Below are 49,232 nucleotides of genomic sequence, written 5' to 3' on the forward strand. Positions count from 1 at the left end.
TTTCATTGAGTATCAAAAAATCAGCTTCTTGATAACTTCGATTTTCAGGTAGGGTCAAATCTACATCCTCCTCCACATCGTCCACTGTCAATTCAACCGTTTGAGGTAAATTTTTCAAACGATAATGCTTTTGCCTTTGCCCTTCAATGCTAGCAAAATCAAGCAAATAGCCATTCACTCGGATTTGAACTAAAAGGAGATGATTGGTCATATTTTCCATGATGAGGATATCTTCTAAACCACCTCTGGCACTAGGATAATCAGATACCCTGCGAATACGGATTTTTTCACACATGAGCAAGCTCCCTCATATCAATGATTTCATCGGCCTTATTCCAGACTAGGGGATTATGAGTCGCAATGATGATCATTCGATTTTCATCTTTCAAGCCCACCAAGAGATTCATAACCTCCTCTGAATTTTCAGGATCAAGAGCTGCTGTTGGTTCATATGCCAAAATCAAGGGTGGATTTTTCAAAATAGTCTTCGCAAGGGCAACTCGTTGTGCCTCTCCCCCAGATAAAGTATAAATTTTTTGTTCCAAATCCAAATACCCTAGATTAACCTTTTCTAAAGCCTCCACTTGCCTTTCCAAACGTTCTACTTTTGAGATTTTCTGACCAACAAAGCCCAAATCCAAATTCTCTTTGATTGATTGGTTTTCTAAAAGGCCAAAATTTTGAAAGAGATAGCCCATCTGGTCTCGAAAATACTCACGAGTGGGAATGGTTTTTAAATCTTTCCCCTGATAGAGAACCCTTCCACCATCTATCTTTTCTAGCTTTCCTAAGATATTCAGCAGCGTCGTCTTTCCGCTCCCACTCTTCCCGATTAAGGCATAGACCTTGCCCTTCTCCAGCTTGAGGTTTAAACCAGAGAAAATCGCGCGGTCATTAAACTTCTTTTCCAATCCTTGAATATCAATCATCTTATTTTCCTTTCAATACTGCCATGCTACCAGCTTCTTCTTTTTTGTCCTGCCTTACTAAAATCAACAGAGCGTTAAGCGTAAACAAAGCTACAACTAGAGCGCTAATCAAGCTATCTCCTGTCAAAACACTAGATAGGATTAGCCCAAGTAAGAGAACTCCTCCTTGCGCCAGTAAATACTTGCCATGAAGCTCATAGATTGTCATACCAGAAAGACGTTTAATCATGAGCTCCCGTCTGAACTGCTCAAAATAGAGAAGACTCATGGAATCAAATAACAAGATAGCCGTAGACAGGGTCAAAATCGTCCCAATAAGGAGAGAGTAAAACTCCACCCGTTTGTCATTTAGTACCTTGGCAAAAAATAGCTGGCTTTTTACCAAGTAAGAGACCTTGTGATACAGACCTTGCTCTTTTAGAGCGGTGATGCTGTCTCCATATCGATCTAGTTTCAAGGCACTATTAGCCGTAGTTCCCCACAACATCCCTGCAACAGGTCTTGTTCCAGTCGCTTGCGGCGTTAGAACTACAATAATCGGATCTTTTAGGTACTGACGTGTTGTCTTGTACCCATCATTATAGAGGAAACGTTCCTGTCCTGTTTCTGTAAAATCTAGCCTTAGCTGTGGAAGGTAGTGTTTCCGACTCGTCACTTCTACACTTTCAGATGAAAATCTTTGCAGGTAATCTGTAAATAATCCTTGGTAGTAGGCAGACTGCTCTCGCAAGCTCTCAGGCAAGATCAGCCCAAACTCTCCCTCAGACAAGTTTTGCATCTTATCCATAAACTCTGAAGAAACGGTAATCTTTTCTTCTATCAGATAGCGCGGTGAGACATAGATAACATTCCCTGACGGTGTGTAGTCACTGAGACGATTGCCATCTAGGTCCACTTCTGCTCCATCTGAGAAATTGTCAACATTGCTCATAATATAAAAAGAGTCTGTATTGGCTAACCGTTCTTCAGTAAATGTCTGCCACTCACGATTATCCTTACGCATTCCTTCTTCATCGGCAAATGCACTAGACCAACCAAAGGATAGACGGTAACGGTCTGAGGACTGGCTCCATTTATCGCTTGCCTTCTCCATCTCCTGCATTTCACGGTAGTGAGGTAGGAGAGTAGTTGCACTCGAACCGACCACCAGCACGGCCAAGAGTTGCCCCATCATCATCAATGTCATCATACGTTTGAGAGGGAGTTTCCCTTTCAAGAGATCCACCAGACTATTTCCCTGTAAACCAAGTAGATACACGACACTTAGTAAGGTAGAAATCCCTGCCAAGGTCAAGCCATAAAGTAGAAGAGCAATGATGACAAGTTGCACCGTTGCCATAAACAAGGCACCTTGATACCAGAGAAGCCCCAATCCCACAAGACTGGATACCAGCACTGAGCAGATAAGCTGTCTCACATCTTCTAACACTGGTCTGAGAGCCACCCCAAACAAGCTCTCACCAGCGATTAAGCGAATCCCTGCTTGACGAAGGGATTTGATCCGATAAATCAGGGTCAAACTCATAAAGGTCAGCAGAAAAATAGCTAAACTCAGTAGCACCATAGGGGTGGCCGTCAATAGTAAGACTATCGAAAATGGATCTTCTCCATTCGAAACAAAGCCTTGATAACCAAGCTCTTTCAAGGTGGTCTGTAAACTCACTCCATCCAAACTTCCTGATACAATCAAGTAAGACCCTAATAAATCACTCGTTTCTGCACTATCCTTGGAGGAAATGGTCAGACCTTCTGGAAGCTCTCCCTGACCATAAGTGGCATAGGTAAAGCGTGTTTCTCCAGCTTCATTTGGCTCAACAATCCGACGAGCGATGAGACTATTGTGCTCTACCGCCAAGTGACTCAAAGCCTCTGTCACCTTTTCGTGACTAGCTACTGATTGATTTATCACCACTCCTGTCACATCAACAGAAGGATAGTTACCAAATAAAATCTCTTCTCGATGGTCAACAGAAGTTATCACCATATAAAGCGATACCAATACCATTGAAATCAAAATAAATAAGCGTTTCATCATTTCCTCCAAAAAGTTACTTGGTCACTTAGTGAGAAGGTGACCACAGTCACTGCCATGTTAAGAAGTTTATTAAATTCTTTCTACTAGCAACATCTTCAAATATATTATATCCGTTTTTTCAAGAAGTATCAAGGACGTCAATGTCCTTAAAATCTAACTATTTTATATTATTTTTAGCTTATATCTAAAAAAATAGCTCTAAAGACGAACTTTAGAACTGTTTTGATGTAAGAACAAGGACATTTTTGTCATTGCTTCACGATATTTATAAATATTCTTACCCTATTATAAAACGAAGGACACATAAAAAGGTGCCTATTTGATGTACTCTGATTGCAAAATACCACAAAGTAAATTTAACATAATCTCCAATCATTCGTATAAACAATTGTGTGAAACTAATCCGAGAAAAATCAATCACTAGTTGTCAGAGACTTTTTTAGGATTATTGTTTATTACTCGCAAATGGTAAACACGGATTATTCCTACTACTATGAGAACAACTAAATAAGACTGAGTACAGAATTATTTCTTTAAATTATTCGTTTCCTTCTTTATAAAACGGATATGTAACTATTATACCCAAAGTACTAATTATAATTTTAAAGATTGCACCTAAAATATTTAAAGTTGATAAATCAAGTATTCCGTGTATTAGGTATAGTAGACAGAAAAAGAATGGAAGGTATTTTTTTAATTTTTTCATAAACTATAGTGCTATCAAGGTCAAAGCTTTAGCTACTGTCCAAGCCATCCAATCTGGCATACCTGCACGCTTACAAGCCTGGTAGATTCCATCTTCAATCCAACCAGTAAAGTGTTCTAGTGTACTCAATATGGCATTCAATCCTATATATTGATTTATCCATCTTTTAACATTCGAAGGGAGTTTACTATAACCTTTTCGAATAGCTGTAACTGAAAAAGACCACTTTCCTCTGTCCATTTTAGCAGCTTGGATATCCTCTTGCGAAACAGTATCTTTATCAAATTCTAATATACGTCCGTTATCTACGTAGATATGTTTTCCTTCACTATTAGTTACCGTAGAACGTTTTGAAACTTGAGTTGCTTTATCCGAAACTGAATATGTAGAAGCAAAAGCAGTTGCAGATGGGAGAGCAACAGTACTTAATGTTAAAAAGCAACTTAAAACAATTGCTGTTTTTGTTAAAATCTTATTTTTCATTTTATTTTCTCCTCGAAATATACATTTTTATCATAACTATCCTAATAAACTGACACTTTGCCCTAAAGAATCTATTTTGAAACTAAGTAGACATAACTAAATTTTATTTAAACCACCAAGTAACTAGATAAAATAAACTAAAAAAGTTCATACTGTAATCTCCTTTCACATTTTAATTAATTATAAATTATTCTTAAATAAACTCAAAGGACATCAACGTCCTTAAAATAGAACTATTTTGTGTCATTTTTAGCTTATATCTAAAAAAACAGTTCTAAAGACGAACTTTAGAACTGTTTTGATGTAAGGACAAGGACATTTTTGTCATTGCTTCACGATGTTTATAAATATTTTTTTAAATCTTCTTGCCATTGTTTTTCTAACATAGTAACTAAATAAGAATTTTCTATTATATCAGCAAATAGCTTCGATTTCTGATAGAACTGTTCGGCAGATACATAATCATTTTTTATTATTAGAGATAATTTCCACTCCAACATCAATATAATTGGTTTCTTCTGGAAATCTTGTGTTTTTTCCATTATATGATTAAGGCTAAAGATATAAGATTCTAGTGAATCATAAGACGACAAATTATCCAAACAGGCTAGACCCGAAAACAAAGTGTTACTTAAAGCAAACAGATATTCTGGTGCAATCAATTCTACATGATTTGTCAAACGAACTAAAAACGAATGAATTCTGTTAATTTCTTCAATCTGATTTTGACCTTGTTTTATCTTTGTAAGCACTATAGCAAAATATAAGTTGATAACTTCTAATTCATTTATCAAAAACAATTCCTTATCATAAATTGTTTTAAAATAATCGTCCAGTACGGTTTCCCCATATTCTGGTCGTCCGCTTCGAATAACATCTATCGTTGCTCTAGTAGCTTCAAACCATATTTTTTCCTCATTAGGAAGTTGCTCATAAAATAAATCCTCTATCTCTTCCAAACACGCTTCCTTCTTATCATACTCCTCTTCTTTACCATAGATTGGTTCACGTAAAATCTGGTATTTCAATTCCAAATAAGCAGGAGGAAGAGCAGAAAAATCCGGCATAAGACTATAAGCTGGAACTCCTAGCCGGCGAGCAATATAGTCTAACTTGGGCAAACTCGGTTGCGAAGCTCCACTTTCAATTCGCGACAGTTGACGAACTGTCAGTTCTTGCTCATCTCCACAAAAATCTGGACGACTAATTCCTTTCTCTATCCGAATCTCTTTGATTTTTTGACCAATTAACATCAGACGCCTCCTCTTCTACCTGCTTCGAAAAATACTGTGAAACTTAAAAAATTGTAACGGCTACATCTTTCCTACTCATAAGATTTCATAGCTTCTTCCACTTCTGCCAAGGTGACTCCAAACAACTCTAAGCGCTTGAGGAGTTGCTTGCCGTTAGAATAGCCAATTCGGAGAGCCTCTCCTAGATATTCTCGTCGCTTACGGCTGTCTGCTCCCGCTAGAAAACCAAGGCGAATCAAGTCGCTACGACTGATGTCAAACTGGCTCTCATGTTCAAATTGTTCTGTCACCTGAGCTAGAGCTGTTTTCAGATCCTCATAGCTGGCATGCTCAATTCCCAGAGACCGCCCCTTGGTTTTGGACTTAGGAACAGCTTCATCTCGTTTGAGGAAGGCATGCTGAACTGTTGGAATGGCCGTCATAATCATACGACGAATCCGTTCCCCATTAAAATCTGGGTCTGTAAAGACAATGACTCCATGACGTTGGTGTAGGCGCTGAATCCGCTCTATGTCCTGGTCATTGATGGCAGAACCTCGAGTCTCATAGGTCTCTACATCGAAATAGCGTTTGAGATTGGCCGTATCATCACGACCTTCAACCACGATGACTTGGGAAATTTTCATTTTTTTCTTCGACGACATATTTTTTCCCACTCACTTTGAACACTACTGTCCATAAATTTTAATTGCGGGGCACTACCCTCAACTCTAGAATCCAATAAATCAAAAATATATCTAAGTTTTTGAGAAAAATTCAAAGACGTCCCTACTAAAAATTCATTCCCTAGGCTATCTCTAACCATTAGATATTTATCAAATGTTGTGTTAACGCCTTCCAGTGAATCTTCAAACGATACGACACACGGAATGTTTAAAGTCGATCCATCAATTTTTGAAATAATTTTTTCAAATATAATTTCCATCATTTTAGATTGTTGTTCTATACCAATATAATCCTGTCCGTATAATCTAAAATCATATTTTCCAGTTTCATAATTTTTACGGGAAATTTCAATTGAACTGCCATCCGCTACTCCCGTTACGTTTAAGAGTGTCCAAATATCTATTTTTTTAACAATCAAACCTGTTTTTCTATAGCATTCCGAATACATGTCAAGATTGATTTTTGTTTTATTACCTCCAACAACCCAGTCTTGTTTTCCTTCATTCGAAATAATAATCAAATATTTCTTATCTTTAGTTACATTTGGGTTACATATAATATAATCTAATGTATCTAACCAAAAAATTGCATCCGAATAATGTCTAGGTACTGATTTACCTCCTAAAAAAATTGTTCGGTTAGATTTTCCATCAATATCTTCATATCCTGGAGAAATGTTTGAATTATAACGTTCATTTATTACCTCAGTATATCTACTCAAGATATCATCAGTGTAGTCTAATCCTAGCTTTACCTCATCTAGGAATTTCTCAATTACTCTCTTTATTTCATCGACACTCGTAGTTGATAATTTCCAATCAACTTTTTTTAATAGCTTATTTTTCTCCTCTGCCAATTCATCATTTATCAACTTCAACTTTTCTTCATAATTTTTAATTTTATCTACATACTCATTTTTAAAACTTGAAATTTGTTCGTACATAGATCTCATAGCATCATCTTTTTTATATTTTTCAATTTCATTAAAAAGATTATTATTTATGGTATTTTTTATTCTAAAATCTAATAGTTGATTTGACTCTTCAATGTCCGAAATTATTTTTTTTGCTTTTTTTACTTGTTCCTTCCGCTTATTTATGGTGTTTGATTCATTTTCTAAATATTCAATTTGTGTTACATATGGAATATAAACATCATTTTTTATTATATTGAACGAATCTACTATTTTATCGCCCAAAACATAATCTTTCAGAGGGAATAGTAAGCAATTATTATCAATTACAAAAATTGATTCTTTAATCATCTCATTTGTAAAATCTTTATTATATTCTTTAATAAAATTAACCATTATATTTTCTCCTTTAATACTTAATTCCAAAAATTCGTTCTGCATTTGCAGTCGTTGCCGCCGCCAGCTCTTCTGTCGTCATGCCACGCAAATCCGCGATAAAGTCCACTACATAGCGAGTGTAGGCTGTTTTATTTTCACGACCCCGTTTAGGAACAGGAGCCAAGTAGGGAGCATCCGTTTCCACCAAAACCTTGTCCAAAGGAAGTTCTCTAGCTGCTTCTTGGATGTCAGTTGCCTTCTTAAAAGTCACCACTCCTGAGAAGGAAATAGTCATGCCAAGCTCGGCAAACTTCTCTGCCCATTCAAGCGTCCCTGAAAATGAGTGCATAATCCCACCACGAGGACCAACGCCCTCACTTTTGATAATCTCATAGGTATCTTCCAGCGCATCACGGGTATGAACTACAAAAGGCAAATCCAAGTCCTTAGATAACTGAATCTGACGGCGAAAAACCTGCTCCTGCACCTCTTTCGGTGCTGTCATCCAATGGTAGTCCAATCCAATTTCACCTAAAGCAACAACCTTGGGATGCTTGAGCTTATCAAGCAAGTAGGCTTCAATCTCCTCCGTGTAAGTCCCTGCTTCTGTAGGATGCCAACCGATAGTCGCATAGAGCTGGTCATACTCATCTACCAACTCCAAGACACGCTCAATCGTCGGTTCATCAAAACCAACAATATTCATCTGTGTCACACCCATCTCAGCAGCCAAGGTAATTTCTTCTGCCTCACGACCTGCAAATTCTTCTACATTCAAGTGTGTATGTGTATCAAAAATCATCTCTTCTAACCTCGTTTTCTATCTACTATTATAGCAAAAAAGAGGAGGGGCACCCAATTTTTCTGTTTCCCTCCTCTCTTCAATAGAGATCTATTCTGCTATCTTTTCTATCCGATATTGCCCATCTTCTATTCCACAGTTAGAGACGAAAGAGACTGGCTAGATTGATAGAACATCCCTATTCATCTAATACTCTTCGAAAATCAAATTCAAACCGTGTCAACGTCGCCTTGCCGTACTCAAGTACAGCCTACGGCTAGTTTCCTAGTTTGCTCTTTGATTTTCATTGAGTATAAAGTATGTGATTATCTTGGGTTCTCTCTTCTCTCACCCATCACTAGGATTGATGATTTCTCCAAATCCCCCTTATAATCTCACTTTAAGTAGAGAATAGAATTTTCTAGCTGTCCTATTTTCTACGTCTAGCTTTTCTTCCTAGCAAAGCAAAACCACTGGTTGCCGCCACTAGACCAAGACTAGCAAGTGCTGCACTTGATGCTGAACCTGTGTTAGGTAATTGCTTACCAGCAGGTGACTGGTAGGTGACATCTTGCATTGTTCCTGCAGTTGCTTGCGGTGCACTTGTTGCCTGAGGAGCAGCATTAGGAGCCACTGGTCTCTTAGGAACTGTAACCATGGCAATGGCTTGCACTCCAATCGTTTCTGCTTCCTTCACATCTTCCACAGTTTTCGCATTTTCAATCTCTTTGAGAGCTGCTTGTTTTTCTGCTTCCACTCTTGCTAAAAGTTCTGCTTTTTCTTTATCAGAAAGAGGTGCGCCTTTGATTTCATCCTGCTTGTCCTTAGCAGCTTTTTCAATGGCATTTTTAGCTGATTCTTTTTCAGTAGCTAATTGCTTAGAAGCTTGTGATTGAGCTGGGGTTTGTGAGCCTGTGTGAGCTTGTCCGCCTGCCTGACTACCACCGCCTGCATTTACATTAGCATCTGAGCTTCCAGTATTGCCTCCATTATCTCCACCTGGTGTAGTTTCTGGCTTATACTCTGGTGTATCTTCTTGAGTTACAGATTCACCTTTCGCAGATTGTTGAACTGTATCTTTTCCTAGAATCGTCACTACTGAACCATCTGGGAATGTGATTGTTGCTGTACCATCTCCAGCTACATTGATTGTCGCTCCGTCTAATGCTGAACCATTTGCTTGTAAAATAGCAACCTTAACTTTTTCTTTTTCTTCATCTGTTAAATGAGTTATATCTTTTACATCTACTCTTTGAGCAGGCGCTTTAACAGTTAATTTTTCAGCAGTCGGTTTAGTGCTATCTTGTGCTTTTGGATCTTGTGCTACCAATTGATTTCCTGGAATTGTAATAGCTGAACCATCTTTAAAGACGATTGTCGCTGTGCCATCTCCAGCTACTTCAACTTTAACATCACTTCCGAATCCATTTGCATCTACTACAGCTTTTTTAACAGCTTCTTTTTCTTCATCTGTTAATCTTGTAGCTTCTGCTACTTTTGTAGGGTTAGCTGGGATGATTACTTTTGTCTTCTCTGCGATTGTTGGTTGCTCTTGTGTTGAAGTTTCCTCTTTTTGAACTACTAGACTGGTTCCTGGAATTGTATTGACTGAACCATCTGAGTATGTCAATGTCGCTGTTCCGTCTTTAGATACCTTAACATCTGTAGCAGTCGGATTTGCTTGTTTCACTTTCGTAGTTACTGCAGCTTGTTCCTCAGGTGTTAAGCTATGAGCATTTCCAACTTCTGTAGTTGCTGGCACCACTGCTGGATTTTGCGCGGCTTGTGTTGAAGCTTCATTGTCAGTATCTTTGGCTACTACTAGACTGGTTCCTGGAATTGTGTTTACTGAACCATCTCCATATGTTAGCGTTGCCGTTCCATCTTTAGATACCTTAACATCTGTCGCCGCTGGATTTGCTTCTTTGACCTTAGCTGCTACAGTATCTTGCTCCGTCTGTGTCAAGTTGTGAGTATTTTCAACAGGTACAAAGTTTCCTGGAACTTGCGCTGGATTCTTCTCTGCATCTGTCTGAACTTTTGGAGTTTCTTGTTTACTTCCTTTTTCGACAAGTTTATCCCCTGTTATTGTATCTACAGATTTATCTGGATAGGTGATGACTACTGTTCCATCAGGTCTTACTTCTACCGTAGTTCCTGCTGGGAAGTTGTTCGCTTCCTCAACCGCTTTTTTAACCGTAGCTTGTTCTTCAGGTGTTAATTTCGTAGTATTTCCTACTTGTGTTTTTCCTGGGATAACCGGCTCGGTTCTTGACGCGATTGTTTCTGTCTCTTTGTTAGCTGGCGCTACCAATTTATCTTTAGAGATAGTGTCAGTTGAACCATCTTTATATGTGATAACAGCTGTTCCATCTGGTTTTACTTCTACTGTTGTTCCATCTGGGAATGTGTTAGCTCCTTCGATGTTTTGACGAACTTGTTCTCTTTCTTCATCTGAAAGTTTTGCTGGATTTCCCACTTCCACTTTGTTTTCAGGAACTTTCGGTTCGAATTTAGATGCAATAGAGCCATCTGGTTGAACTTCATTTATCTTATGAATACCAGCTTCTTTCGCCGCGTTGATTTCATCTTTAGATTGACCTTTGTTAATGTCTTCAATCGCTTTATCTTTGGCCTTATTGATTTCTTTGATAGCTTTTTGTTTCGCTTCGTCTGATAAATCTTTATTGTTCTTGATTTCGTTAATGCGTTTTTGAGCTTCTTCTAGTATTTCAGCTTTTGCTTTCGCTTTTTCTTCATCAAGGTTTGTTACATCTGGTTTCTTAACTTCTGCATCAGCTTTTGGATCATATTTTTCAATATTTTCTTTTGCTTGATCTGCAATTTGCTTAGCTGTTCCTGCTGATGATGCTTCGTCAATAGCTTTATTAGCATCTTCTTTGGCTTTATTGATTGTTTCTTCAGCTTTTTGTTTTTGCTCTTCAGTTAAATCTTTATCTTTCTTGATTTCATCAAGTTTTTTCTTAGCAGCGTCTTCTACTTGTTTTTTAGCGTCTTCTTTTGCTTTAGCAAGATCGTTGTCTTTATCAGCTGTTCCTAAGGAATCAACTACTTCAACCGGTACTTTTACAGTTACTTTAGTACCATCAGCTAGGGTTACTTCCACTTCTGCTTCTTTAGTCCCCTTTTCTGTTGTAGTTGGTTTAGAAATAACTTTCGCTGTCACTCCATCAGCTAGTGCTAATTGTTTTAGGATTTCTTCGTCAGTTAAGTCTTTACCTTTTTCTACAGTTGCTTTGCCTGATACTAAAGCAGTTTGTAAGTCTAACTCTGGTTTGAAGATACTTGTAGATTGCCCTTTAGCAGTTTGTACTACAACATCTTCTTTTGGTAGATTTCCTTTTGGAGTTGTTACACTGCCATCAGGATTTACTGTAACATCACCTTTGTTTAAGCCTGGATTTGCAGCTGCGACAGCATCCTTAATGTCCTCTTTTTCTTTTTCTGTTAAAGCATTAGGATTTCCAACTACAACTGGTGTTGTTGGTTTGTTCAGGGCTGGAGTTACTACATCTTTTGCAAGTAATTTATCACCATTCTTAGTTGTTACATTACCTTTGTCATCGACTGTAATATCATCTTTGTTTAGACCAGGATTTGCGTTGGCTACAGCTTCTTTCACTTTTTCCTTTTCATCATTTGTTAAACGATTTGGATCAGCTACTACGACTGGTGTCGCTGGTTTGTTTAATGCTTGAACAACAACTTTTTCTGCTTCCAAGTAACCTTTAGGAGAAGCTACATCTCCCTTATCACTCACATAGACTTCAGATTCTTCTAGTTGAGGGTTAGTCGCCACAATCGCTTTTTTAACAGCTTCTTTCTCTTCATCTGTTAAATGATTGACATCTGTAACTTTAACCTTTTCTTTTGGTGGAGTTAACTTTCTCTTAGCTGTTTCTGTAATATCTTGTGGAGTATGAACAGCAGCAATTTCCTGTCTACCTTTTTCTGTTGCTGTTGCTATAGCTTCTGGTGAAGTTGCATTGTTGATGTTTTCTTCGTGTTTTGCTTTCAGTTCATCAACTTGTTTCTTCAATGCTTCTTTTTCTTTTTTAGATAATGCATTGTCTTCATCAATTTCAGCTTTTTCAGCATCTGCTGCTTTTGTTAGGTCAGCTTTTGCTTTTTCCTGATCAGTTGCTTTTCTTACAGGTACTTCGATTTCGTCTTTTGATCCATCTGGATATGTAACTTCTACTACAACTACTTTCTTACCTTCATTTGCACCTGTTCCATTCACAATTTTTCCGTCATTTTTGACTTGTTTATCTTTTGGTTGTGGTTGGTCTTTCGGTACTTCTACTGCTTCTGTAATTTCTTTTTTATCTGCTTCTGCTACTTTAGGAGCATTAGCTGGGTCTACACTTACGGGAACTCCTCCTGCTGCAGTTACTGAATCTTTTACATTTGGAGTTGCTTGCTCAGCATTAGTTTTATGAACAGCATCAATTGCTTTCTTACCTGCTTCTGTTGCTTTCGCTACTTCATCAGTTGTTCCAGCTTTATCGATGTTAGACTCTGCAGCTTTCTTAGCTTCATCGACTTTTGCTTTTTCAGCTTTCTTCTGATCTTCTGTTAAGGTCTTGTCTGATTCGATTTCTGCTTTTTCTTTGTTAGCTGCTTCTGTTAAGTCAGATTTCGCTTGCTCTTTGGCTTTGTCTAACTCTGTTTGGTGAACTTCAGCAATTGCTTTCTTACCGTCTTCTGTTGCTTTTGTTACATCTTCTGGCGTTGTCGCTTTATCGATATTTTTTTCTTGTTCTTCCTTAACTTTATCAACTTTGTCTTTTTCAGTTTTCTTTTGATCTTCTGTTAAGTTTTTGTCTGCTTCAATTTCTGCTTTTTCTTTGTTAGCTGCTTCTGTTAAGTCAGATTTCGCTTTTTCTTTAGCTTTGTCTAATGCTTTTTCTGCTTCAGTTTTCACTTCTACAGTCTTAGATGCAGGCAGTTCATTTTGTGATTTGTCAGAGTACGTTACAGTTACTTTCCCTGTATTGTCTACTGAAATTTGAGCATCTGTTAAGTTTGTGTTTGCTTTCTTAACTGCTGCTTTAACTGCTGCTTTTTCATCTTCTGATAAATTAGACACATCATTAACTTTAACTTTTTCTGGATCATTTAGTGGAGATTTTGCAGCATCAGTTCCTTCTACTGGTACGTCAACTGTTTTTTCTACACCGTTGCGTGTTACTGTTACTGGTACGACTTTCTTACCATCTTTTTCAGCAATAGTTCCGTATTTTACTGTATCAGTAGCTTTAAGTGCTTCTCCGTTCGCTGTTACTTTTTCTTTTACTTTCGCTTCATCTTCTGCTGTTAAGCTTTCTCCTGCTACTGGTACTTTTGAAATTTTAGCTGGTTTTGTTTCGTCTTTTACAGCTAATGTTAATTCTTCCGCTTTCTTAGTTACTTCTACATTGATTGTTTTTGATACACCATCACGTGTTACTATTACTGATACAACTTTCTTACCATTTTTATCTGCAATAGCTCCGTACGTTACTGTATCAGTAGCTTTAAGTGCTTCTCCGTTCGCTGTTACTTTAGCTTTTACTGCATCTTTATCGGCTTGTTCTGTTAAGCTTTCTCCTACTTTAGGTACAACAGAGATTTTCGCTGCTCCATCTTTCACAGCCAGCGTGAAGTCTGCTGCTTGTCCTGCCAATTCAGCTCGTGCTTTCTGTAATTTATCTAACGCAGCATCAATACTTTCTTGTGATGCCCCATCATCAGCTAACACTGTTTTTGCTTCATTCAGAGCTTTGTCATACTCATCTTGTTTTGCCTTTGTATCTTTAAGATAAGCTGTTGACTTGTGAACTTCAGCCTCTTTATTTACTTCTGCTTGTAAAGCTGCTTTTGAAACTGGTTTAGCGACTTCTTCACCTGTTAGATTTTTAATAGCTTCTTTCAATTTATCAATTAAGCTATCTACTTCTGAAGCGTCAGCCTCTTTTCCTGTTTCTTTATTTGCTACAGCATCAGCATTAGTCAATGCAGTATCAAATGATGTCTTTGTTCCTGATGTAGCGTTTGTATATTTATCAGTATTCTTCACATCATTAGCTTTCGTTACTAATTGTTGCAGAGAATCCATCTTAGCATCTAAACCTTGAGCTTTTGTTACAACATCCTCAATCTCTTCTTTATCAGTAGCATCTTTAACTTGTTCAATTAAGTCTGCTTTTTGCGCGTTATTCAAGTGAGGTAGGTTTGTTATTGTTTCTATCGCTTTATTACGAGTTGCTTTTGCCTCTGCATCTTTAATAATATTATCTAATTGATTTTTTGATGTTGCAGCTTCAATTTGTTTTTTATATTCCGTCTTATCTGCTTCTGATAATCCAGGAATTTGGTCTATTTTTTTCTTATACTCATCTTTTAAAGCATCTGCTTTTTGTTTTTCTTTCTCTTTGTCTTTAGAAGCTTTTTGATTTTTAGCATTTTCGACAATCTTTTCTACTGCATCTGTTGAACCTGCGGCTTGGATTTGTTCCTTATAGTTATCTGCTGTTGGATTTGTTAAATCATCTTTGATTTTTTCTATTTCAGCTTTGGCTTGTTTCTTAGCTTCTTCTAAGTTTTTAGCGTTAGCATTTGTTAAAATGTTATCAAGTAAAGTTTTAGTATTATCTAATGCTTTAGTTCCTGTTCCATCTCCATCTGCTGGATCTGTAATAGCTTGATTGTTAACTCGATTTATAAAACCATCTTTTTCTTCTTTTGTTAGATATTTCAGTTTGTTAATGGCATCTTTTATTTCACGTTTTTTAGCTTCTAAAGCTTTTTCATTACTTGAATTTTTTGCAATAGCATTATTCACAACAGTATTTAACTCATCTTGTGTAGTTTTCGATGCTAATTCAGTTTTGAAGTTTTGTTTTTCTTTTGGTGATAAGTAAGTCAGATTTTCAATTGCCTTTTCAGCATCTTGTCTAGCCTCATCAATATTAAATGTTTTTTTAGGTTTTTGTTTAAATAAATGGGCTTTCGGAATAATCGCCCCTGTAGGCCCTGACCCACTATAGATATAGCCTAACCCAGTTTGCTTATCTATTTCTAATCTCTTATTTACAAATGCTGGAGAAGTTTTCAAAGGTTCTCCTACTGCTTTAATAACATCCTCATCAAACTCATTTTTTTCTACCATCATATTATTGACTGTATAGAATTTTAATTTTGCACTTTCAACATCTGTATTTTTAAGATTATTAATATCATCTACTTCAAACGGATTTGTTAAATATTTATAATCACCAAACTGACTTTGAGTTGTTTCATTATTATCAATTTGTGGTTTTTCATAGACAAGTGATGTTCCAGGAATAGTATCTTTTGAACCGTCTAGGTAGGTAATCGTTGCTGTACCGTCATTTCCAATTACAATACTATTTTCTCCATCTTTAAGATTATCTTTAAACTTATTATTAGAAGTCACTGGGATAGCTGAACTAATATTATCTTCGTTTGCTTTTAAGATTTTACTTTTAATATCAGCTTTTTCAGTTTCTGTTAATTCTTGAGCATTTACTACACCTGTACGTTGCGGCACTTTAACTTCGAATAATTCACTATCCTGATATAAAACCGGAACTTCTACTGTTAGAGTTTTGAAGTGAGTTACCAACGATCCTCCATGACCAACTTTAACCCCAGCACCAAATTCTAATACTAGTTTTCCATTCTTCAATGTAGGATCTACCACTTTATAAGTTGCTTTAATAGTAGCAGTTGGATCAGCTGCTTTTTGCCAGTCAGAATACATAGACTTGGTATTGTCTCTGAAGGATTGATAAATCCCTTGTTCACTCGGACTTCCCTCTATATTGTCTCCGATACGACGCCAAAACATAGTATTAAGGTCACCGCGATAAGTGCGCCCATCCTCACCGGTCGCATCATTATATCGTTCCCATTTTGTAGGATCCCCAACACCAAGTTTGTCTGCCATTTCCTTATTTTGATAACGTGATCCGACACTATTCGAAAAAGAAACCCATCCTTGTTCGCCTGACCAACTTGTAATTGTTCTTCCTGTCTTATCTGTATTTAGATTATATAAAGTGATTGTTTTAGGTTCTGAAACTCCCACCGGGGTGGTAAACCAAAAGTCTGGACGTCCACCTCCGTAGTTATTCAAAGCTGCAGTTCCATAACCACCATTATATTTATAGGTAACTGTTACGTAAGGGTTTGTTTTAGAATACTCTGACCAGTCTATTTCAATTCCAATTTCTTGGTCTACATTTACTTTATCATAAACCCCACTTCCGCCAGCTTCAAAAGGATTATCCCCTTGATTGGCATACAAAGTAGTAACATTTCCTCCTTTTTGATCTCTGAAAGTTGATATAGTAGCTTCTACAGGTTGTACCGTCCCAGCTACCCCAACTAAAGATGCCCCTATCAAACACGACGCCGCTCCAAAGCTAAACTTTCTAATCGAAAATTTTTCCACACGCTGCCACATCTGCTTGGAGCGTTTCTGCGTTCTCTTATACTTCATTCTTTGATCTCCATTTTTTATTTTTATTTCTTCTTATTCAAAAAGCCAATACACTATAATACAACTTTATTATAATATATCTACTTTAGGCAATAAGAATATACGTACATTATAGCATAAAATCCCCCCCCCGTCCACTTTTAGCCTCATTTTTACTTTAATTAAAATATATAGAAATTTACCCTATTTGGTATCGTTTTGTCACTAATCTCTTATACAGATTTATAAATTTTAATCGATTCTCATTCAAAAACATAAAACAAGTCATTCTAGGTATCTGAAGCCCTAGCCCCCTCCACTTACTTCATCACAAAAATAAAGAAAAGACCCTACCAGAACCAAAAAGCGTCTGGTAAGGTCTTTTTCTAAATCCAGTCACTAGGCTTAACTAAAAAGCATGACTAGGAATATCATTGAATGTGGTTAGCTAAATCTTCCTGAGCTTTTTTATTTGACTCAGCTTTTTCTTTTAGCCATTTGTCATAGAGTTCCTGGTACTGTTTCGCAGTTACCGGCTCTTTTTGTAGTTCAACATATTTGTAGTTATCAGCATCTCCCTTATGACCAACGAAAGAGAAAGCTCCTGTAAACGGTACAGTCTTACGGAAGATTGGGTTGGCTCCGCCACTTTGAACTGGTAGGAAGAGGGCGCTGTCAGTCAACCAAGCTTGGACTTCAGCAAATTTTTCATAACGAGCCTGAGTATTTTCAACTTCGCTATCTGCTTCATCTAGTAACTTTTTGTAAGCAGAAAGTCCAATTTTTTCTTTTACTTCATTATCTTTTCCAGCAGTCAAACCAATATTGTTAAGCTGAGAACCTGACTCTGGATCCAAGAGATCAAGATAAGTTTTCGGATCTGAGTAATCTCCGCTCCAACCTGAAATATCAATGTCATAGTCCTTTTGTTCAGCTGTATCTGCAAAGAATGTAGCTTGATCCTTCTCGTCTGGAGAAAGTTGAATCACGTCAATCACAACGTTGTCCGCCCCAAGGGTTTCTTCCACTGTCTGCTTAAAGGAACTTGCTTGTTGCACATCTAACTTGGCCGTCTGGTCAACCGGCATATCCAAATGAATTGGGAAGGTCACGCCTTCTGCTTGCAAGGTTTCTTTAGCTTTAGCAAATGCTGCCTTGGCTTTTTCAGCATTCAAAAAGGCAGGTTGCGCATCATTCAAATTGATATTCGACCACTCTGTACCATAGTTAATAATCTTTTCATTGACAACATCTCCAAAGTTTTTACCACCGATTTGGACAAAGTCACTTGGGATAAGCGTGTTACGCAAGATACGGTCTGCTCCATCTTCACCATTTGTCTGCGCTGCATAAGCATGACGGTCAAAGGCAAAGTTGACAGCCTGACGGAAATCCTTATTTTGCATGGCCGCAAGTGAATCTGTCTTTTCCTTATCAGACTGTTTCATGGTCTGCTTGTAGCTTTGACGATTAACGTTGAAAAGATAATAGAAGGTAATTGAGTTTTGTGGTGTGTAGGTGATTTTGTCCTCATTCCCTTTTTTCAACTGATTAAACACTGAACTTGTCGGGAAGATACGACCGTCCGAGTAGTTCCCTTCCAAAAATCCTCTCGCTAAACTATCTTGATCAGAACCGTCAAAGAAAGAGAGCTTCACTTTCTCAATTTTCACATTATCCTTATCCCAGTAATTAGGGTTTTTATCAAATTCAATCAAAGATTTTGATGAGAAAGATTTAAACAAATAAGGACCATTTGACAAGATACTGGATGGTGTTACACTTCCAAAGTCATCTCCCTTAGATTTCAAAAAAGCTTCATTTACAGGACTCAAAATGCCCCCAGTAGTTTTAGAATTCCAGTAAGATTCAGGCTTATTCAAAGTATATTGAAGAGTATAGTCATCCACTGCCTTAACTCCAACAGTTTCAAAGTCAGATGTTTCCCCCTCAACGTAGTCTGCGAGGCCCTTGATAGAGTCTTGAACCAAGTACAAGTTTTCAGCCTTTTTATCAGCTGCATACTTGAGACCTGTCACAAAGTCATGAGCCGTTACATCCGCATACTCTTCGCCCTCTGAAGTGTACCATTTCGCCCCCTGACGGATCTTATAAGTGTAGGTCAAACCATCTTTTGACACCGTCCATGACTCAGCCATAGATGGAATGAGATTACCGTACTTATCATTTTCTAACAAGCCATCAATCAGGTTAGTCGTGATACTAGAAGTAGAACCACGCGTTGACGTAATGTAGTCCAAGGTATCAGGATTACTAGTAAATACATAAGAGTAGGTTTTCTCAGCATTACTTGATTGGGAAGACCCACATGCCGCTAGAGCTAGACCTGCTGTCAAAGCCATAGCTCCAAAAAGCATAACTTTTGATTTCTTCATGATTATTCTCCATTTTTTACAGTATGTGAAATATTATACACCATTTGAGCAAAAATATAAAGTCTTTTGAACTTTTTTACAAAAATAAAAATCAGTAGACTCGAGTTCCTACTGATTTTTGTTATGGTTCGTTTGGATTATGCAGCCAAAACTTTGCGTCCTTTACGACGACGAGCTGCCAATACGCGACGACCGTTTTTAGTTGACATACGGTTACGGAATCCGTGTTTGCGCGCACGACGAAGTTTACTTGGTTGATAAGTACGTTTCACGATGAATACCTCCTCATAGATTTTGTATTCGTTTAGCCGGCTATAAAGTGATCAGTTACTAAACATACTTTACTATTCTATCTGATTCTTTCACTTTTGTCAATAGCTCAAGGCAAATGTTTACTGCTTTTTCGAATGTAAGCCCTATCTACGATACTGTTTCAAGAAACGAGTCATCTTTTCTTGGATTTGGGCTAGTTCATCAACACGAGGAAGGTAAACGATACGGAAGTGGTCTGGTTCTTTCCAGTTAAAGCCGCGACCATGAACTAAGAGAACCTTTTCCTGCTTCAAGAAATCAAGGACAAACTGTTCATCATCATCGATACAGTACATATTGCGGTCGATTTTAGGGAAGATATAGAGCCCCGCCTTGGGTTTAACTGCAGAGAGACCTGGAATCTCTTGAATGGCATTATAAATGAAATTTCTTTGCTCATATATTCGTCCACCTGGAAGAAGCAATTCATCGACTGATTGGTGGCCACCCAAGGAAGTTTGGACGACTTGTTGGGCCAAAACGTTAGAGCAAAGACGCATATTGGACAGCATATTGAGCCCTTCGATATAGCCCTTGACATGGTGCTTAGGACCAGACAAGACCATCCAACCCACACGGAAACCAGCAATACGGTGGGATTTTGATAGACCATTCATGCTGACACAGAAAACATCTGGTGCCAGGCTCGCCACAGGCGTATGCACATGTCCATCCATTACCATGCGGTCATAAATTTCATCCGCAAAGATAATCAAATCGTTTTGACGGGCAATTTCAATGATTTCCAATAAGAGTTCCTTAGGATAAAGGGCTCCAGTTGGGTTGTTTGGATTGATAAGGACGATTGCCTTGGTATTGGAAGTGATTTTTGACTTGATATCGTCAATATCTGGATACCATTCTGCAGCTTCATCACAGATATAGTGAACGGCATTTCCTCCAGCTAGGCTGACAGCGGCCGTCCAGAGAGGATAGTCTGGCATTGGTACCAAGACCTCGTCTCCATTGTCCAAAAGCCCCTGCATGGACATGACAATCAGCTCACTGACACCATTTCCAAGGTAAATATCATCAATATCTACATTTGGGAATTTCTTCAATTGGCAATACTGCATGATGGCCTTACGGGCTGAGAAAATCCCTTTTGAGTCAGAATACCCTTCACTATCACGCGCATTCATAATCAAGTCATGAATGACCTCATCTGGCGCTGTAAAGCCAAATTCTGCTGGATTTCCTGTATTCAAACGTAAAATCTTTTCTCCGTTTGCTCGCATCCGCATGGCTTCTTCCAAAACAGGACCACGGATATCATAAGCAACATGTTCTAACTTACTAGATTTATTATATTCTTTCATCTTGTTTCCTCAATTCATCGAGATAGTAACATTATACCACTAGAAAGACAATGCGACAAGTTTGCTGAAATGTGTTACTAGGTGCGGATAGAAGAAAAACCTCACTAAAAGCGAGGTCAAGACAGGGGAGATAGCAGGTATTTTGCGAAAGACATATCACATACCAAAAGATAAACCTAGAAAAAGCAAACCTAAAAAGGAGTCATAAAGAAGATTGAACATGAGGAAGAGCCCCCATATCATCAAGTAACCCCAACGCCCACTTCGTTTTGCAACTAGGAATAAAATCAGATGGTAGAGTAGGTGAAAGACTAAAAAGCCGATAAAACCTGGATAAAGAAGCGGTACCAGACTCTCTAATTGCCAGATCATGATAACTTCTAGCAAGACTGAAACTAGGATGATTCCATAATAAAGGAAATTTGATTTTTTTGCTTCTTGAAAAGAGTTTTTCATCATTCTCCCTCCCTTCACTTCTTTCCTGCTATCCTTTCTTTTATTTTATCATATATTTATATAGATTTTAAGCACTAACATTCTTTTGAAAAATACTTTTTTTGCTTTACTTCTATAGTGAAAAGGTTTACAATGATAGTAAGAAAATTTCAGGAGGTTTCATTATGGCACAACGTTACCAAAATATCATGGTCGCAATCGATGGTTCTAAGGAAGCAGACTTAGCTTTTATCAAGGGAGTTCATTCTGCTCTACGAAACGACGCTAAACTCACCATCGCACATGTCATTGACACACGCGCTCTCCAAAGCGTATCCACCTTTGATGCTGAAGTTTACGAACAACTCCAAGTTGACGCTGAAAGTCTGATGAAAGAGTACGAAAAACGTGCTAAAGATGCTGGTGTGGCAGATGTTCATATCGTCATTGAAATGGGAAATCCAAAGACCCTACTAGCACGTACTATTCCAGATGCTGAGGAAGTGGACCTCATTCTAGTTGGCGCAACTGGTCTCAACGCCTTTGAACGCCTCTTGGTCGGCTCTTCATCTGAATACATTCTCCGCCATGCTAAGGTCGATTTGCTGGTTGTGAGAGAACAAGAAAAAACCTTATAATTACAAAGAAAAGGAGCTCAGCGCTCCTTTTTGTTTACTATTTATACTCTTCGAAAATCTCTTCAAACCACGTCAACGTCGCCTTGCCGTAGGTATGTTACTGACTTCGTCAGTTCTATCCACAACCTCAAAGCAGTGCTTTGAGCAACCTGCAGCTAGTTTCCTAGTTTGCTCTTTGATTTTCATTGAGTATTATTTCTCTCTTTATGACGTTCATAAGCCTTAAGCTGACGCTGCAGTTCCTTTTTAATAGCAGGTTCTGGAGCATATTTTTCTTCCCAATCATCTGGTTTTAAGATTTTGTGGGTCACTGGATCAAAATGAGCCTTGCCATCTGGAAAAATTTTCCCCATATTAGCTTGATGAACAATGTCAAAAATACGTTCTGGGTCCACCCCCATCAAGACAAAACTACCGTAGGTGAAGTAAAGTGTGTCAATCAAGGCATCCACTTGCCCTATCAAATCTTGCTGAGCAGGTGTCTTCTTGGCTACTTTATATGCTGCCTTATCAAGAGCCTGATGAAGTTGCGATAGAGCTTGACCAAAATCCTCTTCAGAAGAACTGGCAGCTCGAACAAACTCCACCAATTCTTCTATTTTAAAGCCAGCCCTATGGGTTGCACCTTCTAAATCCCAAGCTCGAGGTTCTTCTTGGGTCCGTTCATCCATCATGTGGTGGAAGGTCTTGACCTTATTGAAATGATAGTCACGGCTGACAAAGACTTTTTCTGAAGACAAAACACCAAAATGTTCCAAGGCCTTGTGGATTCCGTCTTGCTGATTGCTAGTGGTAATGTGCTTGGCAACTTCCTTGACACTGCTACTACCATTTCCCATAGCGACCGACATACCGACACCAGCCAGCATTTCTAAGTCGTTATCTGAGTCACCAAAGGCCATGACTTGATTAAGGTCAAAGCCATATTCTTTTCCGACTCGGCGTATGCCTTCCAATTTAGAGTTTCCTTGATTGATGACATCCGCTGCAAAAGGATTGCTACGTGTCAATTTCAAATCTTCAAAATCAGCTGCTGCCTTCTCAGATTCTTCTGGCGTCATCAGCATCAAAACTTGGTAGATAGGCTGATTCATCAGATGAAGCAGGTCTTCTTCCTTTTGGGGAACAACCTTGCTGACCATGCGATTAAAAGACTGATTCACTGTTCGGGTTAGAACAGAGGGAACGAAGCGACTGATTCGTTGGGAAAAAGAACCCAGACCAAAGGACATGATTTTGGAACCCAGCATGGCATCCTTGGTCCCTAGGGCAATCTCCTTGCCCTCTTTTTTAGCATAGCTAATTAGATGACGCAAATGCAACTTGGAAATAGGGCTCGTGAACAAGACTCTGTCTTTAGTAAAGATATACTGGCCATTATAGGTTACCGCAAAGTCCAAATCCAAATCGTCCATCAATTCCTTAACAAAAAAAGGTCCTCGCCCTGTCGCTACGCCTACAAGCACCCCTTGTTCTTTGACAATCTTAATCGCATCCTTAGTGGATTTCAAAACACTCTTGCGATCGTTGACCAAGGTTCCATCGATATCAAAAAAAACAGCTTTGACTTCCATCCTATCCCAATCTCCCCTTTTGTGATACAATGATTATACCACATTTCAGAAAGAGTGAGTAAATCATGCCTAAGAAAATCCTTGTTTTACATACGGGTGGGACTATTTCCATGCAGGCCGATGCTTCTGGCGCTGTTGTGACGAGTTCAGATAATCCCATGAACCATGTGTCCAATCCTCTTGAAGGAATCCAAGTCCACGCCTTGGACTTTTTTAACCTGCCAAGCCCCCATATCAAACCCAAGCATATGCTGGCCCTCTACCAGAAAATTAAAGAGGAAGCTGCTAACTACGATGGAGTGGTGATCACACACGGGACCGATACTTTAGAGGAAACAGCCTATTTCCTTGATACCATGGAAGTCCCCCATATGCCTATCGTTATAACAGGGGCCATGCGCAGCTCCAACGAACTCGGCAGTGATGGTGTTTATAATTATCTAAGTGCTTTGCGAGTAGCTAGCGATGACAGGGCTGCTGACAAAGGAGTTTTAGTCGTTATGAACGATGAAATCCACGCTGCCAAGTATGTTACCAAAACGCATACGACCAATGTCAGTACCTTCCAGACTCCTACCCACGGCCCCCTTGGTCTCATCATGAAACAGGAAATCCTCTACTTCAAAACAGCTGAACCTCGTGTTCGCTTTGACCTTGATCACATACAAGGTTTAGTCCCTATTATCTCGGCTTATGCTGGTATGACAGATGAGCTGATTGATATGCTGGATTTGGAACAATTGGACGGTTTGATTATCCAAGCCTTCGGAGCTGGTAATATTCCCAAAGAAACGGCTCAAAAATTAGAAAGCCTTCTGCAAAAAGGAATCCCAGTCGCTCTGGTATCACGATGCTTTAACGGTATTGCCGAACCTGTTTATGCCTACCAAGGTGGAGGCGTGCAGTTGCAAAAATCTGGTGTCTTCTTTGTCAAAGAACTCAATGCCCAAAAAGCCCGCTTGAAACTCCTCATCGCCCTCAATGCCGGACTAACAGGACAGGATTTGAAAGACTATATGGAAGGGTAAGTCTCTTCGAAAATCTCTTCAAACCGCGTCAACGTCGCCTTTTCGTATGTATGGTTACTGACTTCGTCAGTCTTATCTACAACCTCAAAGCAGTGTGTTGCCGTAGCCTTTAACCAGCCGCCTAGTCCGCTCTGTGGTATTCATTAAGTCAACATCTCTTGTTTAAGAGCACAAAATCAGGAAATCTTCACGATTCCCTGATTTTTTCTATTTCCGTTTTCGTGTTGAGCGACGTTCTGTCAATCCATGAGGTAAGAGAACTTCACGTTCTTCCAACTCTTCCTTGTGCATAATCTTGGTCAACATACGCATACTAATGGCACCAAGATCATAAAGAGGTTGGGCAATCGTTGTCAAGTTTGGACGGGTAAAGCGTGCAATTTGTGAATCATCACTAGTAATAATTTCAAATTCTTCTGGTACTGACACACCCTTATCAGCCAAACCGTTCAAGACACCTGCTGCCAACTCATCACCTGTCACAACTGCTGCAGTTGCATTCGATGAAATCAAACGCTCTGCCAAGGCGTAACCATCATCATAGCTATATTTAGATTCAAATACCAAACCCTCACTATAAGCGATTCCTGCTTTTTTCAAGGCTTCCTTGTAGCCAACTAAACGAACCTTACCATTGATGTCATCCACTAGCGGACCGCTAACGAAAGCAATACGCTCATTTTCTTTAGCAAGGTAACTCACTGCATCAATCGTTGCTTGCTTATAGTCAATATTGACACTTGGCAACTGGTGCTCAACATCGACAGTTCCTGCGAGAACAATCGGAGTACGTGAACGCGAAAATTCTGAGCGAATTTTATCTGTCAAGTGATAACCCATAAAGATAATGCCATCTACCTGCTTTGAAAAGAGGGTATTGACAACAGAAACTTCTTTCTCGTTATCTTCATCGCTATTAGCTAGGACAATATTGTACTTGTACATTTCCGCAATATCATCAATCCCCTTAGCCAAACTCGAAAAATAACCATTGGTAATATTTGGAATCACGACACCGACAGTGGTTGTCTTTTTACTTGCAAGACCACGCGCAACTGCATTTGGACGATAATCCAAACGATCAATTACCTCTAGCACTTTTTTACGGGTATTCTCTTTTACATTTTTATTGCCATTGACCACACGGCTGACCGTCGCCATGGAAACACCCGCTTCACGAGCGACATCATAAATGGTTACTGTATCATCTGCATTCATTCCTTTTCCTGCCCTTTCTATCCCACACATTCTTTTACAAGTAGAGGCACCGATTGAAGCTCTACATCTACTTACAAAAGTGAAGATGTGAAAATTTCGTTTTCATGTTTCTACTTATTCCATTTTATCACTATTTGTAAACACTTTCAAGCTTTTTTTGAAGATTGATTGAAAAAATTTCATAGAAAGCCTAGGTTTAGCTCCTTGCTACCACCTTTGACGAAACAAAAAGGAGGAAACTAAGCCTCCTCAAGTTACAAAATTGTTTGATTGAATAACTTCAATTTTAGCACATGATGGTTTCCGATATATGACAATATCACAACCAACCAGATTCTTTTGCGATATTAGCTGCCTCTGTTCGATTACCTGCATCTAGTTTCGAAAGAATATTAGTAACATAGTTTCGGACTGTTCCGTTGGATAGATAAAGTTTGTCTGCAATTTCTTGGTTAGACAAGCCTTGAGCAATTCCCTTTAAAACAGCAATCTCTTGTTCTGTCAACGGATTGGGATGCGTCATCACCACTTCCATCAATTCAGGCGAATACTCCTTGCCTCCTTCGAGGACAGTATGCAAAGTTTGCATGAGGTCTGCAATGCTTCTTTCTTTCAAGACATAAGCATCTACTCCAGCCTTGACTGCACGTTCAAAGTAACCAGGGCGCTTGAAGGTCGTCACCACAACCACCTTTGTTTCTAAATTTTCTGCTCGTATCCACTCCAAAACTTCAAGACCTGTCTTAACAGGCATTTCTACGTCAAGGATGGCGATATCTACAGACTCCTTTTCCAATAGTTGGATTGCTTCTTGCCCATTCTTGGCTTGAAAGACAGACTCTATATCCGGTTGAAGCGTGAGCAACTGGCACATGGCATCTCGCAACATACTTTGATCTTCTGCGACTAATACTTTCATCTACTTTCTCTCCTTATAAGGTAGTCGAACCTGAACTTCTGTCGGTTGTTTCTGACTAATCACATTTACCTCTCCCGAAAATGGAAGGACACGATCTCGAATTGTATGGAGCTCATCCCCCTTTATAGAAGTAAAGCCACAGCCATCATCTCTCACTGTTAGAATGAGTTCTTTCTCTGTCCGTTCTAATTTCAGGTAGGCCTTCGACGCTTTGGCATGTTTGATGATATTGGTCACCAACTCAAGCAAAATCATGGAAGCCGTTGACTCCAATTCCTGAGTAAGGCTAGCAGTATCTAGTTGGTTATCCGTTTCCACCTCAATTCCAGCAATTTCTAACATCTTTTTCACAGTCTCTAGTTCGGATGCCAAAGTTCTAGACTTAAGATTTTCCACAATGGTTCTCACTTCATTCATGGAATCCTTGCTGATCTGGTGAATTTCTTTTAATTCCTTTTCTACCTGTGGATAAGCCTGCATTTGAAATAACTGCAAGGCTAGATCAGTTTTAACACTTAGCATGGCAAAGGTATGTCCCAGACTATCATGCAAATCCTGACCGATACGACTGCGTTCATTTTCAGCAAGCAATAGATTTATCTGGGCATTTTGCTTAGCCTGTGCTTCTTTCAAATCCTCCACAATCCGAATCCGAACCAAGCCAAAAGTCATTAAATCGACAAAAGCAAGAATTACAAGTAGATAGAATAGAAACTCAACTTCGAGTTTCTGAAAAATCAACAGTTGGCCCACAACAAGGACTTGAGCAAGAAGAAAAGTCCAGACATGTAAAGACTTTAAACCACCTACGCTGAAATGATAACTTAAGAGATTGGATAGGAAAAAGAAAAACCAGATATAATTAACAGCAACAAAGGCAGTATTCCCAACTACATAAGTCAGCATGATGCCCCAATATAGCCAAGATAGGCGCTGGCTCTTAGTTGTTAAAACACCCAAATACGCTACTACAAATAGAATATCAATCAATAAATGCCAGGCAGAGAGCCACCCAGTCACTACAGGTAGGATGGGGAAAATCATAAAAATTAAACTAGCCCAAAACATATAGTGTATGCTTTTCAGTCTTTCAAGCATTAAGCATTCTCCTTATGACCTTGAAGGTAAATGGTCAAACCAAACAAAACTGCTGAAAAAACAAGTAGATAAACTGTGGCTGATAGATTGATGCTACCCTCGTTTAAGAAGGTCTTGAGCAACTCCATCAACTGATAAGTTGGTAGGCACTTCCCGATTGCTTGCATCCAGTCTGGAAATAAAGAGATGGGCATCCAGAGTCCACCTAAAACAGCCAAGCCTAGATAGAGAAGATTGCCCACGACAGACATCAGCTGACTAGAAGGCAAGAGTGTCAAGGTCAAGCCAAGCGCTACAAAAGCTACACTTCCTACTATCAGCAAGAACGCAGCCCCAATCCAGCTTCCTAAAGACATATCCACACCTCTTACAAAATGCCCAACTGAGAAAACAACCAGAATTGAGACCAAATAATCAACCATCATACTTGTTATCTTTGATAGATAATATTCTACCATATTTACAGGGCTATGACGTAATGTTTTCTGCCAGTTGTTGATTTTATCGGTATGTAAGACAGCTGGGAATGAAAAGATAGCTGTCGACATCATGGAAAAAGCTGTCATGGAGATGAGGTAGTCACGCATAAAATTATCTGGTCCACCAGGTGTGTCCTGGTACATGCCTGAAAAGAATAAATAGAAGGCTGTCGGCATCCCTACGGATAATAGATAATAGACTAATTGTCGTTTGGTCAATAAAAATTCTATCTTGTTTAGTGCAATCCATCGTTTCATCTTAGTCATCTCCTTTTTGCGTTTCTTCAAAGATTGTATCCAGCAAACTACGATTATTAACTTCGATTTCTTGTATCCTACATCTTGCTTGGGCTAATAGCTCCCAGAAAGCATCTGCTTCTCGAGTGACTACTTGCAAAGAATCTTGCTTTAGGGTCCAGTTTTCAACCAAATTTGACTTCTCTACGACTTCCTTGTAAGCTATAGGAAGGATAAAGTACTTTTCTATTTCCTCGCTACGCATAGCTAGAGGCGTCGTATCACGAATCAACTCTCCCTTATTCAAGACCAAGATTCGGTCCGCTGTATGCTCTACCTCTTCGATATAGTGAGAAGAATAGACAATGGTCACACCATTTTTCTTTAACTGATCGACAATCTCCCAAAAACGTTGACGAGTTGAGGTATCCATAGCCGATGTAGGCTCATCTAAAAAGACAAGCTTTGGTCGCCCAATTAAGGTCAAGACAAAAGAGAAAAGACGCTTTTGTCCACCTGATAATTTTTCTGCAAATTGCTCTTTTTGTTGCTGATCAAACTGCAATAGTTGATCGATTTCCTGGTTACTCAAGTGATTTGGATAAATTTTTTGAAAGAAAGCAATCAACTCTTTAACTTTTAATTTCTGAACGATTACATTTTCTTGAGGGAGGTAAGCCCTAGTATAGTCTAACTTTGAACTCGTCACTGGTAAACCTTTAATAGATACTTGCCCACTGGTGACCAATTTATCTCCGAGCAAACAGTCCAAGAGTGTGGTCTTTCCTGCTCCGTTTGGCCCAATCATGGCAACACATTCACCTTCAGCTATCTCAAAGGAAATATCCTTCAAAATAGCCTTACCCTTGATGTTTTTATGTAAGCCTTGTACCTTAATCATGTTCATAATATTCTCCTTTCAGCCACTCCTTTCCCATCGGAAAGACGATAAAAATCATAAATCCTAATCCCCATGCACCACGGATGAATTGGTGAAGGAAGGCTTGATCAAACCAATCAGTAAACATTTCTACCAACCATACCAAGAGTGACAGGCCGATAAAGAAATAGATAATTGCTTTTTTCATTCCTCAAACTCCTTTTTCACATCTCTTACTAATTTCAAACCTTCTCTGACAAGCCAAGACATCATTCCAAAGCCAGCAAATAACTCCCAAGGAAAATGATAGAAATCTTCATCCAATCCTGAGAACATGAGATAGGTCATAACTCCTGCTGCTACTAAACTCATTGCGACAATTACTTTATGTTTCATTTTTTCTTCCTCCCTTTCATACTTCAATTATAGTCTTTTGAAGTTAGCGGAGCTAGATACTTCTGTCACTCGTAAATATGACAAATGTCATAAAAGATTCTGTTCAAAATAAGCAAGATACACTATACAATAAAACACAATTAGAAAAATCTAAGGCAACTTCCTCAAAAGAGATATCAAACCCAATTCACACCATAATATAAACTAATACTTATTTAAAATCAAAAAAAGTAGAAATTTTTATCAGACAAACACATATATTATACGTTGAACAAAACCCTAAAATTTATAAGAGTTATAAAATCTGTTAAATTTCAATGTGGATACCTAAACTACGGTATTTATTGAAAAGGTTGGAGACAAAAAGTATACGCTGCCAAAATGAATTGCTGAAAATCATAACCACCCGTCAAACGGGTGGTTTGTCTCAGGGCTATAAGCCCAAATTACCAGCCAGCGCCTAAAGACGCTGGCTTTCACTTTGTTCAAGCCTCATTGCTCTTGACTCGTCACTTGCCTCTCAAAGAGGCTTTAGTATTACTTACTACTATCCCTAAAGGGATCCTCATATTCTTTTACACTTAATTTATCTAGTGCTATATCATGCTTTTCCTGTTCTTGGATATATTTCTTAATTGTGGCTTCATTGAGTCCCACCGTACTTACATAATAACCTTCCGCCCAGAAATGCCGATTCCCAAACTTGTACTTGAGGTTGGCGTGTTTATCAAACATCATGAGTGAACTTTTTCCTTTTAAATAGCCCATGAAACTCGAAATACTTATCCTTGGTGGAATACTTACTAACATATGTACATGGTCTGGCATTAAGTGATCCTAGATAATTTCAACTCCTTTATAACTACACAAACGATGAAATATTTCTCCTAAACTACTTCGATATTGATTATAGATAACTTTTCGTCTATACTTAGGGGTGAACACAATGTGATAGAACAGTGCCACTTTGTGTGCGATAAACTATGAGCCTTTTGTGCCATATTTTTCTCCTTTCGCTTTACAATTGGCTTGAACACCTTTATTGTATCGCGTTCGGAGTTTTTTTGGTATAACCTTCGACGCGCACCCGCATAGCGGGTGGTTTTTTTGTCTCGCACCTAACGGAGCGAGACAGACTAATAGTCACATAATATCAAAACCGAGACTGAAAGTTTAATACTTCGTCTCGGTTTTTGTATATTTTTCAAGTAACAAAGCCACCACTCCCCCAGCAATGCAAGTGCAAAATCCTCTAAAATATGATAGAATAAGGGAAAGGACTCTATTAAGGAGGAAATCATGGAAAAACAAACCGTCGCCGTCTTGGGGCCTGGTTCTTGGGGAACTGCCCTTTCACAAGTCTTAAATGACAATGGACACGAGGTACGTATTTGGGGAAACATTCCCGAACAAATCAATGAAATTAATACCTATCATACTAACAAGCACTACTTTAAAGATGTCGTTCTAGACGAAAATATCATTGCCTACACCGACTTAGCAGAGGCATTAAAAGATGTAGATGCGATTTTGTTTGTTGTCCCAACAAAAGTGACACGACTTGTTGCCCAACAAGTTGCAAAAACCTTAGACCATAAGGCTATCATCATGCACGCATCAAAGGGATTAGAACCCGATAGCCATAAACGATTATCAACCATCCTTGAAGAAGAAATTCCTGAACATCTCCGCAGTGATATTGTCGTTGTTTCAGGACCTAGCCATGCAGAAGAGACCATTGTGCGTGACCTGACTTTAATCACTGCTGCTTCTAAAGATTTACACACAGCTCAATACGTTCAAGAGCTCTTTAGTAATCACTACTTCCGACTTTATACCAATACGGATGTTATCGGGGTCGAAACTGCTGGCGCTCTTAAAAATATTATTGCTGTCGGCGCTGGAGCTTTACATGGTTTGGGATTTGGTGACAATGCCAAGGCAGCCATCATCGCTCGAGGCTTGGCAGAAATCACCCGCCTAGGGGTAGCACTCGGGGCTAATCCACTGACCTATAGTGGCTTGTCTGGTGTAGGAGACTTGATCGTAACGGGAACCTCCATCCACTCTCGTAACTGGAGAGCCGGAGATGCTCTTGGTCGTGGAGAATCCCTAGCTGATATCGAAGCCAATATGGGCATGGTAATCGAAGGAATTTCAACGACTCGAGCAGCCTATGAACTAGCGCAAGAACTTGGAGTTTATATGCCCATTACGCAGGCCATTTACCAAGTTATTTACAACGGAACCAATATCAAAGATGCCATTTATGATATCATGAACAATGAATTTAAAGCAGAAAATGAGTGGTCTTAACCCTCTAAAGAAAGGATTCTTATGGCACTGAAAGTTAGAAAAGCAGTCATTCCTGCCGCTGGACTAGGAACTCGATTTTTACCAGCAACCAAAGCACTTGCTAAAGAAATGTTGCCAATTGTAGATAAACCAACTATCCAGTTTATCGTAGAAGAGGCTCTTAAATCAGGTATCGAAGATATTCTGGTTGTCACTGGTAAATCAAAACGTTCTATTGAGGACCACTTTGATTCAAACTTTGAGCTTGAGTACAACCTCAAAGAAAAAGGCAAAACGGATTTGTTAAAATTGGTAGATGAAGCAACTGGTATGCGCCTCCATTTCATTCGCCAAACTCACCCTCGTGGTCTTGGAGACGCTGTCCTACAAGCCAAAGCTTTTGTGGGGAATGAACCCTTCGTTGTTATGCTGGGTGATGACCTTATGGACATCACAGACGAGAATGCCGTTCCTTTGACAAAACAACTGATGAATGATTACGAAAAGACACACGCATCAACCATTGCTGTCATGCCCGTACCACACGAAGACGTTTCATCATATGGGGTCATTGCTCCTCAAGGAGAAGGAATCAATGGACTCTATAGCGTTGAAACTTTCGTTGAAAAACCAGCTCCCGAAGATGCTCCAAGTGATTTGGCAATCATCGGTCGCTATCTTCTCACACCAGAAATTTTTGATATTCTCGAAAAGCAAGCTCCAGGCGCTGGAAATGAAATCCAGCTTACCGACGCTATTGATACCCTTAATAAAACACAACGTGTTTTCGCCCGTGAATTTACAGGAGCTCGTTACGACGTTGGGGATAAGTTTGGCTTTATGAAAACATCTATTGACTACGCCCTCAAACATCCACAAGTCAAAGATGACTTGAAAGATTACCTCATCCAACTTGGAAAAGAATTAGCTGAAAAAGAATAACATAAAAAGATAAGGTTCAAAAAATGCCTTATCTTTTTTCATTATACAAATTTTCTTTCAACTTCGTCACAACCCCATTCCCTTGTAGAGAAGTAAGACTGCGAGTCCTACGAACAACACTAACGCTACCAGTCTCTGACTAGCGCCATACATCCGTCTTTCTCCTCTAACTGGAAAGATAACTGCTAGAAATGCGCCACCAACTGCACCTCCGATATGACCTGCTAGACTGATTCCTGGAATCAGAACACTTCCAATAATGTTAATCACAAAAAGTGTCAGATAAGATTGCCCCAACTGCTGGATATAAGGATTACGCGTTGCATAGCGAAGAACAATAATCGCAGCAAATAGCCCATAGAGAGAAGTAGAAGCTCCTGCTGCTAAGGATTTTGGACTAAATACAAAAACAAAGAGATTGCCCATCATTCCAGATAAGAGATAGAGAAAGCAAAACTTCTTGGATCCGAAAATCTCCTCTACTTGCCTACCAAGATAATAGAGCGAAAGCATATTAACAATGAAATGCTCCCACCCAATATGAACAAAAATAGCAGAGAAGAGACGCCAAACCTGCTCGGGAAAGAGCCGAATAACAGGCCCATACATAGCTCCAAATCGAAATAGGGTATCTGCCCTGTAAAAGTTTCCTCCTGTGGTCACCAACATTAGTAGAAATACCAAGGTCGTCACTAAGAGGAAGAAACTCGTCACAGGGTAACGCCTATCAAAGATTTCTTTCATCAATCAGAACCTCCTGAACAGGAATATCATGCTTTTCAGGGATAAAGTCCTGAACTTGATAATGATAAACCGTACTCAAAGTATGACCAGTAAACTGTTCCAGATAGCGGTCATAATAACCTCCGCCATAGCCAATTCGATAACCCTTTGTCGTAAAAGCCAGCCCCGGAACATGAATCAAATCAATCTTAGAGGCATCCAATACTTCCAAATCTCCCTGTGGTTCCAGTAAGCCAAAGGAAGTTTTTACCAACTGCTGCGGATCATAGACCACAAAGTCCATGTGCCCCTTGGGATAGGTTTTGGGTATCAGAACCTTCTTGCCATCCTTCAGCGCCTGCTCAATCAATCCCTGCGTTTGAAACTCATGAGGAAAAGAGAGATAGGTTGCAATAACCTTGGCTTCTTGGTAAAAGGGGTGTTGTAACAATCGCTCGGTTAAAGCTTGCTCTATAGCCTGTTTTTGCTCTTGAGATATAGTCTTCATTTCTTGCAAGACTTGCTTGCGTAATTCTGCTTTCATAGACAATTCCTCTACTCTGCTGCCTTCTTTTTCAGGAAACTAGAGACCGCATCCACCCCAATAGATAAAGCCTCTTCCTTAGGACTCATTTGAGGGTGATGAAGAGCGTAGGGACTATCGATACCTAGCCAAAACATAACACCATCAACCTTTGAAAGAAGATAACCAAAGTCTTCACCTGTCATAGCAGGCTCGATATCAATCAGCTCGATTCCGTCTTTTTCTTCAAAGAAATCCATCAGTTCACGCGCCAAGGCTGGATTGTTCTCAACAGGTAGGTATCCACCTTGCTTGAGTTCCACTTCAACTTCCATATCAAAGGCAGCTGCAACTCCTTCTGCAACTGTTTTGACCCGCTTTTGCACCAAGAGGCTCATATCCTGAGTTAAGGCACGAATAGTTCCATGTAAAAAGGCTGTGTCTGTGATGACATTGTTGGTTGTTCCAGCCTGAAAAACGCCAAAGGTCACCACTGCTCCCTCGATTGGGTTGACATTGCGGCTGACAACTGACTGCACTTGGGTTACAAAGTAACTAGCCGCCACCAAAGCGTCATTGGCTTCATGCGGAAAGGCTGCGTGGCCACCTTTGCCTTTGAAACGAATCTTCACCTCACAAGTCCCTGCAAAAAGTGTATGAGTATTGGTCGCAATCTGGCCAACTTTCAGATCTGGACGGACATGGAGGCCATAAAACTGGTCTGGCAACCAGTCTCCAAAAGCGCCATCCTCATACATGAGCATGCCACCAGCTTCATTTTCTTCAGCAGGCTGAAATAGGAAGAGTAGATTGTTCTTTGGTTGCTCCTCAAGGGCGCGCTCAAGACAGCCCAAGGCAATGGTCATGTGGAAATCATGTCCACAAGCATGCATACTACCTTGGTGCTGAGAAGCGAAAGGAAATCCTGTTTGTTCAACGATAGGCAGACCATCAATATCTGTCCGCCAACCAATGGTCCTCTCTGGCTGACTTCCCTGCAAATAGACCAAAATACCTGTCCGCCAAGTACGAACTTGAACAAACTTCTTGCCCGCAGTCAATTTCTCAATCACATCTAGCAAATAAGCATGAGTCTTGAACTCCTCCAAGCCAATCTCTGGAATCTGGTGCAAATCTCGTCTAGTCTGAATCAAATCTAACATCTATCTGTCCTCCTATATAGCAGAAAGAGGCTGGAAGAAGGGTTCCGCCTCTATTTTTCTTTTACAATTATAAGGTACGAAGCGCATCTTCTAGCGCTGTTTTTTGTTGGGTTTGGGCATCAATCTCTTTGATGATACGAGCTGGAACACCTGCTACTACTACGTTTTCTGGGACATCTTGGGTAACAATAGCTCCTGCTGCGACAACTGAACCACTACCGATTTGAACTCCTTCGATGACCACTGCATTAGCGCCGATAAGAACATTATCTCCAACACGGACTGGTTCTGCGCTAGCTGGCTCAATCACACCTGCAAGAACGGCACCTGCACCAACGTGACTGTTTTTCCCAACAATAGCACGGCCACCAAGGATAGCCCCCATGTCAATCATGGTTCCTGCACCAATTTCAGCACCGATATTGATGACTGCTCCCATCATGATAACAGCACTGTCACCAATTTCAACTTGATCACGGATAATCGCACCTGGCTCGATACGAGCATTGATAGCACGTTTATCTAGCAAAGGAACGGCAGAATTACGAGCGTCTTGCTCAACAACATAGTCTTGATTTTCTACCAAACCATCGAGAAGCGGAGCAACATCTTTCCAGTCTCCAAATAAGACATTCCCTAGTTTAACAATAGAGCTAGGTACAGCAGTTGCAAGTTCTCCCTCAAAGGTTACTTTCACACTGGTTTTCTTTTCAGCATTGGCGATAAATTGAATAATTTCTTGTGCGCTCATTTTTGTAGCAGTCATAAAAGGCCTCTCATTCTTTATAATGATAACTATTCTACCAAAAAAGGCCTCAAATTTGAAGCCTTTTTGTCTGTTTTTAGGTATGATTTTTTAGGGATGTGAGATAAAACGTGCTGTCGGTAAAAGCAAGCCCCTACCGATACAACCTAAAAACACTCTTCACAACTATCTCCCCGTGTTTTATTGACTATTCTAGTATAGCACACTTTTAGAATTAAGAAAAGACTTTTATCTACTTTCTTTCGCTTCTTCTATAGACAAAAATATCATAGGCAAAATAATCAAGGCCATCGCTAGAAGAAGGGACCAATCCACTACCAATCCTAAGAACAAAACACTCAAGAGAGCAGAAGAGAGAGGTTCACTGGCACTGATAACAGAAACCACCAAAGGAGAAACCAAGGACACTGCCTTCATGGAAATGAAAAAGGCAAAAGCCGTCCCGAAAAAAGCGATAATGAGGCAAATCAAGATACCCCAAATATCCAGAGTAAAGGAAAGCTGGTAAACCGGCGAGAGGACATTGCTAAATAAACCTGCCAAAATCATCCCCCACCCAACCGTAGGTACAAAACCATAGCGTTTCGCAAAAGGTTGGGGTAAGATAACATTAAACATAACCCCCATGGCACTCAACAGACCTGTTATAAGGGCTAGTGGCGTCATGGATAACTGAGAGAGATCGCCTTTTGTCGCCATCAGGCAAACACCCAGCATAGCAATCAAAACATAGAAAATAGCACTTTTTGACGCTCGTTTTTGATAAACCAAGCGATTGTAAAAGAGGATAAAGACAGGGCTAATAAACTGTAAAATAGTCGCTGTCGCTGCATTTGAGTATTCTACACAGAGATAGAAAAAATATTGGACTGAAAAAATCCCCAAAATAGCATAGGCCAAAAAGGGCAGGTAATTTTTCTTGTCTCGCCAAATATCAAACACTTGCGATTTTAATTGCATCGCAGACCAAATGAGTACAAGACTTCCTGCCAGTGTCAAACGCATAGAGGTAATCCAGCCCGAAGACACCTGATAATGAGTAAAGAAGTACTCTCCTAAAATCCCACAGATTCCCCAGATTAGGCCGGATAGAAGAGAATAAATGGTTCCTTTAACAATCTTTTTCTGATACTGATTCATACCTTTATTGTAACACGAAAGGAAAAAAGAAAAAAGTGGCAATCCATTGATTGGCCACTTCATTTAGCACAGTTCATAGAACTTATCGTCTCGCCCTTGAAGAAGAAGGTCGTGTAATACTTGAGTTACTGCTATCACTAGAACTACTACTTGAACTACTTGAACTGCTGGAGCTTGATGGAGTTGGTAGTGTGCTAACGATACTTGACCAAGCATTCTGATAATCTGCATCACTTCCACCAATAGCAAAGCGATAACTAGTCGTTGGCGCTCCTGCCTTATTAGCCCAATAGCTGGTAACAGTCGAACCTGTGACCTCTACCTCTTTTCCTTCAACAGAAACCTTCCCTGGTTTTTGACCTGTTGATTTCAAGACTTCGGATTTTACGACACTAGGATCTAAAGCGAAGCGCTCGTTCCCCCAAATGCTTGGGGAGGCTTGCTGAATCGCATTTACCAGATGAGCCATGTAATTAGAGTTATTAGAATAACCTGCTCTACGTGACAGCGAATGATTATCATCATGCCCAATCCAGCCACCCAGGGTTAATCTAGGTGTCGAAAGCATGAGCCACATATTTTCGTCTTGGTTGGTTGTACCAGTCTTCCCAATCCAATCTGCATTAGCCAGAGTAGGATTTAAAGAAGTCAGATTCGTCTTGAAGGTTGTTGTCACACGAGAGGATAGAACTTCTCGCAACAAGCCCTGCATAATCGTCGCAGTAGCTTTTGAATAGACTTGAACTGGTTTATCCTGATATTCATACACCACTCTACCATCTGCTGCTTCAATTTTAGAAATCACATGTTTTTTATGATATAGACCATTATTTGCTAGGGTCTGATAGCCATTGGTATGCTGGGCAACTGTGACTTCAATACCACCACCCATTGGCAAGCTCTCAATACCGTACTCAGGAATCTCGTAACCCATCTTTTCCATATAACCCTTGACATCAATACCCTTTTCACGAAGCATACGATAGGTCCAGTAAGCAGGGATATTCCATGAATAGTTCAGAGCTTCTCCCAAGGTCATCATTCCTGTTCCCTTACTATTAGCATACATAATCGGATTCCCATTGGCAAAGTTTGTTGGATAGTTAGATAGAATCGTTTCGCTTCCCATCAAGCCCTGGTCAATAGCAATACCGTAGGCCAGCAAAGGCTTGGTAGTAGAAGCTGGTGAGCGCTTGGTATCAAAGGCATGATTGTTTTGATTTTCTTGATAATTACGACCACCTACAAAGCCTAGAATAGCACCTGTTTGGTTGTCCATCAGGACATTCCCTACTTCTACACGACCTGTTCCATCGTCTAAAAGATAGCCATAGTCAGCAACCGCACTTTGCATAGCAGAATGAATTTTCTGGTCTATGGTAGTAGTAATTTTATAACCACCATTTTCAATTTCCTTGGATGCCAAATCGCGATAAAACTTCTGAGTTGCCTCATTTTTCAACTCCTTAGCGGAGACATTGTCTCTCTGAGTTAGATAGTCATACATACGTTCTTGAGCTTCTGCCAAGGCTGTAAAGTATAAATAGCCTCGTGACACACCTATGACTGTAGCTGAAGGGAGAAAGTCCTGTTTAAGATTGTAATCCTTATATTGAGAATACTCGTCTTTGCTTAAGGCACCTGTACGATACATACTGTAAAGAACTGCCTTAGCCCGTCTCAAGCCTATTTCTAAGTCTTCATCACTCTTCAACTCTCCAGTATTTTCATAAGGAGAATAGGTAATGGGACTCTGTGGAAGTCCTGCTAAAAATGCTGCTTGAGGAACCGTCAACTGACTTGCATCTACACCGAAAATCCCCTCAGCTGCCTGCTGAGCCCCTGCAATATTCTGTCCCTTATTATTTCGGCCAAAGGGAGCCACATTGAGATAGGTCGTTAAAATCTCATCTTTATTCATGGCGCGTTCCAAGGCAAGAGCATCCACAATCTCTGTCGCCTTACGAGCCAAGGTAGGCGCATCTCCAACCACCTGCTGTTTAATCAGTTGCTGGGTCAAGGTTGAACCCCCACTAGAGGAACCCAAACCTACAAATTTCCCCAAGGTCGCACGAATCACCGCCTTGGGCACTACACCCTTATGTTCTTTAAAGTGTTCGTCTTCCGTCGCAATAATAGCCTTCTTCAGATTTTCCGAAATTTGCTCAGATGAGATAGAAGTGCGCAACAAGTCACTCTCTATGGAAGCAATCACCGTCCCGTCCGAATAGGTAATCTCTGAAATAGAAGAGATGTCCTTGACCTGATTCACCAATTCTTCTGTCTGAGGCACCCGTACCTTGTCAAACAAGGCCACTCCGTACCCCAAAGCAATCCCAGCTCCCAACATTCCTCCTAGAAAACCGAGCACAAAGAGCAAGTTAAATAGGGCTTTTATACTCAGTAAAATAGCTGGAAAAATGGCTGGCCTATCTAGTGATTTAGATTTTTGGGCACTTGAACCTTTCTTGCCAGGGCTAGCTGATTTTTTATTTTTTTGTTTTTGCTGGAAAAATTCCAGCATTTTTCGTTTTAATTCATTTAATTGATTTTGCATGGATTTCCTCACTCTATCTATTATACCATAAAAGGGAAACTTTCAATAAAATAGCCACTTTCTTCCCTATTCTGCTAGGCTATTGCCCAAGTTTGTGATACAATAGGTAGAAACAATAATTTAAAAAAGGAGAAAAGACACATGCACATTTTTGATGAGCTAAAAGAGCGTGGTTTGATTTTTCAAACGACTGATGAAGAAGCTTTGCGTAAAGCCCTAGAAGAAGGTCAAGTTTCTTATTATACTGGCTACGATCCAACTGCTGACAGCCTTCACCTAGGCCACCTTGTCGCAATCTTGACAAGTCGTCGCTTGCAACTAGCAGGTCACAAACCTTATGCGCTCGTTGGCGGTGCTACTGGTCTCATCGGAGATCCGTCCTTCAAAGATGCTGAACGTAGTCTCCAAACAAAAGACACAGTAGATGGCTGGGTCAAGTCTATCCAAGGACAACTTTCTCGTTTTCTTGATTTTGAAAATGGCGAAAACAAGGCTGTCATGGTCAACAACTACGACTGGTTTGGCAGCATCAGCTTCATTGACTTCCTCCGTGATATCGGAAAATACTTCACTGTCAACTACATGATGAGCAAGGAATCTGTGAAAAAACGAATTGAAACAGGAATTTCTTACACTGAGTTCGCTTACCAAATCATGCAAGGTTACGACTTCTTCGTTCTTAACCAAGACCACAACGTAACGCTTCAAATCGGTGGTTCTGACCAGTGGGGAAATATGACAGCTGGTACCGAATTGCTTCGTCGTAAAGCTGACAAGACTGGCCACGTAATCACAGTACCGCTTATCACAGATGCAACTGGTAAGAAATTTGGTAAATCAGAAGGAAATGCCGTCTGGCTTAATCCTGAAAAGACTTCTCCATACGAAATGTACCAATTTTGGATGAACGTTATGGACGCAGACGCTGTTCGCTTCTTGAAGATTTTTACTTTCTTGTCACTTGATGAGATTGAAGACATCCGTAAACAATTTGAAGCAGCTCCACACGAACGCTTGGCACAAAAAGTCTTGGCTCGTGAAGTCGTTACACTTGTTCACGGAGAAGAAGCTTACAAAGAAGCCCTCAACATCACTGAGCAACTCTTTGCAGGAAACATCAAAAACCTTTCTGTCAAAGAGCTCAAACAAGGACTTCGTGGTGTGCCAAACTACCAAGTACAAGTAGATGAAAATCACAATATCGTGGAACTGCTCGTGTCATCTGGTGTGGTTAACTCAAAACGTCAAGCCCGTGAAGATGTCCAAAACGGAGCTATCTACGTAAACGGCGACCGTATCCAAGACCTTGACTATGTCTTGAACGACGCAGATAAGCTTGAGAACGAACTGACTGTTATCCGTCGCGGGAAGAAAAAATACTTTGTACTGACTTACTAAACTGTTCAACATTTACCTATAGAAAAAAGGAGTTGCCCTCGAGAAAGGTAACTCCTTTTTGTTGTTGATAATCACATCTATCTAGCCTTAATAGACAGGCTACGCAGGACTATGCGTAAGGTTGTTAGATTATGTAAGATAGAGAGATTTGAAGGACTGAGCCAATTAAACAAGCCAAAGCCAATCAAACTACTATTTACGACAACGGTATCTTGAATATTCTTCTTGATGAGTGTTTGCAAAGATGATGATAGCCAATCCAACTCTTGGAAGAAATCCAAACGATTATCTAACAATAAGATATCGCTCATCTGCTTAGAAATATCTGCACTCTCATTCATCACCACACCGATATCTGATAGGGTTAGAGCAGCTGAGTCATTCAACCCATCCCCAACCATCAAAATAGTGTGACCTGCTTTCTGCAGTTCCTCTACTAACTCAAATTTCCCATCAGGTTTCAAGTCTGTATAGACCTGATCAAAGGGCAAATCTTTGACTAATTCCTCTGTTCTAACCAAGGTGTCCCCTGTTGCCAGAATCAATTTTTTCCCTTGTGCCTTAAGTTTCTCCAAGGCTGCTTTTGCTTCTTTTCTCAAAGGAGTATGAATACAGAACATTCCAATCAATTCATTCTGATAAGCCAAGAATAAGAGATTGTAGTGACTCTTGTACTCTTCAATTAAAGCATGTTGTTCTGAACTGATATGAATCTGTTCATCCTGCATCAAGACATAATTCCCAATAAGAACTGGTTGCCCATCTATATGAGATTTAATCCCCTTGCTTGCGATATATTGGAGTTTCCCATGCATTTCCTCATGTTCAATTCCCTCTATCTCGGCTTGCTTGACGATGGCATTAGCAATAGGATGATAAATGTGTTCCTCAAGACAGGCACTGATTCTGAGAATATCTTCCTCACTATAGTCCCCAAAAGGTAACACCTTTTCAACTATCGGATAGCTAGTTGTGATTGTTCCCGTCTTATCAAACAAGAAAGTATCAACTTCCAGATATTTCTCCAGAACATCCCCATCCTTAATCACCATTTCACGATTCAACCCCTCCTTGATAGCTGTCAAATAAGCTACAGGAGTAGAGATTTTCAAAGCGCAGGAGAAATCGACCAATAGGAAAGAAATAGCCTTCGAAAAAGAACCTGTCAATAGGTAAGTCAGCCCAGCCCCCAAGAAATTATATTTGACGACCTTGTCCGCCATCTTGATGAAATAGCGTTGTTTCGTTTTCTTGTTTTCTTCAGATTTCTTCATCAACTCAATCAGCTGTAAAATACGGCTGTTCATCTGATTATCGGTTACACGAATGCGTAGCTCCCCAGTCTCCAAGACTGTGTTTGCACAAACCGAATCAGACTCTCTTTTTTCAACTGGAAAACTCTCTCCCGTCAAGGAACTTTCGTTGACCATACCTAAACCTGAAACTACTTGTCCATCAAACAGAATTTCATTTCCTTGAGATAGGACCAAGACATCTCCTATTTGAACGTCGGAACTCTTGATACTAACGACCGTATCGCCCTGTACTAAGAATACATCGCTCTCTTTTGCAAGAAGACTCTGTTCTAAATCTGTTGCAGTTTTTTTCAAGGACCACTGATCTAAATGATTCCCCAAATCAAGCATAAACATGATATTGCTAGCTGTCTTAGATTGGTTCATAAACAAGGACAATAAAATCGCCGAACAGTCCAAAACCTCCATCGTTAGTTCCTTACGCGCTAGTGTTTGATAGGCTTCTCTAATATAACCAAAAGCCTGATAACAAGTCCATATATAGCGAATAGGATACGGCACAAAACTACGAAAAAGTATACGCTTAATCGCTGCACCTGAAACTATAGAATAAGCACTCTCTTCTCTACGAATGGGAAGAGTCATCAACTCAGAAACATTCCCTTTATCAATTCTTTTTAAAAAGGCTTCTGCATTATCTAATACAGAAAAGCCTTCTTTTATACGTAGAGTAAAGTGCTGTTGATCCATGTAAAACTGGATAGACTCAATCCCCTTTTCATCTCTCGCCAAGGAACGAAGATAGTCTTGAATATCCAAGGTGAGTGAAAAAGAAGATGATAGTCGGATATGTTGGTATCCTCTATGTAGCACTTTAAAAGACATATTATTCTCCTATAAGGCTATCTAATTGCTCTTCTTTTTTCTCTTGCTCGTACAAATATTTGGCATCTTGCAAGACATCGTCTCCATGTTGCTTCACAACAGAAACAGATGCGTCTAGCCCGTCTTTCAACTTGTAAGCCTTAGCCAAAGCTTTAGAATAACCTTTTTTAGCTTCCTTACTTGCCAAGATTTTCAAACCAAGGGTACCAAATGCAACTCCACCTAAAAAGAGTGATGATTTTTTCGCAACTTTTGCGACGGTCAATACTTCTTTTAACATACTTATTTCCTCCTAGCTATTATTATATAACAATTTAGATATAAAAGCAATTTAATTTTGGCACTTTGAAAAGTAATTATACTACTATTTAATTTTATTACAAATCATCCTAAAGTTGCTTTCATTTGCCTCTTTTGATACACTTAAACTATGAATACAAATCTCAAACCTAAACTCCAGCGTTTTGCTTCTGCGACTGCCTTTGCCTGCCCTATCTGCCAAGAAAATCTGACTCTGGTAGAGACTAGTCTCAAGTGCTGCAACCGTCATTCTTTTGACTTGGCTAAATTTGGCTATGTCAATCTGGCACCTCAAATTAAGCAATCTGCTAACTACGACAAGGAAAATTTTCAAAACCGCCAACAAATCCTAGAAGCTGGATTTTACCAAGCTATTCTAGAGGTCGTCTCTGATTTACTTTCAAGCTCAAAAAATGCCAAAACAATTTTAGATATCGGTTGTGGTGAAGGTTTCTACTCTCGTAAACTCCAAGAAAGTCACTCTGAAAAAACTTTCTATGCCTTTGACATCTCCAAAGATTCAGTCCAAATCGCTGCCAAGAGCGAACCCAACTGGGCAGTCAACTGGTTCGTTGGTGACTTGGCTCGTCTTCCTATAAAAGACGCTAGCATGGATATCCTGCTTGATATCTTCTCACCTGCCAACTATGGAGAATTTCGTCGCGTTTTATCCAAAGACGGTATCTTGATAAAGATTATCCCAACTGAAAATCATCTCAAGGAAATCCGTCAGAAGGTACAAGACCAGCTGACAAACAAGAATTATTCTAATCAAGAAATCAAAAATCATTTCCAAGAACACTTTACCATCCTATCTAGTCAAACGGCCTCTCTTACTAAGACTATCACAACAGTGCAACTCCAAGCCCTACTCAGCATGACCCCTCTCCTATTTCACGTTGACCAGAGCAAGATTGACTGGAGCCAACTGACAGAAATTACCATTGAAGCAGAGATTTTGGTTGGGAAAGCACTCTAAACTATACTTCCCAAAGGTATAAAACTTACCGAAAATCTTCAATATTACGAAAACGCATAAGAACAGGTGGTCAAAAACCTTAATCTTATGCGTTTTGTTATAGTTTCCATACACATTAAGGGGAAATATTTGAAATCAGTTCTTTTAATAACCATTGAATACCATATAGTACATTTACCCCAAATATGATATAGGCCGTATAAATCAAGTATTTCGATTTTTCCCGCCTTAAAGAATAGATCTTGTACAAGATAAACAAATTTAAAATAATAAATAACAGAGACAAAATCTTCCCTCCAAAATCAATCATAAAAGTAGGCAGTCAAGCATAGTTCTAATCTTTATTTTCGATTCGAGATAACAAACTTATCAATAAATAGCAAGTGAAATAAGGCAAGTGTAATTCCAAATAAGCACCCATGATAAGAGATTTCTTGATGGGTAAGGGGGAAAAGAGTATCATTACCCGCCAAGAGGCAGGTCAAAATGATAAATAAAATCCAAAATAAATCCGTCCATTTATATTTTGAAAAATATTTTTTCCACATAAAAACACCTTCTTTCCTACAATTATATTATAATACTTTATGTAATCGAATACAAGGGGTATGAGGTTGAAAGAGAGTAAAAAGCAGTATTTAAAGCCTTCACTGTATCTATGATTTCTATCTTTTTAAGACAAGATTGACTCAAATCTACATCATTAAAAAAGCGAATTTCAATCGAAACTCGCTTTTTTACAAAATGTATTAGTATAAATTTGTATCTTAGTTCAAGTGCCAGATATCTTCGTTATACTGAGCAATTGTACGGTCAGATGAGAAGAACCCTGCTTTAGAAATGTTAACGATGACTTTATCCAACCATGCGTCACGGTCTTCGTAGTCAGCCAACATTTGCTCTTTCACTTTGATGTAATCTTCTAAGTCAAGAAGAGTCATGAACCAGTCTTTGTTGATCAATTCATTGTAAAGACGTTCCAAGCGCTCTTTATTTCCAGCTGCAAGAACTGCATCGCTAACGATGAAGTCAACCAATGGTTTGATAGCTTTACGAGCGTAGAATTCGCTTGATTTGTAAGCTGCTTTTGCGTAAAGGTCGATAACAGTTTCTGAATCTTCACCAAAGATGTAGATGTTTTCGTCGCCAACCAACTCAGCGATTTCCACGTTAGCTCCGTCCATAGTACCAAGAGTCAAAGCTCCGTTCAACATGAATTTCATATTACCAGTACCTGAAGCTTCTTTAGAAGCAAGTGAGATTTGTTCTGAGATATCACATGCTGGGATAAGGAAGCTTGCTGCAGTAACGTTGTAGTTTTCAACCATAACTACTTGCAAGTGTGGAGCTACTGCTGGATCGTTAGCAATAACTTCTGACATGCAAAGGATCAAGTGGATGATGTCTTGAGCGATTGTGTAGGCTGGAGCTGCTTTACCACCAAAGAAGATTGTGATTGGGCGAGCAGGGATGTTCCCAGCTTTGATGTCAAGGTATTTGTGGATCACGTACAAAGCGTTCATTTGTTGGCGTTTGTACTCGTGAAGACGTTTGATTTGGATATCAAAGATAGAGTTTGGATTGATTTCTACACCTTGGTGTTCTTTCAAGTGACGAGCCAATTTACGTTTGTTGTGAGCCTTGATGCTTTCCAATTTTTCTTTGACAGCTGCTTTGTCTTCATAAGACAAGAGTTTTTCAAGCTCATCAGCTTCATGGTGCCAACCATCTCCAAGAATCTCATCCAAGTAGTGAGACAAGCTTGGGTTAGCATGCATGAGCCAACGACGGAAAGTGATACCGTTTGTTTTGTTGTTGAATTTTTCTGGGTAAAGGTCATAGAAGGCTTTCAACTCAGAGTTCTTCAAGATTTCAGTGTGAAGTGCTGCTACTCCGTTAACGCTGTATCCGTAGTGGATATCCATGTGAGCCATGTGAACACGTCCGCTCTCATCGATAATTTGAACAGCTGGATCTTTGTATTCTGCTTTCACGCGACGGTCCAATTCTTCGATGATTGGTACCAAGTGAGGAACCACTTCTTGCAAGAATTCAAGAGGCCATTTTTCAAGGGCTTCAGCAAGTATTGTGTGGTTAGTGTAGGCAGTCATGCTACGAACGATTGAAATTGCTTCGTCAAGCTCGATACCACGTGCAGTCAAAAGACGGATCAATTCAGGGATAACCATTGATGGGTGAGTGTCGTTGATTTGGACAACTGCGTAGTCAGCAAGGTCATGCAAGTTGCTTCCTTTTTCGATTGCTTCGTCGATGATCAATTGCGCACCGTTTGAAACCATGAAGTATTGTTGGAAGATACGGAGCAATTCACCTTGACGGTCACTATCATCTGGGTAAAGGAAGAGAGTCAAGTTGCGAGCGATATCTGTCTTGTCAAAGCTGATACCGTCTTTAATAATAGAAGAATCAACTGAATCCAAGTCAAACAAACGCAAGCGGTTCTTCGTTTCTGTCTTGTAACCAGGAACATCAATATCATAAAGAGTTGATGTCAAAGTAAAGTCTGCAAATGGTACTTGGTAGCTACGGCTTGAGCGAACCAACCAGTTTTGCTCTGTCAACCATGCATTTGGAATTGTTTCTTGTTGGTTGTTTTTAAGAACTTGTTGGAAAAGACCAAAGTGGTAGTTAAGACCAACACCATCACCGTTCAAGCCAAGAGTCGCAATTGAGTCGATAAAGCAGGCAGCCAAACGTCCCAAACCACCATTACCAAGAGATGGTTCCAATTCAACTTCTTCGACTTCGATCAAGTCTTTACCTGCAGCAGCAAGTTCTTTTTTGACATCGTCGTAAAGACCAAGGTTGATCAAGTTGTTTGACAAGAGTTTACCAATCAAGAACTCAGCTGAGATATAGTAAACTTTCTTTTTACCAGTGTTAACTGGTTTTTGGCTACTTGCAAGCTTGCTGTAGTTAAGAAGAGCAAGGTAAAGCTCTTCATTGCTACATTCTGCAATGGTTTTATTGTAACGATTTTGTACAAATTCTTGTAGTGATAACATGTTTAAGGTGTCTCCTGATATTGTATTATTTCTTTAATTCTACCAAATTTTCATTGATTCGGCGATAGATTGTTGTCAAGTCAAGCAAACCTTCCTCGACAGCTGGTGTCAATTGTTCCTCAGTCATACGCCAAGACCAGTTTCCACCAAGGGTAGATGGGAAGTTCATACGAGCTGTCTCATCCAATTCTAGCAAATCTTGCATAGTTGCAATTGCCATGAAGCTAACTGATGAAAAGACTGTGCGAAGCATAGCGTGTGGAACTGTTTCATACTCTTTACGGTTCGTGTAGCGAGCCATGTATTCACGAGTTGGATCGTCGATCTCATTACGGTACCAACCAAGGACCGTATTGTTATCGTGTGTTCCTGTGTACATAACAGAGTTAGCAGGTGCCAAGTGTGGGCTATCGATGCTTTCGTCTTCTGGGTTGAAGGCAAATTGAAGAATCTTCATTCCTGGGAAGCCAGTACGTTCACGTAATTCGATAACTTCGTCTGTCATGAAACCAAGGTCTTCTGCAATGATGTTTAGCTCACCAAGTTCTTCCTTAACGGCTGCAAAAAGCTTGTAGCCAGGACCTTTCACCCACTCACCAGGTGCTGCTGTATCAGAACCAGCAGGGATTTCCCAGTAAGATTCGAAACCACGGAAGTGGTCGATACGAACGATGTCGTAGATTTTGAAGCTTTCACGCAAGCGTTCAATCCACCATTTGTAGCCGTCTTTGTCCATTGCTTCCCAGTCATAGATTGGGTTACCCCAAAGCTGACCAGTTGCAGAAAATTCATCTGGTGGGCATCCGGCGATGCAAGTAGCCTTACCATTGACATCTGTCTTGAAGAGATGTGGATTTGCCCACATATCGCTTGAATCTTCCGCTACGTAGATTGGCATGTCCCCAACGATTTCGATGTGGTTGTCGTTTGCGTAAGCTTTCAATTTCAACCATTGTTGGAAGAAGAAGTATTGCGTCACACGGTGGTAAACCAACTTGTCTGCTAATTGCTCACGGTAGCTTTCAAGTGCTGAAGCTTTACGAGCACGAGCATCTGCATCTGGCCATTCTGTCCAAGCAAGATTGTCAAAATGCTCTTTGATAGCCATATACTCAGCAAAGAGCTCAAGCCAGGATTGGTTGTCTTGAGCAAATTTCTCAAAATCTTTAACATCTCCGACTTCAAAGAAACGTTTCACCGCTTTTTCTAAAAGAGGACGACGTGCATAGTAAATCTTAGCATAGTCAACTTCAGACGCATCGCTACCAAAGTCAACTCCTTCAAGGTCACTTACTTCCAACAAACCTTGCTCCACCAAGATATCTAAATCGATAAAATGAGTGTTTCCTGCGAAGGCTGAGAAAGATTGGTAAGGAGAATCCCCGTAACTAGTTGTTCCTAATGGAAGGATTTGCCAGTAACGTTGTTTTGTACGAACCAAGAAATCAACGAAGTCGTAAGCACTTTGACCAAATGATCCGATTCCGTAAGCTCCTGGGAGAGAAGAGATGTGCATCAACACACCACTTTGACGTTTTTTCATAATAGCACCTCATGTGTTAAAATAATGGAACGTTGCGTATTTTAACAGACGCAAACGTTTGCGCTACTTATAAGTATACTCCTTTTCAAGCATAATTGCAAGCGTTTTTAAAAAAACTTTTTTGATTATTTTTAAGGGCTAACTTCTCAAAGTA

38 protein-coding genes and 2 pseudogenes are annotated in these 49,232 nt (G+C 39.7%); 6 read left to right on the forward strand and 34 right to left on the reverse strand.

The features are described 5' to 3' along the window. The 14 genes and pseudogenes from HT697_RS05675 to HT697_RS05770 all read right to left on the reverse strand — a co-directional run. Window positions 1-295 (reverse strand): hypothetical protein (locus HT697_RS05675; RefSeq protein WP_173262506.1); only part of this gene is annotated, 295 nt, incomplete at its 3' end. Then, on the reverse strand, window positions 288-929 hold the full coding sequence (locus HT697_RS05680) for an ABC transporter ATP-binding protein (RefSeq protein WP_173253232.1): 642 nt from the start codon (window positions 927-929) through the stop codon (window positions 288-290). The genes HT697_RS05675 and HT697_RS05680, both read right to left, overlap by 8 nt. A gap of 1 nt (window position 930) precedes the next feature. After that, window positions 931-2,961: a bacteriocin-associated integral membrane family protein gene (locus HT697_RS05685; protein WP_173253233.1), complete on the reverse strand. Its 2,031-nt coding sequence runs from the start codon at window positions 2,959-2,961 to the stop codon at window positions 931-933. Between the two features lie 712 nt (window positions 2,962-3,673). Next, window positions 3,674-4,153 carry a hypothetical protein gene (locus tag HT697_RS05690; protein ID WP_173212222.1) on the reverse strand — a complete coding sequence of 160 codons (480 nt, stop codon included), beginning with the start codon at window positions 4,151-4,153 and terminating at the stop codon, window positions 3,674-3,676. 341 nt (window positions 4,154-4,494) lie between these two features. Continuing rightward, the gene (locus HT697_RS05695) at window positions 4,495-5,406 is read right to left on the reverse strand and encodes an XRE family transcriptional regulator (RefSeq protein ID WP_173262509.1); all 912 of its coding nucleotides are present in this window, start codon (window positions 5,404-5,406) and stop codon (window positions 4,495-4,497) included. Window positions 5,407-5,477: 71 nt separating this feature from the next. After that, on the reverse strand, window positions 5,478-6,050 hold the full coding sequence (rnmV, locus tag HT697_RS05700; protein ID WP_173212226.1) for a ribonuclease M5: 573 nt from the start codon (window positions 6,048-6,050) through the stop codon (window positions 5,478-5,480). Beyond that, the gene (locus HT697_RS05705; RefSeq protein ID WP_173212228.1) at window positions 6,029-7,381 is read right to left on the reverse strand and encodes a PIN-like domain-containing protein; all 1,353 of its coding nucleotides are present in this window, start codon (window positions 7,379-7,381) and stop codon (window positions 6,029-6,031) included. The genes rnmV and HT697_RS05705 overlap by 22 nt, the downstream gene beginning before the upstream one ends. A gap of 13 nt (window positions 7,382-7,394) precedes the next feature. Next, on the reverse strand, window positions 7,395-8,165 hold the full coding sequence (locus tag HT697_RS05710) for a TatD family hydrolase (protein ID WP_173262512.1): 771 nt from the start codon (window positions 8,163-8,165) through the stop codon (window positions 7,395-7,397). Window positions 8,166-8,574: 409 nt separating this feature from the next. Then, window positions 8,575-9,744 carry a DUF1542 domain-containing protein gene (locus HT697_RS10335; RefSeq protein ID WP_345890470.1) on the reverse strand — a complete coding sequence of 390 codons (1,170 nt, stop codon included), beginning with the start codon at window positions 9,742-9,744 and terminating at the stop codon, window positions 8,575-8,577. After that, window positions 9,727-16,674: pseudogene (locus HT697_RS10135) on the reverse strand (DUF1542 domain-containing protein); the annotation flags it as partial. The pseudogene HT697_RS10135 and the gene HT697_RS10335, both read right to left, overlap by 18 nt. A 410-nt stretch (window positions 16,675-17,084) precedes the next feature. Beyond that, the gene (locus tag HT697_RS05755) at window positions 17,085-19,049 is read right to left on the reverse strand and encodes a peptide ABC transporter substrate-binding protein (protein ID WP_173262515.1); all 1,965 of its coding nucleotides are present in this window, start codon (window positions 19,047-19,049) and stop codon (window positions 17,085-17,087) included. Between the two features lie 137 nt (window positions 19,050-19,186). After that, on the reverse strand, window positions 19,187-19,321 hold the full coding sequence (gene rpmH, locus HT697_RS05760; RefSeq protein ID WP_000831905.1) for a 50S ribosomal protein L34: 135 nt from the start codon (window positions 19,319-19,321) through the stop codon (window positions 19,187-19,189). Between the two features lie 144 nt (window positions 19,322-19,465). Beyond that, window positions 19,466-20,680 (reverse strand): pyridoxal phosphate-dependent aminotransferase, encoded by a 1,215-nt coding sequence (locus HT697_RS05765; RefSeq protein WP_173219410.1) that lies wholly within the window; start codon window positions 20,678-20,680, stop codon window positions 19,466-19,468. Between the two features lie 156 nt (window positions 20,681-20,836). After that, window positions 20,837-21,139 carry a hypothetical protein gene (locus tag HT697_RS05770; RefSeq protein ID WP_173219408.1) on the reverse strand — a complete coding sequence of 101 codons (303 nt, stop codon included), beginning with the start codon at window positions 21,137-21,139 and terminating at the stop codon, window positions 20,837-20,839. Window positions 21,140-21,300: 161 nt separating this feature from the next. On the opposite strand from HT697_RS05770, the gene HT697_RS05775 reads away from it, so the two are divergent. Further along, window positions 21,301-21,753 (forward strand): universal stress protein, encoded by a 453-nt coding sequence (locus HT697_RS05775; protein ID WP_031223038.1) that lies wholly within the window; start codon window positions 21,301-21,303, stop codon window positions 21,751-21,753. Window positions 21,754-21,935: 182 nt separating this feature from the next. Here HT697_RS05775 and HT697_RS05780 read toward each other — a convergent pair whose 3' ends face one another. Then, window positions 21,936-23,327 carry a Cof-type HAD-IIB family hydrolase gene (locus tag HT697_RS05780; protein ID WP_173220096.1) on the reverse strand — a complete coding sequence of 464 codons (1,392 nt, stop codon included), beginning with the start codon at window positions 23,325-23,327 and terminating at the stop codon, window positions 21,936-21,938. A 65-nt stretch (window positions 23,328-23,392) separates the two neighbouring features. On the opposite strand from HT697_RS05780, the gene HT697_RS05785 reads away from it, so the two are divergent. Further along, on the forward strand, window positions 23,393-24,355 hold the full coding sequence (locus tag HT697_RS05785) for an asparaginase (RefSeq protein WP_173220093.1): 963 nt from the start codon (window positions 23,393-23,395) through the stop codon (window positions 24,353-24,355). Between the two features lie 207 nt (window positions 24,356-24,562). Here HT697_RS05785 and ccpA read toward each other — a convergent pair whose 3' ends face one another. From ccpA to tnpA, 8 genes and pseudogenes are all read right to left on the reverse strand, one after another. Further along, window positions 24,563-25,573, reverse strand: a complete 1,011-nt coding sequence (ccpA, locus tag HT697_RS05790) for a catabolite control protein A (RefSeq protein ID WP_050253459.1) — start codon at window positions 25,571-25,573, stop codon at window positions 24,563-24,565. A 319-nt stretch (window positions 25,574-25,892) separates the two neighbouring features. Beyond that, window positions 25,893-26,492: a response regulator transcription factor gene (locus HT697_RS05795; protein ID WP_173219536.1), complete on the reverse strand. Its 600-nt coding sequence runs from the start codon at window positions 26,490-26,492 to the stop codon at window positions 25,893-25,895. Further along, window positions 26,493-27,590 carry a sensor histidine kinase gene (locus HT697_RS05800; RefSeq protein ID WP_173219533.1) on the reverse strand — a complete coding sequence of 366 codons (1,098 nt, stop codon included), beginning with the start codon at window positions 27,588-27,590 and terminating at the stop codon, window positions 26,493-26,495. It abuts the gene before it with no gap. After that, complete coding sequence (locus HT697_RS05805) at window positions 27,590-28,327, reverse strand: ABC transporter permease (protein ID WP_173219530.1); 738 nt, start codon at window positions 28,325-28,327, stop codon at window positions 27,590-27,592. The genes HT697_RS05800 and HT697_RS05805 overlap by 1 nt, the downstream gene beginning before the upstream one ends. A 1-nt stretch (window position 28,328) precedes the next feature. Then, a complete protein-coding gene (locus HT697_RS05810; RefSeq protein WP_173219526.1) occupies window positions 28,329-29,213 on the reverse strand; it encodes an ABC transporter ATP-binding protein in 885 nt (294 codons plus the stop codon). Beyond that, a complete protein-coding gene (locus HT697_RS05815; RefSeq protein WP_173219523.1) occupies window positions 29,200-29,394 on the reverse strand; it encodes a hypothetical protein in 195 nt (64 codons plus the stop codon). The genes HT697_RS05810 and HT697_RS05815 overlap by 14 nt, the downstream gene beginning before the upstream one ends. Beyond that, on the reverse strand, window positions 29,391-29,582 hold the full coding sequence (locus HT697_RS05820; RefSeq protein ID WP_173219521.1) for a hypothetical protein: 192 nt from the start codon (window positions 29,580-29,582) through the stop codon (window positions 29,391-29,393). Before HT697_RS05820 ends, HT697_RS05815 begins: the two co-directional genes overlap by 4 nt. A gap of 537 nt (window positions 29,583-30,119) precedes the next feature. Further along, a pseudogene (gene tnpA, locus HT697_RS05825) lies at window positions 30,120-30,583 on the reverse strand (IS200/IS605 family transposase). 298 nt (window positions 30,584-30,881) lie between these two features. On the opposite strand from tnpA, the gene HT697_RS05830 reads away from it, so the two are divergent. Then, window positions 30,882-31,898: an NAD(P)H-dependent glycerol-3-phosphate dehydrogenase gene (locus tag HT697_RS05830; RefSeq protein WP_173218867.1), complete on the forward strand. Its 1,017-nt coding sequence runs from the start codon at window positions 30,882-30,884 to the stop codon at window positions 31,896-31,898. Between the two features lie 21 nt (window positions 31,899-31,919). Continuing rightward, window positions 31,920-32,819, forward strand: a complete 900-nt coding sequence (galU, locus tag HT697_RS05835; protein WP_050392047.1) for a UTP--glucose-1-phosphate uridylyltransferase GalU — start codon at window positions 31,920-31,922, stop codon at window positions 32,817-32,819. Window positions 32,820-32,885: 66 nt separating this feature from the next. On the opposite strand, the gene HT697_RS05840 is transcribed toward galU, so the two are convergent. From HT697_RS05840 to pbp1b, 6 genes are all read right to left on the reverse strand, one after another. Beyond that, window positions 32,886-33,563: a rhomboid family intramembrane serine protease gene (locus HT697_RS05840; RefSeq protein ID WP_173218865.1), complete on the reverse strand. Its 678-nt coding sequence runs from the start codon at window positions 33,561-33,563 to the stop codon at window positions 32,886-32,888. Then, window positions 33,547-34,086 (reverse strand): 5-formyltetrahydrofolate cyclo-ligase, encoded by a 540-nt coding sequence (locus tag HT697_RS05845; protein WP_050392045.1) that lies wholly within the window; start codon window positions 34,084-34,086, stop codon window positions 33,547-33,549. The genes HT697_RS05840 and HT697_RS05845 overlap by 17 nt, the downstream gene beginning before the upstream one ends. A gap of 11 nt (window positions 34,087-34,097) precedes the next feature. Beyond that, entirely contained in the window at window positions 34,098-35,228 is a 1,131-nt protein-coding gene (locus HT697_RS05850) for an N-acetyldiaminopimelate deacetylase (protein WP_050392044.1), read from the reverse strand. Window positions 35,229-35,295: 67 nt separating this feature from the next. Next, window positions 35,296-35,994: a 2,3,4,5-tetrahydropyridine-2,6-dicarboxylate N-acetyltransferase gene (dapD, locus tag HT697_RS05855; RefSeq protein ID WP_050392043.1), complete on the reverse strand. Its 699-nt coding sequence runs from the start codon at window positions 35,992-35,994 to the stop codon at window positions 35,296-35,298. Between the two features lie 228 nt (window positions 35,995-36,222). After that, entirely contained in the window at window positions 36,223-37,134 is a 912-nt protein-coding gene (locus HT697_RS05860; RefSeq protein ID WP_173218863.1) for a DMT family transporter, read from the reverse strand. 82 nt (window positions 37,135-37,216) lie between these two features. Continuing rightward, window positions 37,217-39,691: a penicillin-binding protein PBP1B gene (gene pbp1b / locus HT697_RS05865; RefSeq protein ID WP_173262519.1), complete on the reverse strand. Its 2,475-nt coding sequence runs from the start codon at window positions 39,689-39,691 to the stop codon at window positions 37,217-37,219. A 141-nt stretch (window positions 39,692-39,832) separates the two neighbouring features. Between pbp1b and tyrS the strand changes: the two genes are divergently transcribed. Beyond that, window positions 39,833-41,089, forward strand: coding sequence for a tyrosine--tRNA ligase (gene tyrS / locus HT697_RS05870; protein WP_000546889.1), 1,257 nt, complete (start codon window positions 39,833-39,835; stop codon window positions 41,087-41,089). Window positions 41,090-41,166: 77 nt separating this feature from the next. Here tyrS and HT697_RS05875 read toward each other — a convergent pair whose 3' ends face one another. Then, a complete protein-coding gene (locus tag HT697_RS05875; RefSeq protein ID WP_173214492.1) occupies window positions 41,167-43,230 on the reverse strand; it encodes a heavy metal translocating P-type ATPase in 2,064 nt (687 codons plus the stop codon). Window position 43,231: 1 nt separating this feature from the next. After that, a complete protein-coding gene (locus tag HT697_RS05880; RefSeq protein ID WP_000910910.1) occupies window positions 43,232-43,510 on the reverse strand; it encodes a DUF6110 family protein in 279 nt (92 codons plus the stop codon). Window positions 43,511-43,660: 150 nt separating this feature from the next. Between HT697_RS05880 and HT697_RS05885 the strand changes: the two genes are divergently transcribed. Then, window positions 43,661-44,509 (forward strand): putative RNA methyltransferase, encoded by an 849-nt coding sequence (locus tag HT697_RS05885; protein ID WP_173214491.1) that lies wholly within the window; start codon window positions 43,661-43,663, stop codon window positions 44,507-44,509. Window positions 44,510-44,850: 341 nt separating this feature from the next. Here HT697_RS05885 and HT697_RS10340 read toward each other — a convergent pair whose 3' ends face one another. From HT697_RS10340 to malQ, 3 genes are all read right to left on the reverse strand, one after another. Beyond that, window positions 44,851-45,057, reverse strand: coding sequence for a hypothetical protein (locus HT697_RS10340; protein ID WP_240148998.1), 207 nt, complete (start codon window positions 45,055-45,057; stop codon window positions 44,851-44,853). 219 nt (window positions 45,058-45,276) lie between these two features. Further along, window positions 45,277-47,535 carry a glycogen/starch/alpha-glucan family phosphorylase gene (glgP, locus tag HT697_RS05890; protein WP_000950149.1) on the reverse strand — a complete coding sequence of 753 codons (2,259 nt, stop codon included), beginning with the start codon at window positions 47,533-47,535 and terminating at the stop codon, window positions 45,277-45,279. Between the two features lie 25 nt (window positions 47,536-47,560). Continuing rightward, window positions 47,561-49,078 carry a 4-alpha-glucanotransferase gene (gene malQ / locus HT697_RS05895; RefSeq protein ID WP_173253540.1) on the reverse strand — a complete coding sequence of 506 codons (1,518 nt, stop codon included), beginning with the start codon at window positions 49,076-49,078 and terminating at the stop codon, window positions 47,561-47,563. Window positions 49,079-49,232: the final 154 nt, after the last annotated feature.

Source organism: Streptococcus sp. 1621, assembly GCF_013276615.1.
Classification (GTDB): Bacteria; Bacillota; Bacilli; order Lactobacillales; family Streptococcaceae; genus Streptococcus.

Excerpts from the sequence above, each read along its gene's own strand:
- HT697_RS05680 (WP_173253232.1), bottom strand. The coding sequence starts at position 929 with ATGATTGATATTCAAGGATTGGAAAAGAAGTTTAATGACCGCGCGATT.
- HT697_RS05685 (WP_173253233.1), bottom strand. The coding sequence starts at position 2,961 with ATGAAACGCTTATTTATTTTGATTTCAATGGTATTGGTATCGCTTTAT.
- HT697_RS05690 (WP_173212222.1), bottom strand. The coding sequence starts at position 4,153 with ATGAAAAATAAGATTTTAACAAAAACAGCAATTGTTTTAAGTTGCTTT.
- HT697_RS05695 (WP_173262509.1), bottom strand. The coding sequence starts at position 5,406 with ATGTTAATTGGTCAAAAAATCAAAGAGATTCGGATAGAGAAAGGAATT.
- rnmV (WP_173212226.1), bottom strand. The coding sequence starts at position 6,050 with ATGTCGTCGAAGAAAAAAATGAAAATTTCCCAAGTCATCGTGGTTGAA.
- HT697_RS05705 (WP_173212228.1), bottom strand. The coding sequence starts at position 7,381 with ATGGTTAATTTTATTAAAGAATATAATAAAGATTTTACAAATGAGATG.
- HT697_RS05710 (WP_173262512.1), bottom strand. The coding sequence starts at position 8,165 with ATGATTTTTGATACACATACACACTTGAATGTAGAAGAATTTGCAGGT.
- HT697_RS05755 (WP_173262515.1), bottom strand. The coding sequence starts at position 19,049 with ATGAAGAAATCAAAAGTTATGCTTTTTGGAGCTATGGCTTTGACAGCA.
- HT697_RS05765 (WP_173219410.1), bottom strand. The coding sequence starts at position 20,680 with ATGAAAGAATATAATAAATCTAGTAAGTTAGAACATGTTGCTTATGAT.
- HT697_RS05770 (WP_173219408.1), bottom strand. The coding sequence starts at position 21,139 with ATGATGAAAAACTCTTTTCAAGAAGCAAAAAAATCAAATTTCCTTTAT.
- HT697_RS05775 (WP_031223038.1), top strand. The coding sequence starts at position 21,301 with ATGGCACAACGTTACCAAAATATCATGGTCGCAATCGATGGTTCTAAG.
- HT697_RS05780 (WP_173220096.1), bottom strand. The coding sequence starts at position 23,327 with ATGGAAGTCAAAGCTGTTTTTTTTGATATCGATGGAACCTTGGTCAAC.
- HT697_RS05785 (WP_173220093.1), top strand. The coding sequence starts at position 23,393 with ATGCCTAAGAAAATCCTTGTTTTACATACGGGTGGGACTATTTCCATG.
- ccpA (WP_050253459.1), bottom strand. The coding sequence starts at position 25,573 with ATGAATGCAGATGATACAGTAACCATTTATGATGTCGCTCGTGAAGCG.
- HT697_RS05795 (WP_173219536.1), bottom strand. The coding sequence starts at position 26,492 with ATGAAAGTATTAGTCGCAGAAGATCAAAGTATGTTGCGAGATGCCATG.
- HT697_RS05800 (WP_173219533.1), bottom strand. The coding sequence starts at position 27,590 with ATGCTTGAAAGACTGAAAAGCATACACTATATGTTTTGGGCTAGTTTA.
- HT697_RS05805 (WP_173219530.1), bottom strand. The coding sequence starts at position 28,327 with ATGAAACGATGGATTGCACTAAACAAGATAGAATTTTTATTGACCAAA.
- HT697_RS05810 (WP_173219526.1), bottom strand. The coding sequence starts at position 29,213 with ATGAACATGATTAAGGTACAAGGCTTACATAAAAACATCAAGGGTAAG.
- HT697_RS05815 (WP_173219523.1), bottom strand. The coding sequence starts at position 29,394 with ATGAAAAAAGCAATTATCTATTTCTTTATCGGCCTGTCACTCTTGGTA.
- HT697_RS05820 (WP_173219521.1), bottom strand. The coding sequence starts at position 29,582 with ATGAAACATAAAGTAATTGTCGCAATGAGTTTAGTAGCAGCAGGAGTT.
- HT697_RS05830 (WP_173218867.1), top strand. The coding sequence starts at position 30,882 with ATGGAAAAACAAACCGTCGCCGTCTTGGGGCCTGGTTCTTGGGGAACT.
- galU (WP_050392047.1), top strand. The coding sequence starts at position 31,920 with ATGGCACTGAAAGTTAGAAAAGCAGTCATTCCTGCCGCTGGACTAGGA.
- HT697_RS05840 (WP_173218865.1), bottom strand. The coding sequence starts at position 33,563 with ATGAAAGAAATCTTTGATAGGCGTTACCCTGTGACGAGTTTCTTCCTC.
- HT697_RS05845 (WP_050392045.1), bottom strand. The coding sequence starts at position 34,086 with ATGAAAGCAGAATTACGCAAGCAAGTCTTGCAAGAAATGAAGACTATA.
- HT697_RS05850 (WP_050392044.1), bottom strand. The coding sequence starts at position 35,228 with ATGTTAGATTTGATTCAGACTAGACGAGATTTGCACCAGATTCCAGAG.
- dapD (WP_050392043.1), bottom strand. The coding sequence starts at position 35,994 with ATGACTGCTACAAAAATGAGCGCACAAGAAATTATTCAATTTATCGCC.
- HT697_RS05860 (WP_173218863.1), bottom strand. The coding sequence starts at position 37,134 with ATGAATCAGTATCAGAAAAAGATTGTTAAAGGAACCATTTATTCTCTT.
- pbp1b (WP_173262519.1), bottom strand. The coding sequence starts at position 39,691 with ATGCAAAATCAATTAAATGAATTAAAACGAAAAATGCTGGAATTTTTC.
- tyrS (WP_000546889.1), top strand. The coding sequence starts at position 39,833 with ATGCACATTTTTGATGAGCTAAAAGAGCGTGGTTTGATTTTTCAAACG.
- HT697_RS05875 (WP_173214492.1), bottom strand. The coding sequence starts at position 43,230 with ATGTCTTTTAAAGTGCTACATAGAGGATACCAACATATCCGACTATCA.
- HT697_RS05880 (WP_000910910.1), bottom strand. The coding sequence starts at position 43,510 with ATGTTAAAAGAAGTATTGACCGTCGCAAAAGTTGCGAAAAAATCATCA.
- HT697_RS05885 (WP_173214491.1), top strand. The coding sequence starts at position 43,661 with ATGAATACAAATCTCAAACCTAAACTCCAGCGTTTTGCTTCTGCGACT.
- HT697_RS10340 (WP_240148998.1), bottom strand. The coding sequence starts at position 45,057 with ATGTGGAAAAAATATTTTTCAAAATATAAATGGACGGATTTATTTTGG.
- glgP (WP_000950149.1), bottom strand. The coding sequence starts at position 47,535 with ATGTTATCACTACAAGAATTTGTACAAAATCGTTACAATAAAACCATT.
- malQ (WP_173253540.1), bottom strand. The coding sequence starts at position 49,078 with ATGAAAAAACGTCAAAGTGGTGTGTTGATGCACATCTCTTCTCTCCCA.